The organism is Chitinimonas viridis, from assembly GCF_030409555.1.
GTDB lineage: Bacteria > Pseudomonadota > Gammaproteobacteria > Burkholderiales > Chitinimonadaceae > Chitinimonas > Chitinimonas viridis.
This window is the reverse complement of the sequence record NZ_JAUFPU010000008.1, coordinates 390035-447705: the sequence shown is the minus strand read 5'-3', so window position 1 is coordinate 447705 and position 57671 is coordinate 390035. Positions and strand designations below refer to the sequence as shown.

51 protein-coding genes (1 of these 51 cut by a window edge) are annotated in these 57671 nt (G+C 60.6%); 25 read left to right on the top strand and 26 right to left on the bottom strand.

Annotation, left to right across the window (positions count from 1 at the left end):
- Positions 1 to 276 carry the 3' portion of a dihydroneopterin triphosphate diphosphatase gene (gene nudB / locus QWZ03_RS10770; protein ID WP_290332716.1) on the top strand. Its footprint begins 207 nt before the window's first position, so the window shows 276 of its 483 coding nt (coding positions 208-483); its start codon lies off the left edge, out of view; its stop codon occupies positions 274 to 276.
- 81 nt (positions 277 to 357) lie between these two features.
- On the opposite strand, the gene QWZ03_RS10765 is transcribed toward nudB, so the two are convergent.
- The 3 genes from QWZ03_RS10765 to QWZ03_RS10755 form a co-directional block, all read right to left on the bottom strand.
- On the bottom strand, positions 358 to 771 hold the full coding sequence (locus QWZ03_RS10765) for a hypothetical protein (RefSeq protein WP_290332715.1): 414 nt from the start codon (positions 769 to 771) through the stop codon (positions 358 to 360).
- A 100-nt stretch (positions 772 to 871) separates the two neighbouring features.
- A complete protein-coding gene (locus tag QWZ03_RS10760; protein ID WP_290332714.1) occupies positions 872 to 1411 on the bottom strand; it encodes a GNAT family N-acetyltransferase in 540 nt (179 codons plus the stop codon).
- On the bottom strand, positions 1408 to 1764 hold the full coding sequence (locus tag QWZ03_RS10755) for a hypothetical protein (RefSeq protein WP_290332713.1): 357 nt from the start codon (positions 1762 to 1764) through the stop codon (positions 1408 to 1410). The genes QWZ03_RS10760 and QWZ03_RS10755 overlap by 4 nt, the downstream gene beginning before the upstream one ends.
- A 294-nt stretch (positions 1765 to 2058) precedes the next feature.
- Between QWZ03_RS10755 and QWZ03_RS10750 the strand changes: the two genes are divergently transcribed.
- Genes QWZ03_RS10750 through clsB form a run of 3 tightly spaced genes read left to right on the top strand, consistent with a single transcriptional unit; the run spans position 2059 to position 4222 of the window.
- Entirely contained in the window at positions 2059 to 2820 is a 762-nt protein-coding gene (locus tag QWZ03_RS10750; RefSeq protein WP_290332712.1) for an endonuclease/exonuclease/phosphatase family protein, read from the top strand.
- Positions 2820 to 3062: a hypothetical protein gene (locus tag QWZ03_RS10745; RefSeq protein WP_290332711.1), complete on the top strand. Its 243-nt coding sequence runs from the start codon at positions 2820 to 2822 to the stop codon at positions 3060 to 3062. Before QWZ03_RS10750 ends, QWZ03_RS10745 begins: the two co-directional genes overlap by 1 nt.
- Positions 3062 to 4222, top strand: a complete 1161-nt coding sequence (gene clsB, locus QWZ03_RS10740; protein WP_290332710.1) for a cardiolipin synthase ClsB — start codon at positions 3062 to 3064, stop codon at positions 4220 to 4222. Before QWZ03_RS10745 ends, clsB begins: the two co-directional genes overlap by 1 nt.
- A 41-nt stretch (positions 4223 to 4263) precedes the next feature.
- Here the strand turns inward: clsB and QWZ03_RS10735 are convergent, their stop codons facing one another.
- From QWZ03_RS10735 to hppD, 6 genes are all read right to left on the bottom strand, one after another.
- Positions 4264 to 5451 carry an acyltransferase family protein gene (locus QWZ03_RS10735; protein ID WP_290332709.1) on the bottom strand — a complete coding sequence of 396 codons (1188 nt, stop codon included), beginning with the start codon at positions 5449 to 5451 and terminating at the stop codon, positions 4264 to 4266.
- 82 nt (positions 5452 to 5533) lie between these two features.
- Positions 5534 to 6187: a maleylacetoacetate isomerase gene (gene maiA, locus QWZ03_RS10730; RefSeq protein WP_308447544.1), complete on the bottom strand. Its 654-nt coding sequence runs from the start codon at positions 6185 to 6187 to the stop codon at positions 5534 to 5536.
- Positions 6188 to 6406: 219 nt separating this feature from the next.
- Positions 6407 to 7387 (bottom strand): fumarylacetoacetate hydrolase family protein, encoded by a 981-nt coding sequence (locus QWZ03_RS10725; RefSeq protein WP_290332708.1) that lies wholly within the window; start codon positions 7385 to 7387, stop codon positions 6407 to 6409.
- A gap of 159 nt (positions 7388 to 7546) precedes the next feature.
- Positions 7547 to 8449, bottom strand: coding sequence for a phenylalanine 4-monooxygenase (gene phhA, locus QWZ03_RS10720; protein ID WP_290332707.1), 903 nt, complete (start codon positions 8447 to 8449; stop codon positions 7547 to 7549).
- 7 nt (positions 8450 to 8456) lie between these two features.
- Complete coding sequence (locus tag QWZ03_RS10715; protein ID WP_284196501.1) at positions 8457 to 8996, bottom strand: VOC family protein; 540 nt, start codon at positions 8994 to 8996, stop codon at positions 8457 to 8459.
- A 1-nt stretch (position 8997) separates the two neighbouring features.
- Entirely contained in the window at positions 8998 to 10074 is a 1077-nt protein-coding gene (gene hppD / locus QWZ03_RS10710) for a 4-hydroxyphenylpyruvate dioxygenase (RefSeq protein WP_290332706.1), read from the bottom strand.
- A 170-nt stretch (positions 10075 to 10244) separates the two neighbouring features.
- Here hppD and QWZ03_RS10705 point away from each other — a divergent pair, with 170 nt between their 5' ends.
- A complete protein-coding gene (locus QWZ03_RS10705) occupies positions 10245 to 10727 on the top strand; it encodes an Lrp/AsnC family transcriptional regulator (protein WP_284196503.1) in 483 nt (160 codons plus the stop codon).
- Here the strand turns inward: QWZ03_RS10705 and QWZ03_RS10700 are convergent.
- The gene (locus tag QWZ03_RS10700) at positions 10724 to 11335 is read right to left on the bottom strand and encodes a GNAT family N-acetyltransferase (RefSeq protein WP_290332705.1); all 612 of its coding nucleotides are present in this window, start codon (positions 11333 to 11335) and stop codon (positions 10724 to 10726) included. The two genes, QWZ03_RS10705 and QWZ03_RS10700, sit on opposite strands and share 4 nt — an antisense overlap.
- A 97-nt stretch (positions 11336 to 11432) precedes the next feature.
- Between QWZ03_RS10700 and QWZ03_RS10695 the strand changes: the two genes are divergently transcribed.
- Complete coding sequence (locus tag QWZ03_RS10695) at positions 11433 to 12350, top strand: LysR family transcriptional regulator (protein ID WP_290332704.1); 918 nt, start codon at positions 11433 to 11435, stop codon at positions 12348 to 12350.
- Positions 12351 to 12385: 35 nt separating this feature from the next.
- Here QWZ03_RS10695 and QWZ03_RS10690 read toward each other — a convergent pair whose 3' ends face one another.
- A complete protein-coding gene (locus tag QWZ03_RS10690; RefSeq protein WP_290332703.1) occupies positions 12386 to 13498 on the bottom strand; it encodes a serine hydrolase domain-containing protein in 1113 nt (370 codons plus the stop codon).
- A gap of 100 nt (positions 13499 to 13598) precedes the next feature.
- On the bottom strand, positions 13599 to 14339 hold the full coding sequence (locus QWZ03_RS10685; protein ID WP_290332702.1) for a L,D-transpeptidase family protein: 741 nt from the start codon (positions 14337 to 14339) through the stop codon (positions 13599 to 13601).
- 535 nt (positions 14340 to 14874) lie between these two features.
- Between QWZ03_RS10685 and QWZ03_RS10680 the strand changes: the two genes are divergently transcribed.
- From QWZ03_RS10680 to QWZ03_RS10655, 6 genes are all read left to right on the top strand, one after another.
- Complete coding sequence (locus tag QWZ03_RS10680) at positions 14875 to 15486, top strand: RNA polymerase sigma factor (RefSeq protein WP_290332701.1); 612 nt, start codon at positions 14875 to 14877, stop codon at positions 15484 to 15486.
- Positions 15483 to 18614 (top strand): hypothetical protein, encoded by a 3132-nt coding sequence (locus QWZ03_RS10675; protein WP_290332700.1) that lies wholly within the window; start codon positions 15483 to 15485, stop codon positions 18612 to 18614. The genes QWZ03_RS10680 and QWZ03_RS10675 overlap by 4 nt, the downstream gene beginning before the upstream one ends.
- A complete protein-coding gene (locus QWZ03_RS10670; RefSeq protein WP_290332699.1) occupies positions 18614 to 19225 on the top strand; it encodes a tail fiber protein in 612 nt (203 codons plus the stop codon). Before QWZ03_RS10675 ends, QWZ03_RS10670 begins: the two co-directional genes overlap by 1 nt.
- 89 nt (positions 19226 to 19314) lie before the next feature.
- On the top strand, positions 19315 to 19956 hold the full coding sequence (locus QWZ03_RS10665; protein ID WP_290332698.1) for a hypothetical protein: 642 nt from the start codon (positions 19315 to 19317) through the stop codon (positions 19954 to 19956).
- A gap of 187 nt (positions 19957 to 20143) precedes the next feature.
- Positions 20144 to 20770, top strand: a complete 627-nt coding sequence (locus QWZ03_RS10660) for a hypothetical protein (protein WP_290332697.1) — start codon at positions 20144 to 20146, stop codon at positions 20768 to 20770.
- A 99-nt stretch (positions 20771 to 20869) separates the two neighbouring features.
- Positions 20870 to 21502 (top strand): hypothetical protein, encoded by a 633-nt coding sequence (locus QWZ03_RS10655; protein ID WP_290332696.1) that lies wholly within the window; start codon positions 20870 to 20872, stop codon positions 21500 to 21502.
- Between the two features lie 74 nt (positions 21503 to 21576).
- On the opposite strand, the gene QWZ03_RS10650 is transcribed toward QWZ03_RS10655, so the two are convergent.
- Entirely contained in the window at positions 21577 to 23217 is a 1641-nt protein-coding gene (locus QWZ03_RS10650) for an electron transfer flavoprotein-ubiquinone oxidoreductase (protein WP_284196921.1), read from the bottom strand.
- Between the two features lie 426 nt (positions 23218 to 23643).
- On the opposite strand from QWZ03_RS10650, the gene QWZ03_RS10645 reads away from it, so the two are divergent.
- The 5 genes from QWZ03_RS10645 (at position 23644) to QWZ03_RS10625 (ending at position 26873) form a co-directional block, all read left to right on the top strand.
- Entirely contained in the window at positions 23644 to 24297 is a 654-nt protein-coding gene (locus QWZ03_RS10645) for a hypothetical protein (protein WP_290332695.1), read from the top strand.
- Between the two features lie 33 nt (positions 24298 to 24330).
- A complete protein-coding gene (locus QWZ03_RS10640; RefSeq protein ID WP_290332694.1) occupies positions 24331 to 25170 on the top strand; it encodes a hypothetical protein in 840 nt (279 codons plus the stop codon).
- Between the two features lie 27 nt (positions 25171 to 25197).
- A complete protein-coding gene (locus tag QWZ03_RS10635) occupies positions 25198 to 25719 on the top strand; it encodes an EndoU domain-containing protein (protein WP_290332693.1) in 522 nt (173 codons plus the stop codon).
- 321 nt (positions 25720 to 26040) lie between these two features.
- Entirely contained in the window at positions 26041 to 26370 is a 330-nt protein-coding gene (locus QWZ03_RS10630) for a YacL family protein (RefSeq protein ID WP_290332692.1), read from the top strand.
- A gap of 20 nt (positions 26371 to 26390) precedes the next feature.
- Positions 26391 to 26873, top strand: a complete 483-nt coding sequence (locus QWZ03_RS10625) for a nuclear transport factor 2 family protein (RefSeq protein WP_290332691.1) — start codon at positions 26391 to 26393, stop codon at positions 26871 to 26873.
- An 81-nt stretch (positions 26874 to 26954) separates the two neighbouring features.
- On the opposite strand, the gene QWZ03_RS10620 is transcribed toward QWZ03_RS10625, so the two are convergent.
- Positions 26955 to 28286 (bottom strand): beta propeller repeat protein, encoded by a 1332-nt coding sequence (locus QWZ03_RS10620; RefSeq protein WP_290332690.1) that lies wholly within the window; start codon positions 28284 to 28286, stop codon positions 26955 to 26957.
- Between the two features lie 614 nt (positions 28287 to 28900).
- Here QWZ03_RS10620 and QWZ03_RS10615 point away from each other — a divergent pair.
- From QWZ03_RS10615 to QWZ03_RS10605, 3 genes are all read left to right on the top strand, one after another.
- Positions 28901 to 31180 carry an NADP-dependent malic enzyme gene (locus tag QWZ03_RS10615; protein ID WP_284196521.1) on the top strand — a complete coding sequence of 760 codons (2280 nt, stop codon included), beginning with the start codon at positions 28901 to 28903 and terminating at the stop codon, positions 31178 to 31180.
- A 346-nt stretch (positions 31181 to 31526) separates the two neighbouring features.
- Complete coding sequence (locus QWZ03_RS10610; RefSeq protein WP_290332689.1) at positions 31527 to 33467, top strand: InlB B-repeat-containing protein; 1941 nt, start codon at positions 31527 to 31529, stop codon at positions 33465 to 33467.
- Positions 33468 to 33617: 150 nt separating this feature from the next.
- Positions 33618 to 33884 carry a PhaM family polyhydroxyalkanoate granule multifunctional regulatory protein gene (locus QWZ03_RS10605; RefSeq protein WP_290332688.1) on the top strand — a complete coding sequence of 89 codons (267 nt, stop codon included), beginning with the start codon at positions 33618 to 33620 and terminating at the stop codon, positions 33882 to 33884.
- Between the two features lie 13 nt (positions 33885 to 33897).
- Here the strand turns inward: QWZ03_RS10605 and QWZ03_RS10600 are convergent, their stop codons facing one another.
- The 4 genes from QWZ03_RS10600 to putA all read right to left on the bottom strand — a co-directional run bounded on the left by QWZ03_RS10600 (position 33898) and on the right by putA (position 41161).
- On the bottom strand, positions 33898 to 35124 hold the full coding sequence (locus QWZ03_RS10600) for a multidrug effflux MFS transporter (RefSeq protein WP_290332687.1): 1227 nt from the start codon (positions 35122 to 35124) through the stop codon (positions 33898 to 33900).
- 199 nt (positions 35125 to 35323) lie between these two features.
- Entirely contained in the window at positions 35324 to 36298 is a 975-nt protein-coding gene (locus QWZ03_RS10595; protein ID WP_290332686.1) for a quinone oxidoreductase family protein, read from the bottom strand.
- 58 nt (positions 36299 to 36356) lie between these two features.
- Complete coding sequence (locus tag QWZ03_RS10590; RefSeq protein ID WP_290332685.1) at positions 36357 to 37754, bottom strand: methyl-accepting chemotaxis protein; 1398 nt, start codon at positions 37752 to 37754, stop codon at positions 36357 to 36359.
- Between the two features lie 293 nt (positions 37755 to 38047).
- Entirely contained in the window at positions 38048 to 41161 is a 3114-nt protein-coding gene (putA, locus tag QWZ03_RS10585) for a bifunctional proline dehydrogenase/L-glutamate gamma-semialdehyde dehydrogenase PutA (RefSeq protein WP_290332684.1), read from the bottom strand.
- A gap of 258 nt (positions 41162 to 41419) precedes the next feature.
- Here putA and QWZ03_RS10580 point away from each other — a divergent pair, with 258 nt between their 5' ends.
- Positions 41420 to 41890: an Lrp/AsnC ligand binding domain-containing protein gene (locus QWZ03_RS10580; RefSeq protein WP_290332683.1), complete on the top strand. Its 471-nt coding sequence runs from the start codon at positions 41420 to 41422 to the stop codon at positions 41888 to 41890.
- A 193-nt stretch (positions 41891 to 42083) separates the two neighbouring features.
- Here the strand turns inward: QWZ03_RS10580 and QWZ03_RS10575 are convergent, their stop codons facing one another.
- Positions 42084 to 43829, bottom strand: a complete 1746-nt coding sequence (locus tag QWZ03_RS10575) for a M14 family metallopeptidase (RefSeq protein ID WP_290332682.1) — start codon at positions 43827 to 43829, stop codon at positions 42084 to 42086.
- A 310-nt stretch (positions 43830 to 44139) separates the two neighbouring features.
- Here QWZ03_RS10575 and QWZ03_RS10570 point away from each other — a divergent pair, with 310 nt between their 5' ends.
- Positions 44140 to 45684, top strand: a complete 1545-nt coding sequence (locus tag QWZ03_RS10570) for a methyl-accepting chemotaxis protein (protein ID WP_290332681.1) — start codon at positions 44140 to 44142, stop codon at positions 45682 to 45684.
- 6 nt (positions 45685 to 45690) lie between these two features.
- On the opposite strand, the gene QWZ03_RS10565 is transcribed toward QWZ03_RS10570, so the two are convergent.
- The 3 genes from QWZ03_RS10565 to QWZ03_RS10555 form a co-directional block, all read right to left on the bottom strand.
- Positions 45691 to 46110: a hypothetical protein gene (locus tag QWZ03_RS10565; protein ID WP_290332679.1), complete on the bottom strand. Its 420-nt coding sequence runs from the start codon at positions 46108 to 46110 to the stop codon at positions 45691 to 45693.
- Positions 46111 to 46170: 60 nt separating this feature from the next.
- Positions 46171 to 46503 carry a hypothetical protein gene (locus QWZ03_RS10560; RefSeq protein WP_290332678.1) on the bottom strand — a complete coding sequence of 111 codons (333 nt, stop codon included), beginning with the start codon at positions 46501 to 46503 and terminating at the stop codon, positions 46171 to 46173.
- A 116-nt stretch (positions 46504 to 46619) separates the two neighbouring features.
- Entirely contained in the window at positions 46620 to 47504 is an 885-nt protein-coding gene (locus tag QWZ03_RS10555) for a LysR family transcriptional regulator (RefSeq protein WP_290332677.1), read from the bottom strand.
- Between the two features lie 108 nt (positions 47505 to 47612).
- Here QWZ03_RS10555 and QWZ03_RS10550 point away from each other — a divergent pair, with 108 nt between their 5' ends.
- Positions 47613 to 48344, top strand: coding sequence for a CTP synthase C-terminal region-related (seleno)protein (locus QWZ03_RS10550; protein ID WP_290332676.1), 732 nt, complete (start codon positions 47613 to 47615; stop codon positions 48342 to 48344).
- The gene (locus QWZ03_RS10545) at positions 48341 to 48670 is read left to right on the top strand and encodes an antibiotic biosynthesis monooxygenase family protein (RefSeq protein ID WP_290332675.1); all 330 of its coding nucleotides are present in this window, start codon (positions 48341 to 48343) and stop codon (positions 48668 to 48670) included. The genes QWZ03_RS10550 and QWZ03_RS10545 overlap by 4 nt, the downstream gene beginning before the upstream one ends.
- A gap of 64 nt (positions 48671 to 48734) precedes the next feature.
- Here the strand turns inward: QWZ03_RS10545 and QWZ03_RS10540 are convergent, their stop codons facing one another.
- The 3 genes from QWZ03_RS10540 to speB all read right to left on the bottom strand — a co-directional run bounded on the left by QWZ03_RS10540 (position 48735) and on the right by speB (position 55074).
- Positions 48735 to 50075: an alkaline phosphatase D family protein gene (locus tag QWZ03_RS10540; RefSeq protein ID WP_290332674.1), complete on the bottom strand. Its 1341-nt coding sequence runs from the start codon at positions 50073 to 50075 to the stop codon at positions 48735 to 48737.
- A 195-nt stretch (positions 50076 to 50270) separates the two neighbouring features.
- Complete coding sequence (locus QWZ03_RS10535; RefSeq protein WP_290332673.1) at positions 50271 to 53684, bottom strand: TonB-dependent receptor; 3414 nt, start codon at positions 53682 to 53684, stop codon at positions 50271 to 50273.
- A gap of 424 nt (positions 53685 to 54108) precedes the next feature.
- Positions 54109 to 55074, bottom strand: coding sequence for an agmatinase (gene speB / locus QWZ03_RS10530; RefSeq protein WP_284196542.1), 966 nt, complete (start codon positions 55072 to 55074; stop codon positions 54109 to 54111).
- 305 nt (positions 55075 to 55379) lie between these two features.
- On the opposite strand from speB, the gene QWZ03_RS10525 reads away from it, so the two are divergent.
- A complete protein-coding gene (locus tag QWZ03_RS10525) occupies positions 55380 to 57254 on the top strand; it encodes a GGDEF domain-containing protein (RefSeq protein ID WP_290332672.1) in 1875 nt (624 codons plus the stop codon).
- A gap of 61 nt (positions 57255 to 57315) precedes the next feature.
- Here QWZ03_RS10525 and QWZ03_RS10520 read toward each other — a convergent pair.
- Positions 57316 to 57671, bottom strand: a 356-nt coding sequence (locus QWZ03_RS10520) for a DUF6265 family protein (RefSeq protein WP_290332671.1), incomplete at its 5' end; no start/stop codon positions are given.

Below are 57671 nucleotides of genomic sequence, written 5' to 3'. Positions count from 1 at the left end.
GATTGGGGCATTACCAATGAGTGGGAAATCTTCGAGATCTGGCGCCATCGCTACGCACCGGGTGTAACCATGAATACCGAGCATGTATTCGGCCTGCTGGTGAGCGAACGCTTTGAGCCGCAGTTGGCACCGCGCGAGCATACAGGCTGGTTGTGGCGGGACTGGAACGTGGCGGCCGAGGCGGTTTTCTCACCCTCCAATGCCGATGCCCTGCGCATGCTGCCCGAGATGGCCGAGAAGTTTGGCGCCAGCATGCTTCCCCAAGGCCACGCCTGAGTCACGCAAGCGCCCCGCACCATCAGCCTGGCCAGCGCCAGCATGGCCTAACGCAAAGGCCGGCCACATTGGGCCGCCAACTCAAGGAGCAGCAGTTGGCGTAGCCGCTGCCTTGCAGTGCAGACCCGCCTTGTCTTCCATGCCATTGCGCGCAAGCACCAGGCGTTTTGCAGCCGCACTGTAGCTGCTGCGCGTAGTTTCAGCCTGCTTGCGCACACCCTCGCTGCAACTGGCGTTGTTCACCACCTCACTCAGCACCACCTCCACCTGCGTGGCCAACCACCAGGCCTGGCTCAATTCGGCCTGGACGGTGGGGGCAGCTTGGCACAGCTGTTCCACCGTGCTGTTGGCCAGGCTCTTGAGTCGGCCCTGCATGCGCATGTCCGCATCGTAGGCCGCTTGTATCTGCGGCGTCGCACGGTCCAGCAGTTCCTTGCATTCAGCCAGTGCAGTGGCTGGCAGCAGTAACAGGACCAGGGCGAAAATTTGCTTCATGATTTTGCCATCAAGAGTTGGAATCAGGCGAAGTATGCCGATGTCGTTGCTTTACTACCATACCGTTACACCCGTCACGGTGCGCGCCCATCGTACCGCTTTACACCGCACCGTAGCCTATGGCTGGATTTGGCGCCGCTGGCTCCACCCCGCGTAGCGGCGCTTGCTGCAACCCGCCCAAGCGCTCAGGCAATATCAGATCATCCACCCTGGCCTGAAACTCAAAGCCACGCGTATTTTCCCTTGCTACCGTGAATCCCAGGCGGCGATGAAAACGTACCGATGCCGCATTGGTACGGTAGACATGGGATACCAGACGCTCAACACCACGCTCTGCAAACAAAGCATGGGAATAGCGCACCAGCTCTCCCAGCACTGCAGGCGTGCGCCAAGCAGGGTGAATGTTAAGCATCAGGACAAACCAGCAAACCGACTCATGGGGCGAATAATTGGCATAAGCCACCACCCTGCCCTCGCGCCGCACCAGCACAAAGGGGTGGCCAGCTTGCTGCGACGCTGCCAGTTGAACCATGCGTTGCTCCAGGCTGATGGTGTCGCCGGCCGCCTCAGTGTGCTGGGTCAGGGTCAGTAGGTCCAGCTCGGCCAGCTCAACCAGCAGGGTGTCCCCAGAGGGGCTCAATGCAGAAACTCCGGCAAGCCCCCGGCCAGGCTGGGAAGGCTGAGGATCACCACCCCTCTGGCCAGCCAGGTCCATACCGGGCTGCTGCTGTTGCTGGCGCAGCGCCACACCACCCAGGATGCCAGCAACCCATGCAGCACCAACAGGCAGAACCAGCCCAATGCCACCTGCTTGAACAGCACCATGTCCAGTTCATGAAACCGCTTGCTGATCAGCACCCAGGCAAAAAATCCCCCTGCCGGCAGATAGAGCATGACTTTGCCCAGCACATAAAACACCCACCAGGCTGAAAACAATCGGGCTTCGCCACTCAGGTGACTCAGCAGGAAACCCCGTGGATACAGTTTGGACATGATGGAGATACCAGGCACGGTGCCCCGGTGCGGTGTCAATAAAGCCGGATTCTAGCCGCAAGCTGACCAGCCGTACGACCCCAAGGCAAACTGGCCGCCCGTTGCACCATCTCAGCGACACCACGCCCTACCCAATGGCAGCGACACAAGCCTGCCCCACGGCAATGCCTACCCGCCATAGCGCTTCCCAAGCGTGCATTTTTCCGCCACCAACGCCGTGAGATGGCTATATGATTCCTGATATGGCTAACCCTCACGCGCAGGCCCTCACCGCCCCGCACGGACGGCACCCAAGTGACGGAATCAAACAAAAAAACATTGCGGATCGCAACCTACAACATCCACAAAGGCATGTCGGCCTTTAACCGCCGCCATGTCTTGCCTGCGCTCAAGCACGCCTTGGGTGGGCTGACGGCCGATCTGGTGTTTCTGCAAGAGGTCCAGGGAGAGCACCAGGCCAGGGCGCAACGCCATCACGATTGGCCAGAGCACCCCCAGCATGCTTTTCTGGCCGACGATCAACTGCACCATGTCTACGGCCCCAATGCGGCGTATCAGCACGGCCACCATGGCAATGCCCTGTTGAGCCGCCATCCCATCAGCAGCTGGCACAATCACGATATCAGCCTCAGCAAGCTGGAGCGGCGGGGCTTGCTGCACAGCCAGGTATTGCTGCCGGGGCGCGATCTGCCATTGCATGCGCTATGCGTACACCTTAACCTGCGCGCTAACGACCGCCGCGTGCAACTGGCCGCGCTGGCCGACTACGTCGTGGCGCATATCCCTGCCGATGCACCGCTGGTGGTAGCTGGCGACTTCAACGACTGGCGCCAAGAAGCCTGCGGCTTTCTGCGCGAGGCACTGGATCTGCGCGAAGCCTTTCATAGCCTGCATGGCCGCGTGGCAGCCAGTTTTCCAGCACGGCTGCCCTTATTGGCCCTGGACCGCATCTATCTACGTGGCATGCATGTAGAACATGCCGAAGCCCACAGCGGCAAGAGCTGGGGCCAGCTGAGCGACCATGCGCCCCTCACCGCCACTGTCAGGTTGAATTGATGCAGGATAAACACGGCCGCCTGGCCGAATGCCCTTTCGATTTCCTCGCTTGCAAGAACGGCAGCGTTCAGCTTCGCGCTCATGGCCGGGTGGTGAAAACCCTGTCCGGCAAGGCAGCAGCCAGCTTTCAGCTCAAGGCCAGCAGGCTCGAAGGCCAGGCTTTGCAACACTTGCTCGCGCGCGAAACCGGGCAGTTCAAGTTCGGCAATGAACGCTCGCCCGGACAGGAAGCCCCCTACTGATGCCCTGGCAGGAGGGTAACCAGCTCACCTTGCTACGCAATGGCGAGCAGTATTTCCCCGCCCTGCTTGCGGCCATTACTGCAGCCCGACGCGAGGTGTTCCTCGAGAGCTATCTCTACGAACCCGACAAGATAGGCCGACAGGTTTCTGCCAGCCTGATGCGTGCAGCCCGCAGAGGGGTACAGGTGCATCTGCTGCTGGATGGATTCGGTGCCCGTTACCTGCCCCAAGACCTGCGACATAGTTTGCTGCAGGCAGGCGTGCGCCTGCTGTTCTTTCGACCCGAGTCCACCCGCTTCTCACTCGATCGCCAACGGTTGCGGCGCATGCACCGCAAGCTGGCAGTGGTGGATGGTCAGGTGGGCTTCATCGGCGGCATCAATATTCTGGAAGACCTGGATGGCCCAGGCCTCCCACCGCGCTACGACTACGCCACCCGGGTAGAGGGCCCGCTGGTGGCCGAGATGCGCCACATCGCCGCCAGCCAGTGGCGCCAGACCTGCTGGTCCCAGCTCAAGCACGAATGGGCCGCCATCCCGCATCACCATCACACGCCACCTGCGACAGGCCGGATGCCCGCCAAGCTGCTGCGGCGTGACAATCTGCGTCACCGCCGGGCCATCGAAGCCGCCTATCTGCAGGCCATCAAGCAGGCCCGTGAAGAGATCGTCGTGGCCAATGCCTACTTCCTGCCAGGCATTACCCTCAGGCGAGCTTTGCTGGCGGCCGCCAACCGGGGTGTACGGGTGGTCATCCTGCTGCAGGGGCGTCTGGACCATGCCCTGCTGCACTACGCCACCCGCGTACTCTACCGCCCCCTGTTGTTGGCCGGGGTGGAGATACATGAGTACACCGCAGGATTCATGCACGCCAAGGTGGCTGTGGTGGATCGAACCTGGCTGACGGTGGGCTCGTCCAATATCGACCCCTTCAGCCTGCTGACGGCCCGCGAGGCCAATATCGTCGCCCTGTACGCGCCCCTGGCCCATGAACTGAGGGCGGATATCCAGCGGCACATCAATGAAGCCGCTCAACCGGTACCCGCCGAGAGCATCATGGCCGCCCCCTGGTGGCGCCGTGTGCTGCCCTGGCTGGCTTACCAGCTGGTGCGTGGCCTGCTGGGTTTGACGGGGTATGGCAAGCGCGAGTACCGGGAATAAGCACCTGGGTTAGAGCAGCACCCTACCATGGCGCACAGTCCCTAGCTCTGCGTGGCAACCGCTGGCACCACACTGCGCCCACGCACCAGTCTGCTGCGTATCCGTCGGTTCAGTGGTTCGGAGAAATACCGTGCCACCAGATGGCCCGTCAGCAGCGACAAACCCAGCGCGCCGCCATACAGCCACGGCACCATCTGCGGCCCGCCACCCCAGGCACGGAAGGCCTCGACCAGGGCGATCACCACGAACATATGACACAGATAGATTTCGTAGCTGCTGCGCCCCACCCAGCGCAGCCAGCTTATGCCCGGCAAGCTCGCATAGCGATACCAGGCTGGATTGGCGTGGGTGGCAATCAGCACCAGGGCGGCGCCCAGCGCCAGCAGCGTCATGTCCAACCCCAAGCCAGTCAGGCCAGACTTGTAAACCCAGCCACGGAAATACAGGGGCAAGGCCATGCACACCAGCCCCAGTACAAGCACCCAGATCCCACGGTGCCCGGTTGGCAGCCAATGCCGGGCCAGCATGGCCATCATGCAGCCCAGGGCAATCTCACCCATACCCGACAGATAACCATGGTCAGCCCAAATCTCATTGCTACCCATGCCCACGCGGGCATAGGGGCCGATGACGAAGAAAGCACACAAGATGACCAAGAGCCAGCGCGGCGAGCGCACCAACAGGCAAAGCAGCGGGAAGCCCAGGTAGAACGCCTCTTCCACCGACAAGGACCACAGCACATCCCAAGCACCCGGCAGATAACCATACTGTGCTTCCAGCCAGTTCAGGTGAAAGGTGAGTGCCGAGACGGCGGCGCGCCATAACGGCGTAGTGCTTGCGGCATCATGAAAACCCGGCACCTGCCACGCCTGCAACAAGGACTGCAGTACGATGAAACCCAGCAGGCAGGGTAGCAGTCGGGCAGCGCGAAAACCGTAAAAGTGCAGCGGCTGCACTTTCTCCAGGCTGTGCCAGCGGGCCAGCATGGCCTGCGTGATCAGGAAGCCTGAAATCACGAAAAACACCATGACCGCCTGCCAGCCGCTGGAGAACAGAAAATTGTAGGCACGCTTGGATAGCCAGGCTGCCTCTTCAAAATCCCGGAACGGGACCCGGATATTCAGGTGCATCAGCACCACGGCAATGGCAGCCCAGCCGCGCAGCACATCTATCCAGTCATTGCGTGCCAAGGCTAGACCAGTAATATTCTGGTCTGGGTAAGAAGTCATCCATTTCCAATCAGCGTATAGCGGGTACGACCCCGCACTGGGCAGGGCCCGCCAGAGAAGTAAGCACTACCGTCGGGTGACCTTACTCGGCGTCGGCCTGTTTGGAAGGATGCGTCTGGCTGAAAGCCGGCAGGCTGCTCAGATGCGCATCGATTGCAGCAATACGCGGGTAGCTGGCCATGTCGACCTTGAAGCGATGGGCGTTGAATACCTGTGGCACCAGGCACAGATCGGCCAGCGTGACGCTGTCGCCTACGCAATAGCGCTCGCTGCCCAGGCGAACCAGCTCCTGCTCCAGGGCAGCAAATCCCTGCCTTATCCAGTGGCGGTACCACTCATCTGCGGTCTCCTGGCTCTGGCCCAGCGTCCCCTTGAGATATTGCAGCACGATCAGATTGTTGAGTGGGTGGATGTCGCAGGCTATCAGTTGCGCCAGCGAGCGTACCCTGGCGCGCCCCAGCAGGTCTGCTGGCAACAGCGCTGGCGTTGGATAGCGCTCTTCCAGATACTCGCAGATGGCCAGCGACTGGGTCAGCACCACGCCATCGTCCAGTAGCGCAGGCACCCGCCCCTGCGGGTTGAGCGCCAGATAGTCGGTACTTCGCTGCTGGCCACCATCACGCAACAGATGGATGGGCACTGCTTCGTAGTCCAGCCCCTTGTACGCCAGGGCAATGCGCACCCGCCAAGCTGCAGAAGAACGGAAATAGGTATACAGCTTGCGATCCATGGTCATGGTATGAGCTTGTGTAGTTGGCATATTTGGTCTGTACGTGGGGTAAGACCGCCGCGGTATAGATAGCGTTCCCCACTCGCAACGGTCAGAACGATAGTGTATGCCATGCGCCGGCCATATCACTACACCTGCGCCCAGCCGCAGAAACAATCAGGGCAGGCAGGCCCGGCACGCTTGCGCACCCTGCCCACCCGCCCTGATTGGCACTACCAGTCGGGCCTACTGCCCCAGTACGACGGTCTGCTCGATCGCGCCAAAGATGGACTTGCCTGCACCATCCCACATATCGATCTTGACGGTATCGCCCGCCTTGAGGAAAGGCGTCTTGGGTGCCCCCTGCTCTATGGTTTCTATCATGCGGACTTCCGCCAGGCAGCAGGAGCCACGGGCGCGATCCTTGTTGGAGATGGTGCCGGAGCCCACGATGGAACCCGCGCCCAGCTTGCGGGTACGGGCCAGGTGGGCGATCAGGTCGGCGTGACTGAAAGTCATTTCCTCGCCGGCATTGGGTTCGCCAAACCACTCGCCATTAAGCCACACCCGCAGCGGCAGGTGCAGGCGATTGTCCTGCCAATGGCCTTCCAGCTCATCCAGGGTCACGGCCACCGGGCTGAATGCGCTGGCCGGCTTGGATAACACAAAGCCAAAACCCTTGGCCAACTCGTTCGGTATCAGGTTACGCAGGCTGACATCGTTGACCAGCATCACCAGCCGCACATGGCGCACTGCATCCTCGGCGCTGGTGCCCTTGGGCACATCGTCGGTAATCACGGCCACCTCGGCCTCGAGATCGGTTCCCCAGGCCTCGTCCAGGATGGAGATGGGATCACGGGCGCCCAGCATATCGTCCGAGCCACCTTGATACATCAGCGGGTCGGTATAGAACGAGGGCGGCATTTCCGCGTTGCGGGCCTTGCGTACCAGTTCCACATGGTTCAGGTAGGCCGAGCCATCCACCCATTGATACGCACGCGGCAGCGGCGCCGCACACTGCGCAGGGTCGAATGCCTGGGCGCGCCCCTCATGGCCGCTGTTCAGCAGCTCCGATACCTTGCGGAGCTGCGGCTCAATGTGTGCCCAATCATCCAGCGCCGCCTGCATGGTGGGTGCAATGTCCGGGACAGCCACATAGTGCTTGAGATCACGGCTGACCACGACGAGTCGGCCATCACGGCCATGCTTGAGACTAGCGAGTTTCATGCTTGAGTTCCTATGTTATGGGGATGGGCAGCAACCTCAGCTTCCGAGCAAGACAGGATGCGAGCGAAAAATTTCAACGCGGCATATCGCTGATATGGCGATGCACATTCTTCGCGGGCGACACCCTGCTCCGACGAGTTGAGGTTTTCGGCAGCCCCCTTATGCTTGCTTCGCGCCATGATAGACGCCTGTACCCCGGTGCAGCACTTCGTCGACGGGCAGTATGTCGCCCGGCTGCAGCTCAGGCTGCGACTGGATGCGCGCATAGAGCGGTGCAAAGTCGATGCGGTCCAGCTCCAGCAGTTCGTCGAGGTTGTTCAGCACGAAATAGACTTCCTGGAAATCATCGATGCGGTAGTTAGTACGCATCACCCTTTCCAGATCGAAGCGGATGCGATTGGGCGAGGCATCGTCCAACGAGAAGATGCTCTCGGTATAGGACGAGGCAATGCCCGCACCATAGATACGCAGGCCGTCGGCCTGCTGCACCAGACCGAACTCCACCGTATACCAATACACCCGCGCCAGATTCTTCAGCGTACCCAGCTTGTGCGCCCGCAAGCCACCCGCGCCATAGGCCTGAATGTAATCCGCGAACACCTTGTTCATCAGCATGGGAACATGGCCGAACACATCGTGGAACACATCCGGCTCTTCCAGGTAGTCCAGCTCGTGCGGCTTGCGGATAAAGTTGCCAGCCGGGAAACGCCGATTGGCCAGGTGCTCGAAGAACACATCGTCTGGCACCAAGCCAGGCACGGCAACAATCTGCCAGCCCGTCTTGCGCATCAAGGTCTCGGACAGCTTGCGAAAATCTGGTATCTCGTCCGGCCCCATGGGCAGGTCGCGCATGCCCTCCACATAGGCATCGCAGGCTCGCCCAGGCAGCAGCTTGGTCTGCCGCTCATACAGCGTTTTCCAGACACCATGCTCTTCAGCGGTGTAGTTCTCCCAACCCTGGTCTATGGTCCAATCCGGGCTGGGCGGTACGACATCGCCCGCCGCCAGTCCATGCTTGACGCGTTCGTCCGGTGCTGCGGCAGAATCGGTATAAGTGCTCATGATCCGCTCAATTCCGGAATTCACGCTCATGCAGGAAGGCGCCTTGCTTGGGTGCACGCTTGGTACGCGACCACTCCTCCAGCATGTCCCACTTCACTTCATCCAGGCGCTTGAGCATGTTTTCTTCATCGGGGTCCGGGCAGGCCAGTTCCAGCCTGTGGCCGTTCGGATCAAAGAAGTAGATCGAATGGAAAGCACCGTGATCGGTCACCCCCAGTACATCGACCCCATTGGCTTCCAGGTGGGCGCGATACTCAAGCAGCGTTTCGCGATCCTTCACCTTGAAGGCGATATGCTGTACCCACGCCGGGGTATTGGGGTCGCGCCCCATCTCAGGCTGGGTAGGCAACTCGAAGAATGCCAGCACATTGCCCTGGCCTGCATCCATGAAGATATGCATATACGGATCAGCTGCCTTGGTCGAAGGCACATAGTCCTCTGAGATCGCCAGCATGAAATCCATCTTCAGCATCTTCTGGTACCACAGCACGGTTTCCTTGGCGTCCTTGCAGCGGTACGCCACGTGATGGATGCGATCTATCTTCATGTCAGGCCTCCGCCTTCAGTACGCCACGGCGTATCTGGTCCCGCTCCAGCGATTCAAACAAGGCCTTGAAGTTGCCTTCGCCAAAGCCATCGTCACCCTTGCGCTGGATGAACTCGAAGAACACCGGGCCCAGCACGGTTTCCGAGAATATCTGCAACAGCAGGCGCTTGTCGCCCTCGGTAGTGCCATCAAGCAGGATGCCGCGCGTGCGCAGCGCCTCGACATTCTCGCCATGGCCCGGCAGGCGCTCTTCCAGCATTTCGTAATAGGTATCGCGCGGCGCGGTCATCAGTGGGATACCGGCCTCGCGCAGCAGGTCTATGCTGCGCAGCAGGTCATCGGTGAACAGGGCAATATGCTGTATGCCTTCACCGTTGAACTTCATCAGGAATTCCTCGATCTGGCCCGAACCCTTGGAGGATTCTTCGTTCAGCGGAATGCGTATCATGCCGTCCGGTGCAGTCATCGCCCGCGAGGTCAGACCGGTGTACTCACCCTTGATGTCGAAGTAGCGTATCTCGCGGAAGTTGAACAGGTGCTCGTAGAACTCGGCCCAGAATTTCATGCGGCCGCGATAGACATTGTGGGTCAGGTGATCCACCACCTTGAAACCATGTCCCTTGGGATGACGATCCACGCCTTCGATAAACTCGAAGTCGATATCGTAGATCGATTTTCCTTCTTCAAAGCGGTCGATCAGGTACAGCGGTGCACCACCGATACCCTTGATGGCAGGCAGCTTCAGTTCCATCGGCCCAGTGGGAATATCGATAGGCTGCGCCCCCAGCTCAAGCGCGCGGTTGTATGCCTTGTGCGCATCCTTGACCCGGAAAGCCAGGCCGCAAGCCGATGGTCCATGCTCGGCGGTGAAATAGGCAGCCACACTCCTGGGCTCGCGGTTGACGATGAAGTTGATATCGCCCTGACGATAGAGCAGCACATCTTTGGAGCGATGGCGAGCCACCAGTGTGAAGCCCATCTTCTCGAACAGCGGCTCAAGCACATTGGGTGTGGGCGACGCAAATTCCACGAACTCGAAGCCCATCAGACCCATCGGGTTTTCATAAAGATCTGCCATTGCTGCTGCCCTCTATCCAGTGTGGGAAATGGACGCACATAGCCTGCGCATCCTAGTTTGTCTGTGCCGACAGGATACGAATTCTGCCGCGCAATGTGCTAGCAAATTGGGCTCGGAAGCAGCGCAGCATTGGCATAAAATGCCAATATTGAACCAATTCGAGCAAAAAAATGATTGAGCTGGATAAAACCGACCTGAAAATCCTGTCAGTGCTGCAGCAGGAAGGGCGCCTCAGCAATCTGGAGCTGGCCGAGGCAATCAATCTTTCGCCCTCACCTACCCTCAGGCGGTTGAAACGGCTGGAACAGGAAGGCGTGATTGCGCAGTACGTGGCGCTGCTGGAGCCGGCCAAGATAGGCCTGGGGCTGGAAGCCTTTGTAAGGGTGATGCTGGACAAACGTGAACGGCAGTTCGCCGCTTTTGCCCAGGCCGTACAAGGCTGGCCAGAGGTGGTCACCTGCCATGCCATGGCAGGCGAAATGGATTATCTGCTCAGGGTGGTGTTCGAGGATCTCGCCCACTTCTCGCGCTTTGTCATGGATACCCTGCTGCAGCACCCAGGGGTCGTGGACGTGAAATCCAGCTTTGTGCTGCAAGCCATCAAGCAGACCACCGCCCTGCCACTGGCCCACTTGGCCAGGCCGCAAGGCTAAGCAGCCAGGCGCTCAGCCACCACACGCTCAGGGCGGCCCATCGCTTGCAGGTCAGCTTCGTTGCTGGCCCGACGCTCAGCCGGTATACGGTAAACCAGGCTGGCATCCAGCCAGGGGAAATCGCGCAGTTCGCCGTGCGGTTGCATACCCAGCTTCTCCAGTACCCGACGGGAGCCGGTATTGCCGGGCCGGACCAGGCCACAGACTTCGGTTGCAGCCAGGTTATCGAACGCCATGCTCAAGGCCATGCGGCCCAGTTCGGTCGCATAACCCTGCCCCCATGCCGATGGCCGGAAGCGGAAACCCAGATTGAGGCGCTGCTGCTGGCCGCATTCCCGCCAGGACAAGCCACCAAAACCCAGCACCACCTGCGGCGCGTCGCGCAGGCAGATCACCCACAAACCAAAACCATGGCGTGCCCAGTGCATCTGCCACCGCCACAGCACATCGGCAGCTGCTTCAGGGCTGGCCAGCGGGCCGGCAGGGTTGTGCAGGCAGGTCGCCGCATCGCCGAATATCTCATACAGCGCCGCCACATCCGACGCCACCGGCGCACGCAACAGCAGGCGTTCAGTCTCGATACGGGCAAATGACGGTTGGGTAGGCATGGCGTGTCAGACAGGGGTCTTGTGATGGCCGTATTGTCTGGCTTATCCTGCCATGCAGGAACACCACCATCACTTATAGTTCTTATAAGAAATAATTATGTCTCTATTGATCAGCGATCTCGAACTGCTGCGTGATGTAGCCGAGCGTGGCAGCTTCAGCCAGGCCGCCGCCGCCCGTGGCTGGTCGCAGCCCCAGGTCAGCCAGCGCATTGCCCAGCTGGAGGCCAGCCTGGGCACCCAGCTGTTCCAGCGCCATCGTCGCGGCGCAGTCGCCACCCCGGCCTGCCTGGTGTATCTCGAGTCGGTCAGGCGGGCGCTGTCCGAGCTGAGCCTGGGCCGACAGGCCATACAAGGCGCCGCAGTGCTGCCTGAGGCGCGCGTGGGTTGCCCTCCCTCGCTGGCTTCGCTGGTCTTCAGCCCCCTGGTCGCCGCCCTGGCCGAACAACCGGTAGAGCTGTTCTGCCACACCGATCATTCACCCGAACTGATGGAGCGTGTGCTGGCAGGCCGGCTTAAAGTGGCTTTCGTGTTCAACCGCCCCACCATTACCGGCATACAGCTGGAACTGCTGGCACGCTCCCCCATCGTCGCCATGGTGGCGGCAGATCATCCGCTGGCGCAGTCTGGCCCCCTGCCCCTGGCGGCCATTGCCGATGCCCGTATCTCGCCGCAATGGTGGGGGCAGGATGCAGAAGCACTGGTCAGGCTGTTGCGCCAGCACCGCCGAGCGCCCTTGCCCCTGCATACCAATCAGCCCGCCACGACGGCTTGCGAGTTGGCCCTGGAGCACGGTTTCATCGTCTTTATGCCGGCCATCGCCGCCTTGCGCGAATTGTCGCGGGGACAGCTCAAGGTGCTGGAACTCAGCGACCTGCCGCAGTGGGAATGGGAGGTCATGATGGCCTACCGGGCAGGCAAGCGCCCCGATGCCGCCCGCGAGCTGGTGCTGCAGGCAGCAAGAGAGATAGGCCATGGCTGGCGCCAAGCCTTGGCCACTCATCTGCCTGCCGGTTAGCCAGAGGCAGCCACCCTTCAACCATCACCTGGGCACTATGGCGTAGTTACGGGCTCCAGCAGTTTCAGCAGGCCATCGGCCAGCTCAACCACACCAGCATCGCTACGGTTGAGCAACAGTACCAGGCTCAGGCCGCCGTCACGGTAGCGCGCGGCGTAGGACTCAAAGCCCTGCCAGGCACCGTCATGGTAGAGCCACTCCCGCCCGCTGCGCTGGCCTAGCTCCCACCCCAGCCCATAGGGGTGACGCTTACCGCTATTGAGCCGCACCGGCTGCCATAGCTCGGCCAGGTGCTCAGGTGACAGCAGGGTGGCATCGCGCAGCGAGGCATCCCATTTGATCATGTCCTGCAGGCCCACATAGAGCGAGCCATCTGCCGTGGTATTGAGCGTAGGCGACACCCAGTCCTGGTTCTTCAGTCGGCCATCGATCAGCTGATAACCGGCAGCACGATGCGGCACGATATCGCGTTCGCTGATCACCCTGGCGGTATCCATGCCTAACGGCATAAATACCCGCTGCTGCAGGAAATCACCATAGAACTGCCCTGCCAGCTTGCTGACCAGCACCCCCAACAGGACATAGCCGGGGTTGCTGTATTGCCAGCGCTCGCCTGGCTTGGCCTGCAGCGGCATACCTATGATGTAGCGCGCCAGCTCCGGCTCGCTGTAGTCGCGCCGATAGTCAAATTTCTCCGGCCAATCTGCTGGCAGGCCCGAGGTATGGGTAAGCAGATGCCGCACCGTCATGTTGCGCCAGCTGGCGGGGGCTTGCGGCAGGTGGCGGGCAAGCTTGTCATCCAGCTTCAGCTTGCCATCCTGCACCAGCAGCATGACTGCCATGGCCGTCATCTGCTTGCCCACCGACCCCGACTGAAACACCGTTTCCGGCCTGACCGGCACCTGGTGCTCCACATTGGCCAGACCATAGCTGCGCAGCAATCGGACTTCGCCCCGCTCCACGATAGCCAGTGCAGCGCCAGGTATCTGCCTTGCTTGCAGCCACTGGTTGAGGTGGGCATCAATGGCTTGCGCATCTATCAGCAGGGGCTGCGGCTGCCGGCCGACGTCCGCCGCCATAGTGCCCACATTGATTAGCAGGGCCAGTAGCACGCCCCCAAAAAGGTTGCGCCGATTCAGTTTCAACATGTTTCCTTCCTACTCTCTATGGGATGCTGGTTTTGATATGGTTTTTGATGTTGGTTTTTTGATGTGGGTTTGTTATGCGGTTCTGCATGCCGCCAAACGCTCAGCCCTGCAACGGATACTCTGCCAGTGCCGTATGTAAGGACGCATACAAACCCGGCAACCAATCCGGTGCGGCATCCGGCAGCAGCACAGGCTTACGCCGGAAATCCCATGGCCCCACCAGGATGCGCAACTGCGCCTTGCCCGCCAGCGCTGCCAGGATGAACAGATCCTCGGCGGCCTCGTCCCCCATGGCCAGACAGCCCGTCGAACGGGCGTCACCGTGAATCATGATGTCTCCACCCAATTGCGTTCTGCCAGCCTGCATGGCCATCTGCCGATCAAATGCATTGGGATAGTCCAGCCGAATCGAAAGGTGGTAACGGCTATTGGGGTTCAGCAGCTCCGCCTGGTAGAAACCTTCCGGAACCTGCCAGTCACCCTCACGCAGCTTGGGCCCGGCCTCACCACTGGCGGCCAGCACCGGGTAGGTCTTGATGTACCGCCACGGCCCCTGCGCCTCATCGCGCCCATACACCCACAGCTTGCGTTCAGCCTTGAAGGCCAGGTAGGCCAGGTGCCGTGGCGGGTACTGCAGGCCCGCTTGCAACACGGCCGGACGTAGCCGCAATGCCACCCCCGGAGAAAACTGGGTCACCCGTTCCGCCACGGTATAACGGCCCGCTCGCGTGGGTTGCTTGATCTCACTCATGGTGGACAGGCAGCAGACACGCCATGCAACGATGGCGTAGGCGATAAACAGGGGTGGCAACAGGTAACAGGCATGCTTACGGAAGTGCATCCAAGGGCATGATCGGCATTACATCGCATGGCCAATACGATAGCCGAGGTACTGGTTTGACGGGCCGCAAGTGTAACGCCTTGCACAGCATACCGGCCCACTTCCTCGCCCCAGTCAAGCGGCCCTATCGTATCCGGCAGGCACAAAGCATGCCATCACCACCCTGCCAATTCTTGCAGGCAACCTTCCTCTTTCTACTCAGTGATACCCCCTGCCAGCAAGCGCTGGCAGCAAGATAGCCGGCACAGCCCCGGCCAAGCGTCCGATTTAGGCCACGACCCCAGCGATTGCTGATCGCCCTCACCAGAAATACTTCACAACCCTCCACGGCCACTCGTCTTTGAGTTGCTCGCACCGTTGCTCTTCGTCGTGAGTAGCCCAGGCGCCTTGACGCGTCCTGGACGGCAATACCAGCCGATACGAAAAAAAGCCGGAGGAAATCATTGTGGGGAATCAGCACGCCTTGAACGGGCCGTCAGGCTCACGCACCGAACAGCAATTGATCGAAAGTCTGGCCTTGCGAGAGCACAGGTCCTTGGAAAACTTCCTGAAGCAGTACCGTCCCTACCTGCTGTATCACTGCCGCCGCCTGTCCGGCGGCAACACCGACGACGCCAATGACCTGTTCAGCCAAGTCGTCCTGCGCATCTACACCGAATCCCCCGATGCCTTGCGCCGTATACGACATCTAGGCGGCTGGTTGCGCCAGGTCGCCCAGAACAAGTTCATCGACCAGCAGCGCTGCCGTATCGCCGAAACCCAGCGGCTGCAAGGCATGGACATCATGCTTGGCCAGAGCAGCCCCAGCTCGCCCGAACAGCAGTTGCTGGACGATGAACTGGCACGCCAGATACAGCGCGCCTTTGCCGCGCTGCCAGACCGCCTGCGGTCCGTCGCCACGCTGCGCTTTGTCGACAATCTCTCGTATGAAGAAATCGCCCACTGGCAGGATATCTCCCAGGTCAACGCGCGCAAGCGTGTGCAGGAAGCCAGGCGCCATCTGGTCAGTGCCCTCAAGAGCTATCTCGATATCTCCCTGGTCCCCACCGACACCAGCATGGTACGGCACACCCTGAACCAGATATTCCATGGTGTCTCGTCCCTTACCGCCAATTGCTATGCCAGCGCCGACGGAGTGGAAGAATGACAGCGCCAGTCCCTGTTTTATGCGAGCCCATGCAGGGTGAGCAGCAATGTGGCCCGCTCTACATCAGCTGGCATGCCCACCCGGTAGGCAGCGGCTGGCGGGTGGAATGCACCGTCCGGCTGGGGCAGGACGTTCAGCTGGCCTGGCTCAATGCCGAGCACCCTACCTGTTTGCTACAACTCTGCGATGGTGAGGAGCGCTGCTGGGTAAGGCTATGGCTGGCAATGGCGCCCCATGCCTGGCGCCTGATGATGCTGCACGGCATAGGCAAACCGCAGGAAGAAACCCATGTCCTGGCAGACTGGCACATCAGCCTGCCCCATGCAGGCATAGCCCATCGTGAGGACAGCATCTGCCTACCCCTGCCCAACGGCCAGCAACTGGCATTGGATTGGGACATTGCGGGCAGTGACTACAGCCGCTTGCAGGTGACGCTGTCAGCCAGGCTGGATGGCACCCTGCTGGCATCGCATGCCATCCTGCAACCTGTCTGTCCAATCTGGTCCAGTGGTATCGAAGCCAGCGGCATCTGCCTGGAAATCACGGTGGTGCTCAAGGTGGAAGCCAATGGCCAAGCCAGGCTGCAACTGGTCTGGCTGGTGAGCTGCCCCCTGGGCGACGAGCTGGAACTAGCCTGCCTGCCGATCGACGCACCGGCGCCCGAACCGTTGCTACCGCATCACCCGCCACCCGACGGCGTGCTGTTCGATTCTGCCCACGACTTTGCCTGCCTGCTCTACCCGCGTGGCGTACGTCCGGCCTGCGCCATCGACCTGGCGACCCGTTTTATCGCCATCAGTAATCAGGGGGCTTTTCAGTCCGCCTTACTGGCCACCCCGGCCGATGCGCAAGCCATCGCCACCGACTATATCTCCCCCAATTCACAGCACTATCCCGGCGCCTACGTGGCCGCAGTGGCACAACTCCCCCCGCCCATGGATAAGCTGAGCGGCCCCGCCCTGCTCGCAGTGCTGGATATGCGGCCTGACCATGCCAGCCAGCTGCAGCAGGCACTGGAACTGTTGCTGGGCATGCCACTGACAGAGTTTGTAGCCTCTACCACCTATGTCAGCAGCCTGCCCAGAATGCAGGACAGCCTGACGGCGCTACTACTGCTGGGCTTGTCTGGTCCGCCACCGGAGACAGACAACAGGGATGCGCTGATACGGGCACTGCAGGCCTGCCATATTGCCGTTGCGCTTGCCAGCCAGCCGCCCTGGAGCAACGATGCCAGCACCCTGCAGTCACTGCTATGCGCCAGCATCATGTTGCCTGACGCCATACCTGTGCCCACCAGCAGCCCTGGCAGCCAGACCCAGCCGGGTTACTGCCGTCCATTGGGCCTGGCAGCGATGATGACCCTGCGGCAGCGCCTGTTGCGCTACAAGCTGGGCGCCTTGGCCCACGTGGAAAACCTGATGCGTGGCGAGACAGCCGAACGCGGCTCGGAGCATCGTCTCCAGCGCGAACAGCTGGAGCACACAGAACAGGTCAACCAGGATAGCGAACACCATCGCCAGGAGAGCCGCGGCGATTCCAATGGCAGGATACGCACCGCCAATCCGCCGATCACCCAACTGAAAAGGGAATTCGACGATCTCAGCCGCAGCTACAGCGATGATGGCCTGTCAGAAACCACCACCGGCAGCTGGACCGACAGCACCAGCAGCAGCGGCCAGTTGGCCGAGCAGGCCAGGCGCCACGCGCAATCGCAGTTGCAGCAGGCCAGCAATCGCGTATCCAGACGGGTGAGTACCGAACGGAGCTACCGCAGCCAGGAGGAAATCATCGAGCGGCGCAGTCGGCGGCTCGATAACGCCGGGAATCCGCAGCATCTTTCCGCCGTTTACCGCTGGATAGACGAGGTGCATGCAGTAGACCTGCGGCATCGCGGCGTACGCTTGGTGCTGGAGTGTGTCTTTGCCCAACCAGCCGCCAGCTATGTGGCGCGCCAGAATGCCCTGCACGGCATGCAAAGCACCCAACCCACGCCGCCCTGGCTGCTGGATGCCACCACCAGTCCTGCCGGCCCCATCCTTAGCGCGGCCGACATCAATCGTGGCAACTACGCGGTCCTGGCCAACTACTACCTGGCCGACGACGTGGTTGCCCCGCCACCTGCCCAGTTGGTACTGGATACGCTGCTGCGCAACGACCCGCCCATGACCAGCAGCGTACAGTCACTCCCGGCTGGCTATACCATCAGCCAGGCTACCCTGGCCTATGCCTGGTCGGCCAGCAATGGCCAAGCCAGCCCGCCGGCAGGCGCCATACTGGCCGTATCGTTGGGCAATATCGTCCAGGCCATCAGCCTGACTGCGGGTGCACAGTCAGGCCAGTTGACGCTGCCCACGGCACCGGAGAGCAGCACCACGCTGAACCTCGCGGCGCTGGCCAGCGGCGTCAATTTTGTCGTGTCAGTTACCCTGCAGTGCAGTTGCAACAACGACGCGCCCGCCTACCTGCAGTGGCAGATGAGTACCTATCAAGCCATCCTGGCCGCCTATGCCGTCCAACGCGACCAGTACCTGCAAAGCATGCGTGTGCTGGCGGGACAATGGGCAACCGCCAACCACGAGCGACGCGACGAGATTGAGCGCACGGCATTGCGGCAGACTGCCATAGAAGGCCTGATGACCCCCTTCCTGGCGCGCCACGGTAATCAAGGCTGGCAACAGGACGTCTTGCAGTTCCAGCTGATCCCCTTCTTCCAGACCACGCTGGAGTGGGAGGACATGATCTACACCTACTACGGCCGTTATTTCTCGGCCGACGACGCTGAACGTCCAGCCTGGCTGCAAATGACGCAACTACCCAACGAGCAGGGCGACTTCACCGCCTTCCTGGAAGCAGGAAGCGCCCGGGTACTGGTCGCTGCACCGGCACAACATGGCCTGGCCCTGCTCTACTATCTCAGCTCAAAAGGCAGTTTCTGGTTTGGCCCCGCCAACCTCACCCCGGTTTTCAAGGCCGATCTGCTGCTGGCCAACGCGCTCAAATCACCCGAGACCCAGCACCCGCTACCTGACAGCAGTTGCTGGGAAGTCGAGATCGCCACGTCGCAACTGATGCTGCAGCAGGGTGCAGACCTGCCAAATCTGGTCCGCGAGTGCGGCGAGGCGGGCTGATGCGCGATACCGTTTTTCCGGTCGGCGCCATCGTGCCGTATGCCGGGCCTGTCAACGATCCCCAGGGTGGTAGCGGCACCTTTCCCAACCCTGCCAGCAAGGCCTACGACCTGCATCTGCGACGCGAGGGCTGGCTGGTATGCGACGGACGCGCCCTGGGCTTGGCCCAATACCACGAGCTCTTCCTGGTCATCGGATATGTTTACGGCAAACCTCGCTCCGGGCACTTCAACCTGCCCGACTACCGTGGCCGCTTCCTGCGCGGGGTGAACTATCTGGCACAGGGGCCAGATGGCCTGATGCGCGACCCACAGGCCACCGAGCGCGTCGCCAGTGCAGCGGGCGGCTGGTCGGGCAATCAGGTGGGCTCCGTGCAGGACGATGCCCTGCAAGCCCACGAGCACAACTACCAGCAAGCCATTGCCGCAGGCACTGGCGGCACCGGGGCGCCGGTGTTCTCCAGCTATATGACGCCGGAGGCCCTGACCACCGGCATCGCCCCGCCATCGGGTTACACCCCCAGCATTACCGTGCGCACGGCACCGGAGACCACCGTCAAGAACATTTACGCCAATTTCCTGATCCGCTTTACCGCCCACCCGCTGGCGTAGGAAATAAATAGCCACAGGCCGTCACAAACCCCGAGTAAGCCTCGTCTTCATTACAAAGACAAGCCGCTGTAGCGGCCCGGAGGAAAAGCATGAATGTGCAGTTCGAATTCACCAACACCGGCATCGAACAGGCTACCTGGGTTTTTGTCAGCCAGCAGTACGACCCAGGCGCGATGGTACACACGGGTACCGATAGCGCTGGAGCACCGTTCAAACCCATGCCCTGGTTAAGGCTCAACCCCTCACGCAATGCGCGCGAATGCTTTCGCTGGACAGGCCGGGTATCGGCACAGGCCTGGGCACGGCGCGGGGGCGCAGAGTACAGCAGCCCATGCGTGTCAGTGCGGCCAACCAATGCCTACCTGCTGGTACCGCAAGTCGAGGATGTGTTGATCGCCTGGGTGGAGCGCAACGAAGACCCTGCCTGCACCATGGTGTGTGCACCGGCCCAGGTAAACGACGCCACCATGGCCGTCGACTGGTATCTCGATGACAACCTGGTCGGCCGTAACGAGGGGCTACAACCCGGCAGCAGCTGTCGCTATGCGCCTGGACAGGAACTGCTGTTTCTACCCATGCCGCCGGATTACGCCCCCATGCCGGTAACGGAGCAGCAACTGGAACAGGCATCCGCCTACTGCATACCCAGTTTTGCCAGATTGGTCCAGGTCGTTGCCAGCCCCGACCCAACCCGCCCGCTGGGGGTCCGATATCGCTTCATCGCCAGCTAAGCATGGCAGGGACCATTAACAAAAGCCGGCTAATAGTTATGGCCAGAGCAATACCGGGGCAGCAGCCTCGCCAGACGGGTTTTGCTAGCGGTTCCTAGCCGGGATCACTCGATCCCAAACCGCAGCACAGGGTTGGCTCACCCAGTGTTGCGATTCCAACCAGAGCCTGACGAGAAGGAAGACAGCAATGAGTACCCAATTCAATGTACACATGAATGCCCCCGACATGCAGGGCAAAACGGTTCTGGTATTCCTGAAACCGCAAAACCCGCAGCGCAACTACCGCATTCATGCCTGGCAAGTCCTAACCGGCTCTGCCGGCTCGACTGAATCGTTCCAGTATGTGGACGTCATCTCCACCGACGTCACCAGCAGCGGCGAGAACGCCAGCAATGTCATCATCTCCGGTCGCAGCATCATCAACCCCGGCCAGCTTTTGCAGGCAACCAGCCCTGCCGGCCTGTCGCCATCGCTGCAACTGGCGCCGACCTCGATGGCCCAAGAGAAGCTCACGCCAGCTCAGTGTGGCGTGATCAACCAGACCAACCCCTTCATCCAGTTCCAGAGCAATTGGTATGTGAACGACAAACCGGTAGTGTCCATGCCCTATGTCGATCTCAATATGACCGTGAGCTTCGAGTACGAGCCGCACTTCTACTTCATGGTCGCTTCGCCACCCATGGTGGGCCAGACCTACATCGTGCAGAACTTCTCCGACATGACCGAGTACATCATGCCCATCACCGCAACCAGCGTCGATGTCGGGGTAACGCGCGATCAAGGCCTGTGGACCTTCGACTTTGATGCAAGCTAAGCCCGCCCCCAGGCACCCGCGCTGACACAACGGTGCCAAGTGCCAACCCGCCAGAGCATGGCGGGTTGGCCCCCCTATATCTCATGCTGGATCGATAAAATGACCACATGCATCGTAACTGCCGACATCGACAATATGCGGGGCAAGGTCGTGCTGGTGTTCCTACGCCCCATGAGAGCCGAGAGCAACATCCGTATTCACGCCTGGCAGACGCTAGCGCTATCGGCAGGTGCACACGGTGTCTTCGAGTTCAACCCGGCGATCTCCTTGCAAGTGATGCAACATCGGAACGAAACCCGTACCAGCTCCGGCCTCATGGCGCTGCATCCTGGCCAATTGGCCCTCGCAACCCGCCCCTCTGGCCTGTCGCCCCAGCTGAGCATGGCATCCACCGGCAACGCCCACGCGCGCCTGACGCATAATCAGGTAGGCGTACGCAATCAGACCCTGCCGCCCGCCACCATCGATTGCATCTGGCATGTGGGCGGCCGCCCCATGGTCACCGTGCCTGATGTCGACCAGGGCATGACCTGCACTTTCGAATACGAACCCACCCTGTTCTTTATGGTGGCCGCAGAGCAGGTCGGCGACGGCACCTATACCGTGCAGTCCTTTACCGACATGACGCGTTGCCCCATTCCGCTCGACTGTACCGTACTCAGGGTCGATATCCGCTACCAGCGACACGCCTGGCATTTTGTATTCGACCCGGAGTATGACCCGGATGACTGACGCCAGTGGTGCCCCATGCTGCTGGTGGTCTGGGCAAGAAAAAGCCGGGCAATCGCCCGGCTGTGTTTGCTGTATTACATATTGGGATAGTTGGGGCCGCCGCCACCTTCTGGCACCACCCAGTTGATGTTCTGGCTGGGGTCCTTGATATCGCAGGTCTTGCAGTGCACACAGTTCTGCGCATTGATCTGCAACCGTGGTTTACCTTCTTCCAAGCCCACGTATTCGTACACACCCGCCGGGCAGAAGCGTTGTTCCGGGCCGGCATAGACTTGCCAGTTCAAGGCCACCGGCACACTGCTGTCCTTGAGCCGCAGATGGCTGGGCTGATCTTCCTCATGGTTGGTGTTGGAGATAAACACCGAACTGAGCTTGTCGAAGCTGACCTTGCCATCGGGCTTGGGGTAATCGATGGGGCTGCATTCATCCGCTGGCTTGAGGCATTCATGGTCAGCCTTGCTGTGGCGGAAGGTCCACGGCAGGCGTATGCCCAGGCTGTGGCACCACATATCGAAACCGCCATAAACCGTGCCACCCCACATGCCAAACTTGCTGAGTGCCGGCTTGATATTGCGCACCGAATCCAGATCGTCCCACACCCAGCTGCTGCGTATCTTTTGTGGATAGGCCACCAGCTCGTCCGACCCATTGCTGCCGCCGGCGATGGCATCAAAAGCTGCCTCGGCAGCCAGCATGCCGCTCTTCATGGCATTGTGGCTGCCCTTGATACGGGGCACGTTCACGAAACCGGCCGAACATCCTATCAGCGCGCCGCCGGGGAAGGTCAGCTTGGGAATGGACTGCAGCCCGCCTTCGTTGATGGCACGGGCACCGTAGGCAATACGCTTGCCGCCTTCGAAAAAGCCACGGATGGCAGGGTGGGTCTTGAAGCGCTGGAACTCATCGTAGGGACTGAGATGGGGGTTCTCGTAGTTGAGGTGGACCACAAAGCCCACCACCACCTGATTATCGTCAAGGTGATAGAGGAATGAACCACCGCCCGCATTGCTGTTGAGCGGCCAGCCCTGTGAATGCATGACGAGGCCAGGCTGGTGCTGCTTGGGGTCGACCTTCCACAGCTCCTTGATGCCTATGCCGAATTTCTGCGGATCTATCCCATCACGGAGATGGAAGCGTGCTTGCAGCTCCTTGGACAGGGAACCACGCACCCCCTCGGCGATCAGCGTGTACTTCGCATGCAGCTCCATGCCGCGTGCGTACTCCGGCTTGTGGCTGCCATCCTTGGCCACGCCCATATCGCCGGTTGCCACACCCTTGACCGAACCATCGCTGTGGTAGAGCACCTCTGCGGCAGCAAAGCCTGGGTAGATTTCCACACCCAGCGCTTCTGCCTGGCTGGCCAGCCAACGACAGACATTGCCGAGGCTGACGATGAAGTTGCCATGATTGTTCATCAAGGGCGGCAACAGGAAATTGGGGATACGGTAGCTCTCGTCTTCTTCCAGTATCAGGAAGCGGTCTTCGGTAACTGGCACATTGAGCGGAGCGCCCCGCTCCTTCCAGTCCGGGAACAATTCATTCATGGCGATCGGATCAATCACCGCGCCCGAGAGGATATGAGCACCGACTTCCGAGCCCTTCTCCAGCACGCAGACGCTGATGTCCGAGCCTTTTTCTGCTGCCAGTTGCTTGAGGCGTATCGCTGCGCTCAGGCCCGAGGGGCCAGCGCCGACGATAACCACGTCGTATTCCATGAATTCGCGTTCCACGGGGTGTGACCTCGCTATTGTTATCGGCCTGGCGCTGGGACGGTGTACCCCGACTCTGCCAGGTGCCGCGGGAAGAAGAATTTCCGAATGATGCGGGACGGGAGGGGGTTACGTCAAAATACCAAGCGCTTGCTCTATAGATTTACGTTGCCTGCAATGCACACCGCTTTCCTGGAGGCGGCTTCCCCCAAGGTATTGCCCCTGCCCTGTTAGCGCCTGTTCAAGGCCTGACATGCAATTCACAAGTTAGCCCCCTGCCTCGTCTTCTACCTGCCACCAGCGCATTGGTCTGCCTGCACGACAGCAGACCAGCCGCTGCCCCGGTGGCATGCCTGGCCGCACCAGCACCTCAAGGTGCTCCAGCCGGCAAGGCCCGCCCCCATAACGTCAATGTGATTACAGGAGGAAAACATGAACATCTGGAAACGGCGCGCCGGCGCCTGTGCCTTATTGCTGCTGCTGTGCAGCCCCCCAGCCCTGGCAAGAGGCTACGAGGGCTACCAGGACCAACTGGGGAATGCACCCTGGTATGACGGCAGCCGCGCACGCATACAGTACCAGGACACCGTGGTAGTGGTGGACGTGGCCGTCTGGAGTGGCATAGACGACGGCCGTGGTGCCGACATTGCCTGGATACAGGGCGGTTGGGGCAAGCGCGGCAATTCCAGCGCCAAGGTCTATTGGGAATTTCGGGACAAAAATGGCCAGTGGGAACTGGGCGAAGACATCGCGCCAGCAGCCGAGGCGCTCTATGTGCAGCAGCGCAATGGCAACCAGGTGGAATGGCTAAGGGATGGCGTGATCTACAAAACCGTGCCCTGGAACCAGTTCGACACGGTGAATTTCATGAAAGCGCAATTCACCGCAGAAGCCAACAACCCGCCTGCGGACCACATCCCCGGCACGCTCGCCAGCAAAAACCGGGTATCCGCGGCCCAGGTCAGGCGAGGCGTGGCTTATGCCGATACCCCTCTGGCCATCCAGTCGCTGCCTGAAGCCGCCAACGGCCATGTAGAAAAGGGCGATGAAGCCAACACCCTGCGTACCTGGTACGCCGAAGACTAGCCCCAGCCATCTACCTAGAGAGGAATTCCCACCATGCACCGATATCAATGGCATCACTATGTGCGCCATAGCCTGGTCTGCTTGCTGAGCTGCCTGGCCCTGGCTGCCACCGATCCCCTGTTCTCTGCCGGCACCCTGACCTGGCGCGACGCGGGCGTCCCACCTACCTTTAGCAGCACCGTCGCCATAGGCAAGGCCGCCGACTACCTGGGCATACCGATCGATCTGCCGACCGTGGATACCCGCTTTGTCCAGGTGACCGACAGCACGCCCAACGGCAACATCAAGACGACGATTTACTCCGCCTGGAAGATCGATGTCTACAACGTCACCCTCAACAACCCACAAGGGCCGTCAACCAGCGTGAGTGTCAGCCTGTTCATTCACGGCAAGGATGTAGATGGCGCCATGGGTTTGGCAGGCGCTTACATTCTGGCCAGCCCGCCCACGGCCACTTCCCGCGATGCCCTCAACGCACAATCCCAAGCCCTGATGCAGGCTGCAGCGCGGGATGGCTGGAATCTCAGCCGGCCGGCCGATGTATCCGGCGACTCCAACGGCGGCCTGACACGGCTGCTGACCAGCCTATGGGCCGATAGCGGCATCGAACCTGGCAGTCAGGGATTGTGGTTCATCAAACCACTGAGTGCCGCACCGACGCTACCCATGCAGGCATCCACCCGGCGCCCCCTACTAGCCCCGAGCTCACGCTACTGGATTGCACAGATCATGGCGACACCGCAGGGCAGCATGCGGACTCCCGCCTTGCCCAAAGGCATCACAGGCACCCCCGCCCGCTTTCCCCTAACCGGCCGAATCAGCCTGTACGACGAGAGCCGCCGTGCCTGGGTACGCAGCATCTCCATCCAATAAATCGACTTCTGCCCGGAGGAAAACATCATGTCATGCCTGACACAACAGTACCGTTACATTGCGCTCGCCCTGCTCTGCACGGTTGCCAGCCTGTCGCAGCCCACATGGGCGGCAGACTGCAACAGCGTTGACTTTGACTGGAGCACCACCACGCCCCCGGTCAATATCCAGCATGTATTCTGCGGCGAGATCAAGGGCAGCAAGAAGGTCGTGGGCTTCCATTCCGTCCAGATGAAGGACAGCGCCCCCATCAGCAGCATCAGCGGCATCACCAATCTGCGCAAGGGCATCTACGATGCTACGGTCACCTTCGACAACGGCAAGAAAAAGATGTCGACGTTCTTTCCCGACAGCTGCAGCTACGACCAGATACTGGCCTCCATCGTCTATGCCGCCAACAACCAGCAGGGTGCCGCGCAGCCCTGGGGGGTGTGGGGTTGGTCCGGCACGGATGGCGACAGTGGCAAGTGTATGGATAGCGATGGCAAGCACTTCAAGATACGGATGGGGCTGTTGAATAGCGCGGTGAATACCGCCTTCCCCTACTAAGAGCCGCTAACAAAACCCTTCTGGCGTTGTTGTGCGAGCTTGCCGTACCCAAGTACTGTCATCGCTCGCGCGCCTAGCCAGAACCGCTACGCTGGGTTTTGTTCGCCGCTCCAGGCCCACTACCGACTCCCTGGCGCCACCACCCTGTGGGAGCGCTTTGCCCATGTGCCGCAAGGTGCATGGGTTTTTCTCCTGGCGCGCTGGGGCATACACCGTTGTGTAGACTAGGCCCATCGGTGTCGGCAGAGCTGCGATACCGCGAGCGCCGGCCTTGCCGGCGGGTTGCCACCCGCGCCTGCAATCTCGACAAGGAGCAACAAGATGACACGACCAAGCTACCAATTCGAACTGGACGAAACAGACCAGCCGCACGCCAGTCTCGCAGGCGAGATCGACCAGGTGGCGGACTTCCTGAACACCGATGTCCGCCGCAGCAGCGAGCGATGCGAGGAGATATTGTCCGCCATTACCGATATACAGCAGGGCACCACACCGGCTTGGTCCTGCACCGGCAATCTCTACGAACTCTGCCTGTCCACACAGGGCGCCGCTATCGCCAATGTGTACGACGAAACCATACCGCCCGCCGAACTGACACTGGCAGAGCTGGCAACACTCGTGCGAGACTGGCACAGCCTGCTTGCGAGCTAACCACCCTCTATCGGAGCATCATGAAGCTGCAGACCCTTGCCCTAGCGGGCGCCTTGTTACTGGCCTATCCGGTGCACGCCCAGGTTCCCGTCACAGCGGCAACCGATCATGACAGCCTGCTTGCCAGTGCCGACCCCAAGCTGGCTAGCAACAAGCGGCTGGTATACGACTTCTGGCGCGAGGTGCTGGAAGCCGGCAGGCTGGATCAAGCCGACAAATACCTGGCCGAAGACTATATCCAGCACAACCCCAACGTACCGACCGGCCGCGCCGCCTTTGTCGAGTTCTTCAGCAAATTCAGCAAGGCCAAGCCGGTAGACACCAGGATCAAAGCTCCGCTGGTGGCAATCAGCGCCGAGGGGGACAAGGTGATATTGAGCTTTGTCCGTACCGTGGCCGACCCCAAGGAAGCTGGCAAACGGTACACCACCACCTGGTTCGACATGTTCCGCATAGAACAGGGCAAGATCGCAGAGCACTGGGACTCCGCAATCAAGGAATAACCTGCATCTCATCGCGTAGCACCAAAGACAAAGGCCCCATCAGGGGCCTTTGTCTACGTATGAGCAAGCAGTCTGCCTGGATCAGAAGGAGCGGGTATTGGTGCCCGATGCCCCCACGGCCAGATAGCTGCCATCGCCAGCGATCACATCGTTGAGCTTGCTGATCGCGCCAGCACTGCCAACCGACCAGGCATAGCTCCAGACCGTCTTACCATCGGTGCCCTTGCTGGACGTGTAGGCAGCCAACACGGTAGTGCCATTGGCGCCCACGGCCAGGACGCGGCTACCAATGGTGATCGCATGCAGGTTCTGCGTGGTCGGCAGGGCTACCTTGGTCCAGGTTTCAGTATCGGTACTCATCAACAAGGTGCCGCCGCTACCCACCACGAAATAGCTGCCGAGCACACTGTTGTAAGTAACGCCGTATAGATTGGCATCGGTGCCCGAGGTTTTCTGCGTCCAGGTCGTGGAGTAGCTCACCGTGCTGCCTGTAGTGGTCGTTGTTACCTCGCCCACCAGGATGGTGCCGCTGTCGCCGACCACCACATAGCGCGGAATGGCCACCGAGTTTTCCAGCTTCCATTGCGCGTTGTATATCAAGGCATTGAGATTGGCTGTGGTATTCGAAACCTGTTTGACCCAAGGCTTAGGCGCAGTCAAGGCATCTGTAGCACCGGTATAGATCGCTCCCCCTTGCCCAACCGCCAGGTAAATGTTGCCGCCCGTTGCCAATGCATTGAAGCGCTCAGCCTTTGCAGCGGCGCCTGTATCAACCACAGTCCAAGTGCTGGCATCGGTGCTGTATATCAGCGTGCCAGCACTACCCATGGCCATGTGGTTGGTGCCATTGAAGAGGTAGGCGTACAGATCTGCCGTGGTCTTGGCATTCTGCTTTACCCACAGCCCCACGCTACCAGTGCCGACGGTATAGATACTACCCGCATTGCCAACGGCAACATACTGGCTGGAGCCCGCACCTATCTTGTTCAGGTCTGCCGAACCCAGCGGTGCGCCTGGCGTCCAGGTCGTGCCGGCAGGCCTTGGCACTATCGCCTGCGAGGGAGCAGCCGGGCCGGCTGGGCTACCGTTCCGGGTAGCATTGATGGTAAACGAGTAGGTCTTGCCGTTAGTCAGGCCGGTCAGGGTAAACGGCGATGAAACGCCTCGCTGAAGTACGGATTCAGGAAATTTGTTGTAATTGTCGGGCGTCACGCTATCTGCCTGGGCAGCAAACACCCAGTAGGTCATATTGGGATCCTGGTTCCAGGTAAGCGTAACCCGCCCATCACCTGCAACAGCCGTAAACGCTTGCGGCGCATCGGCAGGGGCCGACTCTCCGCCGCAGGCCGCCAGGGCCAGCAAGGGCAGGATTAGCGCAAGGCGCGCAAGGGTCTTATAGAAGGGTTGAAGCACTGCAGAATCCTTTCCTGACAAACTACCGGGACACCTTGGCAGCCCGCTAGGGTTGCCAGAAAACATCCAACTCGATACTGCCGTACACCTGGTATACCCAGGTTCGGCGCAAGTGGCAGCCCTCATCCGAGGGGAGCGGCAATTTTACTATCAGCCAGGTAGCGAAGTGCGACCCCGCCAACCCCAGCCTGCCTAAGAGCCGCTAACAAAACCCTTCTGGCGTTGTTGTGCGAGCTTGCCGTACCCACGTACTGTCTGCGCTCGCCCGCCTAGCCAGAAACGCTACGCTGGGTTTTGTTAGCCGCTCTAAATGGGGCTGTAGTCTGGCTGCGCGGCACGGTACGCGCAAGTGGTTTAGGTGTGGCGAATCAGATAAGTTGCACAAAACAGCGCCGCCCACCGCCTTGCCACAAGTGCAACACTGCTCTCCCCGGCCAGGGCAAAGCCAGGCCGCCGCCTGTTTCCGACGAGGAATCAAGGGCTTGAATTTCAACCCCAGCGGCGCCGCATTGTGTGCATGCGCCCAATCGGGATTTCCCCCTCGGCCTCTCGGCCCGGCAGGCCTATAATCGTGAGCTACCCGCATAACAAAACGACGATGTTGGAGCCCCACGATGGATGAAGAACTGCGCAAGAGCGCACTCGAATACCACCAGTTCCCCAAACCCGGCAAGATTCAGGTCGCCCCGACCAAACCGCTGTCCAGCCAGCGTGATCTGGCCCTGGCCTATTCTCCGGGTGTCGCCGCCGCCTGCGACGCCATCGTCGAAGACCCGCTGAACGCCTACAAATATACTGCCCGCGGCAACCTGGTCGCCGTGATCTCCAATGGCACCGCCGTGCTGGGCCTGGGCAATATCGGCCCGCTGGCCGGCAAGCCAGTGATGGAGGGCAAGGGTGTCCTGTTCAAGAAGTTCGCCGGTATCGACGTGTTCGATATCGAAGTCGACCAGAACGACCCCGACAAGCTGGTCGATATCATCTGTGCGCTGGAACCCACCTTCGGCGGCATCAACCTGGAAGACATCAAGGCGCCCGAATGCTTCTACGTGGAGCAAAAGTGTCGCGAGCGCATGAAGATTCCGGTGTTCCATGACGACCAGCACGGCACCGCCATCATTACCGCCTCTGCCGTACTGAATGGCCTGCGCATCGTCGACAAGGACATCGGCCGGGTGCGCCTGGTGGTGTCCGGCGCTGGTGCTGCCGCCATTGCCTGCCTCAACCTGCTGGTGCAGCTGGGCCTCAATCCAGCCAACATCATTGCCTGCGACTCCAAGGGCGTGGTGCACAAGGCGCGTGAAGACTGGGACAAGCTGGACGAATCGAAAAAGCGTTACGCCCAGGACACCCCCCATCGCACCCTCAAGGATGCCATGGTAGGTGCCGACATCTTCCTGGGCTTGTCCGGCCCCAAACTGGTAAGCCAGGACATGGTCCGCAGCATGGCGGCCCACCCGCTCATCCTGGCCCTGGCCAACCCCGAGCCGGAAATCCTACCGCCGCTGGCCAAGGAAGCCCGCCCCGATGCCATCATCTGTACCGGTCGGTCGGATTACCCCAACCAGGTCAACAACGTACTCTGCTTCCCCTTCATCTTCCGCGGTGCGCTCGACGTCGGCGCCACCACCATCAACGACGAGATGAAGCTAGCCTGCGTACGCGCCATTGCCGACCTCGCCATGGCCGAGCAGAACGACGTAGTGGCCGACGCCTATAGCGGCCAGTCGCTGACCTTCGGCCCGGACTACATCATCCCCAAGCCGTTCGACCCGCGCCTGATCGTCAAGATTGCGCCAGCCGTGGCCCGCGCCGCCATGGAATCCGGCGTGGCAACCCGCCCGATTGCCGACATCGCCGCCTACCACGAATCGCTGATGCAGTTCGTGTACAAGTCCAACCTGTTCATGAAACCCGTCTTCACGGCTGCCAAAAAGGCCGCCAAGCGGGTGGTCTACGCCGAAGGCGAGGACGAACGGGTACTGCATGCCGTACAGGAGATCGTCGATCAAGGCCTGGCCCGTCCCATCCTGATCGGCCGCCCCAACGTCATCGATATGCGCATCGAGAAGCTGGGCCTGCGCATCCGCCCCGGTGTGGATTTTGAGCTGGTCAACAACGAGAACGACCCACGCTACCGCGAGTACTGGAACGAGTACTACCAGTTGCGCAAGCGCAATGGCGTCAGCCAGGAGTTCGCCAAGCGCGAAGTCCGCCGCAAGACCACCCTCATCGGTGCGCTGATGATGCGCCGCGGCGAAGCCGATGCCATGATCTGCGGCACCTACGGCCATTATCAGGATCACCTGGACTTCGTCTGCCAGGTCATCGGCCGCAAGGCCGACAGCCACACCTATGGCGCCATGAATGCACTGATGCTGCCCAAGGGCAACGTCTTCATCACCGACACCTATGTGAATCAGGACCCGACCGCCGAGCAATTGGCCGAGATCACCCTGATGGCTGCCCAGACCGTACGCAACTTCGGCATCGCCCCCAAGGTTGCCCTGCTGTCGCACTCCAGCTTCGGCTCGGTAGAATCACCGACCTCGCTGAAGATGCGCAAAGTACTGGAGCTGCTGCGCCAACGCGCCCCCGAGCTGGAAGTGGACGGCGAGATGCACGGTGATGCCGCGCTATCGGGCCAGATACGCGATATGGTGATGCCGGACTCCACCCTCAAGGGTGATGCCAATCTGCTGGTCATGCCTACCCTGGATGCCGCCAACATCGCCTTCAACCTGCTCAAGGCCAGTGCAGCCGACGGCGTCACCATCGGCCCCATGCTGCTGGGCGTGAATCAGCCAGTGCATATCCTCACCCCCACCGCCTCGGTACGCCGCATCGTCAATATGACGGCCCTGGCAGTGGTTGAGGCTGGCCAGCAAGCCTGACCTATCGTTCCGTAGCAAGCAGACGGCGCCTCCGCAATGGGGCGCCGTTTTCCGTTATGCCGTGTGCCGTTATTCCAGCAAGGTAAAGAAAGTAACCCGCAGGCTATCTGCCCCCCATGTTGCCTACGCCACCATACGATGAACAAGCTACTGGATACAACATCGTCACGAGCAGGGCCACAGAAAAGCAGATTCCACAAGCAACTGAAAACAAAGGATATTCGTAAATATCCACACCAAAACGAGCGCAATACCGGTTACAATTTCCCTACTCATAGCAGATCAAACGCTTGATTGATTTAATTTTTGTAGCGGTGCGAAAGTAAGAGAAATTCAGAGGGAAGTAATGAAGTCTATCCATACACGAGGCATGCTGGTTTCCTTGATACTGGCGGTTGCAATGCCTGCCGTTGCGACGACACACGATGGCAAGTCCATCCTGGTTGAGCCCGCACAGAGGCCACTTAATCTTCAGGGGACGGCAATCAAGGCCATTCCACAGGCCATTGTCCGCCAGGTGAATGAACCCGTGCGCATACGCCTGGAGAATCTGTTGGCTGATGAACAAGCCATGGTACGTCCCAAAGCCGCGGCGCCAGGCGTTCCCACACAAGTTGGCTTGCACCGCGCCGTCGCAGCCCTTGCTTCGGTCTCTGCCATGGCCAGCAAGCTGCAATGGCAGCCACAAAATGATGGCAGGCAGTTGGCCGCCATCAGCATTCAATCGCCCAACGCACAAGGAATGCGTTTGGCCGTGCAGGTGCAAAGCTTGCCTTCGGAAGCCAAGCTGCGTTTCTACAGCTCACGCCTGAATCAGACTATTGAAGTGGCAGGCAGTACCGTCCAAGAGGTTATCGGCCGTAATCAAGCCAGTGGCGACCATAGTGACTTCGCTCGCACATACTGGTCACCGGTATTTGAAAGCAATGAAGCCGTATTGGAGATCGAACTACCTGCCGGCATCCGTCCTGATCAGGTACAAATCTCCATCCCTCGCATCTCACATCTGTACGCCACCACACCGACATTCACTGAAGCTATTGCAGCTAGAGGTGATGCCGACGTCTGCAACCTGGACGCCACCTGTAGCAAGACCACCTGGGGCAAGCAGTCCAGCTCGGTTGCCCGCATGCTGTATGACAAGGATAACGGTACCTATACATGCACCGGCACCCTGATGAATGACCGTGGCACGACCTATACACCCTACTTCCTGACAGCAAATCATTGTATATCCAGCCAGGCTGTCGCCTCCACGCTGTGGACGTATTGGTTCTATCGCTCTGCCAGTTGCGATAGCGCGCAACGGGATACAGACTACACCGTCTTGCAAAACGGCGCCCTACTGCTGCATGCCACAGAAAAAACAGATATGGCTCTGCTGCAGCTATTTGACAACGCTCCCGCCAAGGCAACCTTTGCCGGTTGGTCCAGCTACACTGCTGAGCAATTCAAGCCCGCGACCGGCATACATCACCCCAAGAGTGACTGGCAAAAGATCAGTTTTGGCACGCTCAAAAACTTCGCCTCCTGCTATGCCACGGTCGATGACAAGTTCAGTTGCCAGCTAGGCAGCAGCCTCAATGGCAACTTCCTGAATGTCGCCTGGACGCGTGGCACCACAGAAGGTGGCAGTAGCGGCTCGGGTGTCTGGATGGAGCGTGAAGGTGTACCTTATCTGGTTGGCACGCTTTATGGTGGCTCGTCCAGCTGTAAGAATCCCTCCGGCTCTAACTATTACGGCCGATTTGATATTACCTACAAAGACAGCCTGTACAAATGGCTGGATGGCACCAAGGCCGCCAACGTGCTCTCGGTGGAAAAAGTTGGACAAGGCCTGGTCAGCTCTAGCGATATCGGCATCCAGTGTGGTAGCGCCTGCGTGGGAAGATTCCCGAGCACTAGCTCCGTAGCCCTGACCGCCTTGCCTGCAGCGGGCTACAGCTTTACCGGCTGGGGTGGCGCGTGTACTGGAACCGGCAGTTGCACAGTCAACATGTCCCGCAGCCAATACGTAACCGCAACATTTACGGTAAAGACTGCCGTACAGACGGCCAAATCGGATTGCCTGTTTGACTGGGCAGAACGTACCTACCCCGAACTGTTCTCACCCGCCGGGATGAAGTCGCAGAACGACTATGGCTACTATTTCCGATACTACCCAGAGACACGCAACTATCTGGGTACTGCCAACGTGGATGGGCAGATTACCTTCCTCGGCACGGACGGTGTGATATCACCACTAGGCCACGCCAACAATTATCTGGCGGCAGCATCCTGTCAGTAAGAACAAGCCGTTATTCTCGATACCAAGACGCCCCGCTAATTGGGGCGTTTTTACGTGCTAGGCTGTAGCCCCCTAGGAACTCCCGTTGTCCCGCTTGGGAATCGGGGTTTCAGGAGGCACCATGCAGTATTGAAGACAACCGGAGCCCCCATGAGCGAAGCCCATACCCCACCCGACCCGTTTGCTATGTTCAAGCAGTTCTTCAAGCCCATGGAAGGCATGCAGGCCTTCATGCCACCCATGACAGAGGAGGAATGCGCGCGCAAGATAGCCGAGCTACGCACGGTGGAGCAGTGGCTGGCCATGCAGGTGGGCATGCTGCAGATGAGCATCAAGGCACTGGAGTTGCAGCAGGCCAGTCTGGCAGCGCTCAAACCGCGCGACAAGCCCAAGGCGGGCGACGAACCGGCGGCCTAGGGCATGCTGTGTATCAACCTGCCATCATCTCGGGCGAGGACTTGACCCCCGCCCTTTGCGCCAGCTTCCAGGCCACCAGGCCCAGCAACGAGGCTGCCACGGCGCCCATGGCCAATCCGGAAGGCCGCAGCGACAGCCAGGGCGAGATCGCACCGGCCACAATGGCGCTGAATGTCAGCTGGATAAAGGCCTGCAGCGATGAAGCCGTACCTCTTTCCTGCGGGTAGATATCCAGTACCAGCAGCGTCAGTGTAGGAAAAGCCAACGAGATGCCAGCACCGTTGATCATGATGGGTATCACCGCCCAGGGCCAGGCAACGGCTGGCGCAAGCAGGCAATAAACCACATTTCCCACTCCGGCCAGCAACATCACCGCATACGCCAGCTTGACGTTCGATTCCGGGGTGTGACGGCCAGCACGGCGGCCTGACAGGTAGGCGCCAGTCATCATGCCCATGATGGCTGGCACAAAGAAGTAACCGAAATCGGTGGCCCCCAGCTTGAGATGGGTGAGCACAAATGCGGGCGCCGAGGCGATATAGATGAACAGCGCCGAAAAATTGAATGACCCGGACAGGCACAGCCACACAAAGCGTGGATTGCGCAGCATGTCGAGATAGCGGCTGAAGAGAGGGATGGGCTCCAGCGGAAGGCGCGCTTCCTTCGGATGGGTCTCTGGCAGCCAGCGCCAGCAGGTGGCCAGCAACACCAGGGCAAACACGGCCAGAAACCAGAAGATGGCTTCCCAACCGAAACGGGTGCCGATGATGCCGCCGATGATGGGGGCAATGGCCGGTGCCACGCCAAACACCATGGTGATGCGCGACATGACGCGCTGCGCTTCCGGCCCGTGAAAACGATCTCGTATGATGGCCCGGCCAACAATCAGGCCAGAACCCGCAGATACCCCCTGCAAGGCACGGAAAAACAGCAGCTGCCAGATCGAGGTGGACAAGGCACAGCCTATGGAGGCCAGTACGAACACGGCCACCCCAGCCATGACCACCGAGCGCCGCCCCAGCGCATCGGACAGCGGGCCATGCAGCAAGGACATCAGGGCATAGGCCAGCAGGTAGACGCTGATGGTCTGCTGCATCTGCACCGGGCCGATATGCAGCGCGCTTTGCATCTGCGGGAACATGGGGAACACGGTGTCGATGCTGAATGGGCCGAACATGGCCAGCCCAGCCAATAGCAGCACAAAGCCCGCACGCGACGGTTCGGTATGGGTGGACGACATGGTGAGACAGCCTGGTTGGCAAAGTCAGACAGTGTACCGGCACCCCGGCACAACAGCCCGGCACAGTTGGCGATATGCAGGGGAACAGTCACCTTAGCGAGTCAGTAAGCATCTCAGGCAACCTAGCGCAATCTCAGATGCCTGCTCACGCCAATACTCGGTGCGACACGGATTGCCCTGCACACCAGCTGCAGCAAGCTCAGGGCAACAATATGGTCGAGCCAACCGTCTTGCGTGCCTCCAGCTCATGGTGGGCTTGTGCAGCATCTGCCAAGGCATAGCGCTGTGCAATCTGGATGCGAACCTGTCCACTTGCCACCACCGCAAACAAGGCCTCGGCGGCCGCCACCAGCTCAGCACGGGTTGCCGTGTAGTGGCCCAGGGTAGGTCTTGTCAGGAACAACGAACCTTTTTGCGACAGCAACAAGGGCGCGATGTCGGGCACCGGGCCAGAGGCATTGCCGTAGGTCACCATCATGCCGCGTGCCGCCAGACAATCGAGCGAGCCCATAAAGGTATCCTTGCCCACACCGTCATACACCACCCGCACGCCCATGCCCTGGGTGGCGGCGCGTGTCGCGGCAACGAAATCATCGCTGCGATAGTCTATCGCCACATCGCAACCCAGGCTGCCAGCCAAGGCTGCCTTGTCCGGCCCACCTGCCGTGCCTATGACAAAAGCCCCCAGCGCCTTGGCCCACTGGACAGCAATCTGCCCCACGCCACCGGCAGCTGCATGGATCAGCACGGCGTCACCCGGCTGCACCGCATAGGTGCGGCGCAACAGATATTCGGCTGTCAGCCCCTGCAACATCATGGCAGCGGCCGTCTCAAAGCTGATGCTGTCCGGCAGGCGAACCAGCTTGTCGGCCGGCATGATGCGTACACTGGCATAGGCACCCAAGGGGCCGCCCGCATAGGCAACCCGGTCGCCCACACTCAGGTAGTCCACGCCTGCGCCCAGCGCTTCCACCACACCCGCCGCCTCCATGCCCAATCCCGATGGCAGGCTCAGTGGATAGAGGCCAGAGCGGTGATAGGTATCGATGAAATTAAGGCCGATGGCATGGTGCCTGACCCTGGCCTGACCTGGGCCAGGTTCGCCTATGGCCACCTCGGCCAGGCTCAGCACCTCGGGACCGCCCACTTGCTTGAACTGTATTGCCAACGCCATCTTCCACCTCAAAAGCAAAAGGCCCGTGCCAGGGCACGGGCCTGATTGGATAAGCACATCAAGTCTTGAAGTAAGCCACCATCTCACGCAACTCCGCTGCCTGGTCTGTCATGGCCGTGGCCGTGGCAGACAATTCCTCGGCCGCTGCCGCATTGGATTGCATGGAGAGGCTGATCTGCGAAATACCCGAATGTATCTGTTCGATACCATTGGTCTGATCGCTGGAGGCCGCCGATATTTCCTGCACCAGCGCAGCCGTGCGCCGAATGCTGGGCACCATCACCACAAACAGCTCACCTGCCTGGTTGGCCAATCCCACGCTTTCATTGGCCAGCTCACCAATCTCGCGCGCCGCATTCTGGCTACGCTCGGCCAGCTTGCGCACCTCCTGCGCCACCACGGCAAAGCCCTTGCCATGCTGGCCTGCTCGGGCCGCCTCGATGGCGGCATTCAGCGCCAGCATATTGGTCTGATAGGCAATCTCGTCTATCACCCCTATCTTCTGGGCGATCTGGTTCATGGCCGTCACCGTGCGCCGCACCGCGTCACCACCCGACTCGGCCTGCTCCACGTTCTGCATGGCAATGCCATCCGTGGCCCGGGCATTGTCGGTATTCTGCGCAACCGAGGCGGTTACCTGCTCCATGGAGGCACTGGTTTCCTCCACACTGGCAGCCTGGCTGCTGCTCGACGCCGATAACGACATGGCGGCGCCGCTGATCTGTGCCGCAGCATCGCTGACCAGCTCAGTCGAATTGCGTACCTTGCCTATCACGGTCGCCAGGGTATCGCTCATATGGCTTACCGCAGCGGCCAACTGGCCGATCTCATCACGGCTGTTTACCCCCGGATTCGTCTTGAGCTGTCCCTGCGCAATCGCCGACAAGGCGGTATTGACCTTCTGCAAGGGGTGTATGACGTAACGGCGCAAGGTGAACAGCAAGGCCATCACCATGAGGAAATCCAGCACCACGATCTGGCCGATGATAAACAACAAACGGGAATTCAATTGCTCGACGATATCGGCATTCGAGATCACCAGCTCCACCTTGCCCACGGTACGGGTGGCACCGTTGGCGGTGTAACGCAAGTCACCCACGCGCCGCACATCGTCATCCGCATGCTTGATGGCCCCCTGCTCTATCTTGCCGCCCATATCGTGCCGCAGGCTCAGGAACACCTTGTCTTCGGCACTGACGGCAATGCCCCGCACAAAGCTCCGATTGATTTCCGAGCGCACGATGCTTTCCGCCTGGGTCGCATCGAAGTTCCATACCGCTACCGGCAAGGATAGCGACAGCCTATCCAGTATGCTGGTGATGGCCACCTGCCGCTGCCCCAGCAATTCCTTGCGGGTTTGCTGGTAGTTGTAGGCACCCGATGCCGCCAGCACCAGAGTGACGATGGCGACAAAGATCAGGTTCAGCTTGAGACTGATGCTTTTGAAATCGAACACGAAGCGGCCCTGAGTAGCGACGAATAATGCTTCATCCTAGCCTACGCACGTTGGCTGCCAAATATAAATGCACGCTGCCCACAAGCTATGCTGCCTGAAACAACGACGCACGCCGGGTTGGCAAGCGGAGACAGCAAAGAAATAAGGCGCGGGCACGCCCTGATCCATCAACCAGGACGCGCACCACGCCTATTTCCTTATTCGCCTCTAGGGCTTTTCTAACGCTTGGGTACTACGGGTTCGGTCTATCACTTAGAGCGGCTACCAAAACCCAGCGTAGCGGCTCTTAGCTATCAGGCGTGTTCGCCCTCGCCACCTGCCATCAGCTTCACATTACCACCTACAGCCGCCGTATTGATGGTGAGGGTGCGTTCACAGGCAAAGCGCAGCAGGTAATGCGGGCCACCCGCCTTGAAACCGGTGCCGGAGAGGCCTTCGCCACCAAAAGGCTGCGAGCCGACCACAGCGCCGATCTGATTGCGGTTGATATAGAGGTTGCCCACCTTGGCCAGCTTGCGTACCACGTCCACCGTGCTGTCCAGCCGTGTGTGCACACCCATGGTCAGGCCAAAGCCCAGCTTGTTGACGCGGTGTACCGCATCGGCCAGGGCATCGCCCTTGAAGCGTGCCACATGCAGTACCGGGCCAAAGGTTTCCACCGTAGGCAGCTGATCCAGCGACACCTCAAAGGCATGCGGGGCGAAGTAGCAACCACCGGCCAGCTCGGCCGGCAAGGGCGTGGTGGCAATCAATTTGGCAGTACCGGCCAGTTTGTCGCAATAGGCCTTCAGGTCACGCTGCGACAGGGTATCGATGGTGGGGCCGACATCGGTCGACAGCTGCAGCGGGTCACCCATGCGCAATTCCTGCATGGCCAGACCCAGGCGGCTGATCACCTGATCGGCGATATCGTCCTGCACCAGCAGGATACGCAGTGCCGAGCAGCGCTGGCCGGCCGAATTGAAGGCACTCATCAGCACATCGATGATCAGCTGTTCCACATGGGCAGAACTGTCGGCAATCATGGCATTGAGGCCACCGGTCTCGGCGATCAGGCTGGCGATGGAGGAATCCCGGCTGGCCAGGGTGCGGTTGATCTTCCAGGCAGCGCCGGTCGAACCGGTAAAGGCTACGCCAGCGACACGATGATCGCCCAGCAGCTTGTCGGACAAGCCGCCCGACTCACCCGGCAGGTAATGCAGCACATTGGCCGGCACGCCGGCATCCAGCAAAGCCTCGATGGCACGCATGCCAATCAGCGGCGTACGGCGCGAGGGCTTGGCAATGACAGTGTTGCCTGCAGCCAGCGCGGCAGTCACCTGGCCCAGGAAGATGGCCAGCGGGAAGTTCCAGGGGGCAATGGCAATGAAGGGGCCACGGCCGGTCAGGCGCAGCTCGTTCGACTCACCCGTCACGCCTGGCAGTGCAATCGCCGAACCCATCAGGCGGCGCGCCTCGTGGGCGTAGAAGCGGCAGTAGTCCACCGCCTCGCGCAACTCGCCCAGGGCATCGGGCAGGGTCTTGCCTGCTTCGCGGCTCAGTAGCCAGAGGAACTCATCCTGCCGTGCTTCTAACAGGTCGGCAGCCTTATCCAGCAAGGTTGCGCGGCTGGCGGCAGTGGTGGCAGCCCAATCGTCCTGGGCCGCATCGGCCAAGTTCAAGGCCTGCTCGACCGCAGCAGCGTCTGTCGCCACCAGGGTGCCTATCTGGCGCTTCAGGTCTATCGGGCTGAACCGGGCCTGGGCAGTACCCTGGCGGCGTTCGCCACCCACAATGGCAGCAGCGGTGAACGACTGGGTTTCCAATGCGGCCAGGCGTTGGCGCAGCGGTTCGAGGGCGACGATATCGGTCATGGCAAATCCTTGGCTGTTGCGGCGGGGGGCAAAGACTTCGCTGGGTGCCTTTACACCAGGCGTTACGGGCTGGCGGGCAACGGTCTGAGCCGGGTTGTCGGCTATGCTTTCCAGCGGCACGCGGGTATCGGCCAACTGGTGTACGAAAGAGGAATTAGCGCCGTTTTCCAGCAGTCGGCGCACCAGGTAAGGCAGCAGCGCATGGAAGCGGCCTACCGGCGCGTACACCCGGCTGGCCACCCCTTCGCGCTCGTGCAACTGGGTGTGCAGGGCCTCACCCATGCCATGCAAACGCTGTATCTCGAACTGCCGCGTGGTATTGCGAGTCGCCTCCATGATCCAAGACAGTGTCTGAGCATTGTGGCTGGCAAACTGCGGGTAGAAGCGCTCCGGGCCGTACTTGAGCAGCTTGCGGGCACAGGCCAGGTAAGCCACATCGGTATGGTGCTTGCGGGTATAGACCGGGTAGCCAGGCAAACCATTCTGTTGGGCACGCTTGATCTCGCTATCCCAATAAGCGCCCTTCACCAAGCGTATGGGCAATACCCTGCCGGTGTCAGCGGCCAGCTCGGCCAGCCAGTCTATGACAAAAGGCGCGCGCTTCTGATAGGCCTGCACCACCAGTCCCAGACCACGCCAATCCTTCAGGCTGGGTTCGCGCAGCAGGCGCTCATACAGCCACAGCGATATCTCCAGCCGCTCGCTTTCCTCCGCATCGATGCTGAATACCAGATCAGCCTTAGCGGCCGCCTGGGCCAGGTCCAGCAGTCGGCCGTACAGTTCGTTCTGCACCCGATCGAGCTGGGCAAGTTCATATCGGGGATGAATGGCAGACAGCTTGACCGAGATTGATTGCCGGGCAAAACCCGTCTCGGGATCGTTGCGGCGCCCCAGGGCGGCAATGGCCTCGTGGTAGGCCTTGAAATAGGCCTCGGCATCGGCATTGGTCAGTGCTGCTTCGCCCAACATGTCGTAGGAGTAGCGCCAGCGCTTGTCCGCGTTATCCAGCGCCTCCTCTATGGTCTCGCCTACCACAAAGTGGTTGGCCATAACCTTCATGCCTGCCTTCATGGCGCTGCGCAGCACAGGCTCGCCCATCTTGCGCAACAGCCGGTCAAACCAATGGCGGCCTTCACTGGCCTCAATCCAGCTGTCGGTAAACAGCAGCGCACGGCTGGCGGCACTCACCAGCCAGGTCGCTGTTTGCGAGCGACGCCAGTCGCGGCTTTCCAGCAGGTCGCGTATCAACACGTCCTGGGTATTGGTGTCCGGTATGCGCAGCAGGGCTTCTGCCAGCGCCATCAGCGCCACGCCCTCTTCACTGCCCAGGCCATAGCTCTGCAAGAAAGCCTCAAAGTGATTCTTGCTCACCGCCTGGCGTACACCCTGGGCCAGCGACAGGGTACGCACATGCACCGCCTTTTCGCCCTGCTCATCCAGCCGCGCCAAGGGCAGCAGGCTGTTGATGGCCTCGGCCTCGTCGCGGAACAGATTGTCGCGTATGCCAGCGAAGCTGGGCAGGCTCTGGGGAAGATCGGAATAAAGTGGGGTCATGGAAACGAAACCTGTCTGCCTTTGAAAAGACCCGCGCACCGTGGTCTCGGTACGCGGGTCGGCTTGGGCACGGGCGGAGACCGGTGGGTCTCGCGTTCTTGTGGATACGCTGCCTGTCCCTGCTACCCCTCGCTGGCTGGCAAGGGGCAAGAAGAACGAAGCGCATCGTACTGAGCTACCGACCAAATGTGCCGCTATTTTTAATACATAAATCCGCATAAAATCCGGCCATATGACTTTTCACCGGATAATCCACCATTGAACCTCGATATCGACCGGATTGATCGCAAAATACTGCGCGAGCTGCAGGATGACGGCCGCATTGCCAATGTAGACCTTGCCAAGCGAATTGGCCTGTCGCCCACGGCCTGCCTGGAGCGGGTGAAGCGACTGACACGCGACGGCTACATCCTGGGCTACGGTGCCCGCCTTAATCCGGAAAAACTCAGCGCCGGGCTGCTGGTCTTTGTAGAAGTGCTGCTGGACCGCACCACGCCCGAGGTATTCGAACGCTTCAAGCTGGCGGTGACAGACCGGCCAGAGGTGCAGGAATGCCACCTGGTGGCAGGTGGATTCGATTACCTGGTCAAGGCACGGGTGCGCGACATGAAGGCTTACCGGGATTTCCTGGCCGGCACCTTGCTCAGCCTGCCCGGTGTACGCGAGACGCATACCTATGCTGTGATGGAAGAGGTCAAGGAATCGGGCACCATCCATATCCCGCCATAAGAGCCTGTTCAAAGTCTTTTCACCGCGTCGTTCGCAACCTTGCCGGATGAAGGGCAAGGCGCAAGCCGCGCAGCGGTATGGGTACCGGCAGCGGCTTGCAACGCCGCCATTCGCCGGCAAGGCTGCGGCAGGCAAGCCGCCAAAAGAAATGCCCGCCGTTCACACAGCGGGCATGTCCAGACTACTCTCCGGCTCAGTTCAATTGCAGGAAGGTCGCCGTCACTGCGCCCCAGCTACCCGAAGCATCACGCGAACGCACATACACCAGATGCTTGCCCAGGCTCAGGCTGCTGGTGCTGATGGTGGCGCGTATACCCTCGGTCTTGGCATTGAAGCTGCCGTCCGTTGCCGTCATGGCCAGCGGCACCGCCCCCGGTGCCCAGGGTGGAGTGTCGATGTAATACTCGGCTGCCGCGATATTCTGGGTGGCCTCAGTACCATTGCTGTTGCGGAAGCGGATATCGGTAGCCGAACCGGTCAAGGTCACCTGGGTACCCCTAGGCACCCCTGTCGTCGCCGCCGTCCCACTCAGCGCCACCGTGGTCACATCCGGCCCTGCCGGGGTGATGTAAGGCGTACGCACTACCTTGGCGGCATAGATCAAAGCCTGCAGGTTCTGCGGTTTGATGGTGCTGTTGAAGGTCGTGCAGCTCTGGAAGAACGATGTACCCAGCTCAAATGTAAACGCCGCCACCCCCAGTTCACCGTAGCTGATGGCATCGCTGGTGCCGTCCGTGGGATAGAGGCCCACCGACTGTTGCGGCGTGTAGTTATTGAAGTAGGCAAACTTGCGTCCCAACGTCTGCAGGGCCGTCCCGTTCGGCGCAGCGCTGGAGCGATCACCCCATGGCCATAACACCAGCTGGCTGTAGCTGTGGATATCAAGGTGGATGCCGCTGGTGGTGGCAGGTGCGGCATCACCGACATTGGGTCCACGCGAATCCGGCCAGAGGGTGCGCACATAGGCCTCAATCGCCTGGGTCTCCGGCTCGGACGCCGGTGCAGGCCCACGATAGGTGTCATTGCATTGGCTGCCACTGGAGCCCGTGCCGCCGGTGGAGTTCCAACTGTGGGTGAAATTGCGGTTGAGGTCGGCCCCACGGCTGTTGCTGGTCGCCCCGCAATAGGCCTGGTTGGTGTTCTTGCGCCAGGACAAACCCGTCTCTGCCCGCTTGCGGCCATCGGGGTTGGTATGCAGCAGCATGTGTATCTCGTGGTGGTCCAGCAGCCAGGTGGCATCCGCATTGGTGCCATAGCCGTTGACCAGCCAGCGGGCGAATTCCAGCACCAGCGGCGCGGTGGTGTATTCACGGGCATGGATGGCCGAATTGATGAACAGCTTGGGCTTGCTGCCCGTCATGGCACTATTGGTCAGCTTCAGCACGCGCATATCGTAGCCGCCCAGCCCATTCTTCTTCTGCCAGGAGTCACCGATATCGCTCCAGCTGGCCAGCGTGGGCTTGCTCGCCACAAAGCCCTGCGCTGCGGTAAAGGTTTCCTCCACCGTCTCATAGCAGCTGTAGCCGGGTATGGCGAACAGGTTCACATCATCGGCCGGCTGTCCCTTGGCCATACGCTGGCGCATCAGGTTCTGCACCTGCCCCAGCACCTGCTTGCGCTGCGACATGAACCGCTCGGCCGGCTTGATACGGAAACCAAACTGCCGCAGCTTGCCGATGTCCTCGCGGTTGAGCTCCATCACCAGGAAGCCACTCTCGTAGTTGGCCTCCAGTACCGCATGGTGGAAGGTGATAGCCGCCTTGCGGGCCAGTTCCAGCGAGGGAAAGTGGGCCTCATAGACATTACCGGCAGATTTATCCTCCTCCAGCATGTCCAGCACGCGCAAGCCCTGCCCCATTGCAGCCGAGTCATGCGCCGAAGCCAGGGGCGCAGCACAGGCGAGGACAGCAGCGACACATGCAATATTCTTGTACGACATTGCGTTTCTCCTTTGTTGTTTGCACTGCGTAAGTAGCACCAGAGAAGGTCCTTCCTGGCACCCTGCTTGCCGCCACGCCATCCCGGATCAGGTTGCCTGGCACAAGTACGGTAGGCCGCCACCCGCACGGCTGATTTGGTTATCAAATCAGCATGCGCGAGGATTAATTTTTTGCTGACTTTTCAGTGCCTTCCGACACAAACTCCCATCGCAATGTCACAAGGTGTTGCATGCATGCAAAGAACAGGAAAGCCTTGCCTTCGCGCCAGCGTTTGCCAGACTGATTAAATATTCCCGTCAGGTCGCCATCATGCAGTCTCCCTCCTTACGCCGGCGCTTCTGGCTGGTTGGCCTTTGCGTCAGCCTGCTGGCCTGCGGTCTGTTGGGCCTGGCCCTATGGCATATGCGCAGCCTGTCCGCCACCATCGATGCCAGCCTGGCACGCAACCTGGCCGCCAACGAAAGCTTGCTGCTGCTCGAGAACGCCCATGTGCATTTCAAGATTCAGGTGCAGGAGTGGAAGAACATCCTGCTCAGGGGTAGCGACCCGCAGATGCTGGAACGTTACCGCCGCCAACTGATGCAGGAAGGCGAGCAGACCCGCAAGCTGCTGGCACTCCTGGAGGAACGTTGGCGCAATCAGGGACGCGAGGCAGCCACCATCCAGCAGTTGATCAGCAGCCAGCGCAGCGTAGAGGCACGCTACCTGCAGGCCTTGCAAGCCCAGGATCCCGCCCAGCCATTCAATGGGCAGTTGCTGGATCAACAACTGGTCGGTGTTGACCGTGCCCTGACCCAACGTTTGTTTGAACTGGTCAGCAGGGAGGAAGCCCGCTTCAACCAGCAGCTTGAGCAGGGTCGGCGGGATATCGCCGGCAGCGCGGCAGCAGCCAGGATGCAATACTTCTGGTGGGCACTGCTGGGTGCAACAGGCATCAGCCTGCTGCTGGTCTGGATAGGTCGCTGGCTGTTTCAGCTATTGGGTGGCGAGCCTGCCTATGCAGCGCGCGTGGCGCATGCCATCGCCGCAGGCGACCTGAGCCAGCAGATCGGCTCGCCCGGGCAGCGACTGGGCTCCAGCCTGCTGGCAGCCATGCAGGACATGCAGACGACGCTCAACGGCCTGCTGCTGGAGGTCAGAGAATCGGCAGAGCAACTGGCCGACGCCGCCAGCCAGGTGGGCGCAGCCGCCTCCATGGTAGGCAGCGCCACCAGCGAGCAGGCCGCCAGTCTGGAGCAGACCAGCGCCGCCATTGCCGAGATCGGCAGCACCTCGCAGCACAGCGATGACCAGGCACAGATGGCCGCACGTATTGGTCTGCGCACAGCCGAGGTAGCACAGAGCGGGGGTGATGCCGTGCGCCAAAGCCTGGAGGCCATCCGCGCCATTGCCGACAGGATCAAGGTTATCGACGAGATTGCCTACCAGACCAATATGCTGGCATTGAATGCCGCCATAGAGGCCGCCCGCGCAGGGGCCGCGGGCAAGGGCTTTGCTGTGGTCGCGGGTGAGGTACGCCGGCTGGCCGAACACAGCCAGAAGGCCGCCCGCGAGATAGGCGAACTGGCTGAACATAGCGTGGAGCAGGCAGCATCCGCCGGCAAGGTGCTGGACGAACTGGTGCCAGAAAGCCAGGAGACCGCCAAGCTGGTTTCCGCCATTGCCCAAGATACCAGCGAACAACGTGGCAGCCTGCAACAGACGCAAACTGCCCTGGGCCAGCTGTCACAAGGCGCGCAGCAAAACGCCTCGGCCTCGGAGGAACTCTCCGCCATTGCCCATCAGTTGCATGCACGTGCAGACGACCTGCATGCCTTGCTGCTGCGCTTCAAGCTGACGGACAAACCATCCTGAGCATCATCAAACCCGCTTGGCGCCGCGCAGTACCAGATAAGCCGCATAGAAGAAGAACACAGCGAACAGGCCATCCCCCGCACCATAGACGGCATAGAACATCCCGGTCAACGGCGCCTGGGCAAACAGTACCGGCAAATCTGCCCCATTGTTGGACAGCCACAGCAACCAGTTGCCCAGATAAAGCAGCTTCTCGACGCCAAACACCAGCAGCAGCCATGGCACCTGCCCATACTGGCGCCAGATGGAGGCATAGGCCGCCCCCCACAGCATGATGGCAAAGAGCCCCAATGTGGAGAACACCTCGGGGTCCGGCTCGCTCAAGCCGGCATTGCTAAACCCAGCAGAGAAAACCAGAACGCCCAGTATGTTATACGCGCCCGCCAAAAGCAGGCCGCGGCTGATCAGCGGGTGGGGGTGATTCATGAGAGGCTCCATCCATCACAAGACCCTAGCGTAGCACCTGCCAGTCAAGCCCGGCAGCGATCATTCAAACAAGAAAGCCCCAACGATGCCGACAAGGAAGCCAAGCAACACGCCCCAACTTGCCAAGCGGCCAAGCACCTGCCAGCGGCGGGGAATGAGAAAGCACAAACCAACACAGAAGAACCCCACACCCAGACTCAAGACCTGCCAATGGTAAGGGTCACAGAAAATCGCGGTGCAGTACCGGGATGGCCGCCAGGGCACAACACCCCAGTACAGCAGCATGATGAACACACCCAAACCACCCACTAGCACACCAAGCAGGACGCGCCCCTCAGTCGGCAAGGGTTTCGGCGGGGTGGACAGCCTTTCTTCCGGTTCCAGCTTGCGCATATGGCGCCTCTCCAAGCTAGGCATCGCATCGTCATAGCCCAAGACCGCCTGCTTGGTGCCGTTACCCCAGCCTAGCCGTTCTGCCCAGCTGTGCCAACGACACCCAAACAACCATGTCAGTGGCGATTGACCACCAGATGGTGGTAGGAAAGTACCATGTGCTCAGCCAAGGCTTCCATCAGCACCGATACCGAGCGCAGCGCCCGGCAATCCTGCCGTGTCAGCAGCCAAAGCTGAGTCGTGCAGCCGGGCAATGGCGGCGTCAATGCTTGCAGGTCCTGCGCGATCAGAAAACCCGGCAGCACGGTCAGGCCCAGGCCCGCGCGCGCCAGACTGGCGGCCGACAGCAGGCTGTTGCAGTGAAACCGCGGCTGCACGCCTGGGTAGTGCTGGCGCCGCCATTGGACGGACGCGTGGTCAGGTAAGAAGTCATCCGGTGCTATCCAGTCCATCTCCGGCCAAGGCCTGTCACCTTGGGCACGCAGATAATCGGCATGTCCGCATAGCTGATAGGGCACCTCGCCCAGGCAGCGGCCCACCAGATGCTCGGGAGGTGTACGGGTCAGGCGTAGCGCCACATCGGCCTCGTGCCGGCTCAGATTGGCAAAATCGTTGGAGGCAATCAACTCCAGCCTCAGCGCCGGATACTTCGGCATAAAGCGCGCCAGCGCTGCTTGTAGTAATCCATGCAAGACGGTATCGGTACAGGTCAGCCGCACCGTACCACTGACGATATCCCTCTCCTGCAGTACTGCCAGCTGGGCCGCCGCCAACGCCTGCTCGGCCCGCTCTGCCTGCTCGGCCAAACGCAGGGCCATCTGCCCCGGCAGGTAGCCCGATCGGCCTTTCTCGAACAGGCTGCTACCCAGGCCTTGCTCCAGCCGGCGTATGCCCCTGAACACCGTGGTCACATCCACCTGCAGTAATGCTGCCGCCCTGGCCAAGGTGCCGCCGCGCACCAGCGCCAACACCAGCATCAGGTCGTCATGACTCACCTGCATTGCACATTCGCAATCTCTTTTTGCATATACGCCAATATTCATTGCACCCACGCAAATATAGAGTGGGCCACATCACGCTGGCAAGCGGCGTTTTCTCAAGGACAAGCCATGTTGCATACCCCGCCCCTCCGCATTGCCCTGGTAGGCGACTACCATGGCCAGGTTCTCGCCCACCAGGCCATTCCCCGAGCGCTCGAACTGGCTGCATTGGCACTGGACTGTGATCTGGCCCCCGTCTGGTTGCCCACCGACACACTGCGCCAGGCCAGCGATCTGGACGGCTATGCCGGCATTTGGTGCGTACCCGCCAGCCCCTACCGCAGCACGGCAGGCGCACTGACCGCAATACGCCACGCCCGCGAAACCGGCACACCGTTTCTCGGTACCTGTGGCGGCTTTCAACACGCCGTGCTGGAGTACGCCCGGCATGTACTGGGCTGGCATGCGGCAGAACATGCCGAGACGGCACCCATGGCTGAGCTGGCAGTCATCAGCCCCTTGAGCTGCGCCTTGGTCGAAGAGACCGGCCTGGTACAACTGCGAGCGGGTAGCCGGCTGGCTGCTGCCTACGGCACCCCCCATGCACTGGAAAGCTACCACTGCCGCTATGGCATCAACCCAGCCCTGCAAGCCAGCCTACTGGCGGGGCCGCTGGTCGCGGTGGCGCATGATGCTGCGGGCGAGGTACGGGCCGTCGAATTGACCAATCACCCCTTCTATATTGCCACCCTGTTCCAGGCCGAGCGTGGCGCACTGCAAGGACGCCTGCCGGCGCTGGTCTCCGCATTTGTGCGTGCCTGCCAGCTCAAGCAGGCACAGCACGCGGGGCAGCCCGCATGATCGCCACTACCCCACCCTACTATGCCGTGATCTTCAGCAGTCGACGCAACGATGGCGACCATGACTACGCCGCCACCGCCGAGGCCATGGTCAGGCTCGCCAGCCAGCAAGCGGGCTTTCTGGGACTGGAATCGGTACGTGATGCCGATGGCAACGGCATTACCGTGTCGTACTGGGAAAGCGAGGCCGCCATCGCCGACTGGCGCCGAAACGCGGAGCACACCCAGGCACGGCAACGTGGCCGGGCGCAGTGGTATGCCGCGTTCAGCGTGCGGGTTGCCAGGGTGGACCGGGCCTATGGAACAGAATTGGCCTCGCCGGCATAGTGTGCCCATAGGCCAACAGCCAGGGCATCGCCCTGGCTGTTGGCCTATTCATGCCACTACACCATCAGGACTTGGGATGACGCAAGGCCTGTGCTTCCAGCACCTGCTCCCATTTTTGCTCGCCCAAGTCGTTGATCACCTTCAGCACCAGCCGGCGCTCCTTCTTGCTGCCCTCAAAGCGCAGCTGGCAGAAATTGCGTTCGCCCATGACCACGGTACCCGGCACCACGCCAGGACGGTTACGCAGCTTCTCGTCAGCATACACGCCCGAGGTCAGTGCCGAGCAAGTCAAATCATGCAGCGGATAGCTGCCCGGCCGCTCCAGCTTGCCCAGCTCGCTACGATGGACATCGCCTGACAGAAAGATCACGCCGTCTATCTTTGCATCAGCCAGAAACTTCAGAAAGTCCTCCCGCTCGGCTGGGTAATCCACCCAGCTATCCCCGCGCGGGCTCCTGCCCAGCATCTGGCTACCGCCGGCAATCACCTTGAATGGCGCAGTGGAGGCCAACAGGGCATTCTTCAGCCAGTTCATCTGGGCTGGGCCGAACATGGCGCGGTTGCTGTCGGTCAGGCGATAGTCATCGCGATACCAGCGGTTATCCAGCAAAAAGAAATCGGCATCGTTGTAGCTGAAGGTACTGAAAGCCCCCGGCACATCCGGCAGGCCGTAGCTGGGGTTGGCCCAGTAGCGCTGCTGCAGCTTGAGCGCCTCGCCCTTGAAGACAAAGCTCTTGTTGCTGTCATTGGGGCCGTAGTCATGGTCATCCCAGATAGCTGCATGGCCGCCCACCTGCAGGATTTCCTGCAGATAACCCTGGCTGCGGTCGCGCTGCCAGCGATAGGCCATGCCCGCCGGGCTATCGTAATCAACCTCGCGGTAATACAGATTGTCGCCCAGCCACACAGTCAGATCCGGCTTTTGCGCCGCCATGGTCTTGAAGATGCTCAGGTGGCGATCACCATAGGGCTTACCCGGCCGGTCATAGCCTGGCTCGTTGCCATAGTTGCAGGAGCCCGCCAGCACGGTGAAATCCGGCGCGTCGGTGCGCCACTGCCACAGCGCCTGGGTAGCAAAGCCATAGACCTTACCGCCCGCCGCCGGCTTGTCGTTCAGGACCACCCGGTAGCTGTAACGACGGCCCGGCTCCAGCCCGAACACGGTGATATGGCCGGCATATTGCGCCTCGGCCGTCAGGGCCAATGGCGCAGTACGGCGCTTGGCGCCCTGGGTGCCCTCGGGCCAGTACTCTACGGTGGCGCGGCTGGCACCATCGGCTTGTAGCCAGAGCGTCACACCACGCAGCGTGGGTGGCCCAGCCATGGGTCCGGCGGTCAGCTCGGCTGCGTAGGCAGGTGCTGCCAGCAGGCTGGCCAATGCCAGGGAATACAGGGATTTCAGCATGCGTTTCAACCTCATACCAAGAGCAGCGCAGCGCGCTGCGGGGGCCTAAGGGGACATACGGCAGGTCTGCCTTGCCCACTTCGTGACAGACCGGAAGCGTGAAACAAAACCAGGCCGGATGGAAGCCCCCCATAAATGGAACAAGCGCCACAGACCTTGCGGTCTGCGGCGCCAGCTTGGGCTTTGCTGCGACGATTAGAACTCGTAGCGCAGCGTGCCCTGTACCGCCCACTGCGACTCACCCTTGGATTGGCGAGTCACCAGGTTCTCCACATCGTCCATGGCGTACACGTAGCGACCTTGTGCGTCCATACCGACATAGTTGACGAAGCTGCGCGCCTGTCCGCCATTGGTCTGGAAACCCACTTCATCAATACGACCCCAACGCTTGTTCAGCATATTGGCGACGTTGAGGAAGTCCAGCGTCAACGAAGCCTTGTGGTGCTTGCTGAAGGCAAACAGCTCCTGCTTGACGCGCAGGTCAAAGCTGTTGACGAAGGGCGAGAAGCTGCCATTGCGACGGGTGGCCTTGCCGGTCGAATTGCGCAGCTCCTGGTGTTGGTTCACCACATTCCAGAAGCGCTCTTCATTGGTGTGGCTGGTGGCCGTATCACCAAGGAATACCACCTCACCCGAGCCAGGGCGCGACGGGATATACATCAAGTCATTACCGGCCAGGCCATCACCGTTCAAGTCGTTCTTGAAGGTCCAGCTGTAGGGCTTGCCCTTGCGGCCTTCGTAGAACAGGCCAACGCTGGTCTTGAGGCCGCCGAACAGGCTGCGCTCCCAGTTCAGCGAAGCATTGACACGGTCACGGGTCAGGTAGGCCGAGTTGGCGGCCACTTCTTCATTAGGATTGAAGATGGAGCGCCCAGCAAAGTTTGAGCCCGAGGTGGACGAATTCAGCGGGCTCACTTCCGTGGCCGAAGTACGGGTGAAGGCCAGCGACCAGCCCAGGCCACCGCGTGCCGGCTGGCTCAGCGACAGCGTGGTCGCGTTGCCGCTACCCTTGCTGGTGCTGCTGGCCATCAGCACATTGTTGAACTTCTCATTGCTCAGCGCCTTGGCACGCAGGCCATTACAGCCCGTCGCCGAGGTGTTGCTGCTACCGTCATCACGCCAGCAGTTGGGGTTGTAGCCCTGGGCGTTGTAGTACAGCTCACGGCCATCCTTACCGGTGGCGGTAGGCGCACCCAGGTTCAGGTTGCGGTAGTAGATGCCAGTACGGGTGTTGGTATAGACCCACTCAGCCCCCAGTACCAGACCACCCCATGGCAATTCATGGTCGAACGCCAAGTTGGCTTTCCACACCGAAGGCTGGGTCAGGCCGTCTTCGATCAGATCCACATTGACTGCCGGCACCGCGCCGGTAAAGTTGGTGCGCTGATTGTTGGGGTCAGCGCTGAACACGCCGCCCGAGGTCGGGCAGGCAGCAAAGCCGGAGATACCGCAACCCACAATCTGGGTTGCCATACCGCTATTGGCATAGGGGTTGCCCATCCATACATTGGCAGCAGCGCCTTGGAACAGGCCAAAACCGCCACGCAACTGAGTAGGGCGGGCGTTGTCGAGCTTCAGGTTGAAGCCGACGCGCGGCTGCACCAGTACTTCACCGTCCATGGTGTAGGTGTTGTCCACACCGAAACCGCCGGTTTGGCGCACATTGCCAGCCACATTGCCTGCCACCATGGGCTTGGCCACATTGGGGTTAGCCAGCGGTGTATCCGGCAAACCCTGCCGGTCAAGACGCAGGCCGTAGACCAAGCTCAGGTTGCGGTCTATCTTCCAGGTATCCTGGGCAAACAGGCCGGTGTTCTGCACGGTGAACTTGGCAGCGCCATCCGCACGGGTACGGCCAGCCAACGGGGCCTGCACCTGATAAGAGCTTGGGCGGCCAATGCGGTAGTTCTCCAGCACAGCGGCAGCAACTCGCTCAGCCGAATCGCGCGAGCAATTGACTGCGCCCAAGCTATAGGTATAGGTAGCGCTGCTGTTCACACAGGAGAAAGTGTAATCACCATTCACGTTCTGCAGGAAGGCATTGAAGATGTCGTTATCGGTGTAGTCCATACCGAACTTGACTTCATGCTCACCCAGCTGCCAGTTGGCACCGACATAGGTATCCAGGGTCTTGGTACGCAGTTCGTTGAACTGGCGGCTGCGCTCGGTACCAAAGTTGAGCGAGCGGGTACCACCCGCTACGCCATCAGGCGAACCGGCAGGTAAGGCACCAGCGTAATCAAGCTTGATAGCGGGCAGTTCGCTGTTCTTGTTGGGCACGCTGTCATAGTCGCGCTGCGACAGCTTGAATTCGGTAGAGAAATCCGGCGTCCACTTGGCGAACCATTGGCCCACCGTGGTCTCAATAACCTTCTCCTGGGTATACCAGTGCGAGGACAGCGACAGCGAGCGGGTGCCGAAGTTGTTGTAGAACGGTTCGCTCTGCTCGGTCTTGGTGTAGCGGAAGCTGGCGCGGTGGTCGTCGTTGATGTTCCAGTCCAGCTTCAACAAGCTGTCCTTGACCTTCAGCTTGGTACCGGTGGGTGCTTCCCAGCCGCCGATCTCCATGCCGTACTGGCTGCGGCTCAGTTCCTGCACTGCATTGATGGTGGCCGGAGTGATACCGACATTGTTCAGGCCGCTGCCCAGCGGGCCGAAGTCGGGCGAGGAACGGCTGCTTTCCATCTCTTCGTAGTTGGCAAAGAAGAACAGCTTGTCCTTGATGATGGGGCCCCCCAAGGTAAAGCCGGTTGTCGTTTCATCAAAGCCCGGTGCCTTGGTATAGCTGTCATTGCTGCGGTTGTAACGATCACCGGCGCCATTCTCATCGCGGTACACATAGTAGGCGCTGCCGTGGAACTCGTTGGTCCCCGACTTGGTCACTGCATTGATGTTGGCGCCGGTGTAGCCGGTCTGCGACACATCGTAATTGGAGATATTGACCTGCACCGACTGGATGGCATCGATCGAGATCGGCTGCTTGGCCGTCGGCATGTTATTGGCTTCAAGGCCAAAGGTGTCGTTGATGGTCACGCCATCAATGGTCACCGAGTTGTAGCGGCTGTTCTGGCCACCGGCCGAGATCTCACCGCGCTCCTTGTCGGACTGCGACAGGCGTGGGTCAGCCCGGGCATAGTCTTGCAGGTTACGCTGGATGGAGGCTTGGGCTTCCAGATCGCGGCGGCTGATATTGGTGGTCGCGCCCATGGAGGACGAGCTGAACTTGCTGGAGCGGCTACGGCCGGTCACCTTGATTTCTTCGGCGCCCGATTTGCCCAGAGTCACGCTGTGGTTGAAGGTTTCAGCCAGGGGCAGCACGATATCGTCCGCCTTCTCGCTGGCGCCGTCCTTGCTGATGACGATGGTGTAGGGGCCGCCCACACGCAAACCACGCGCCACATAGCGGCCATCTGCGCCGGAGGTGGCCGTCGCAGTGGAGCCGGACTCCATGTGCTTGATTACCACCTGTGCGCCGGCAACCGGCTTGCCATCGGCACCGGTCACCAGGCCGGTCACCGAGGAAGAGGTATTCTGCGCCAATGCCGGCGCTACCAACGCGGCAACTGCCAGACTGACGGCGGTACGCGAGAAATTGTTGAAAGGAAACATGTTCTAGCCCTGGTTTAAAAAATAGCAGCCGCACTCACACGAAAGTTTCGTGTAAGCTGATTGCGGCGAGACCCCGGCATTCTCGTTACCATTTGTTACAAAATCACTTCATTTCCGCATAAGCTTATCGCCCGAAGCGAAGCGCACTTACCCGCGTCGCATGAAAACACGCCGCTATTTTTTGAAAACCTATTTTGTTTCAACCATTTGAATTAAAGCGTTCACTCTAAAACAGCCAATTCGTTGCAAAAATGCGCCACTCGTAAAATGTTGCAAAAAACACGCAGATTACAAACCTGAATTTTGTTTTGAATACAGAGGCTTGGAGTCAAGCCCTTCTGTCAATACCCGCCTCGTCAAGCCGTAGCGCAACAAAAAAGGGCAGCCCAAGGCCGCCCTCTTGTCACTTCGTCTGCCCCAAGGCTTAGAAACGGCCCTTGAGCTTCTGATTTCGCAGCACGCAGAGTAAATCAGCTGCAATATGGGCTGCTGCCAATGCTGTGATTTCGCTCTGGTCAAACGGCGGCGAGACCTCCACCACATCCATGCCTATCAGCTTCACCGGCTCCATGCCACGTATGATGTGCAAGGCCTGTGCACTGCTGAGGCCTGCCGGCACCGGGGTGCCGGTGCCTGGTGCAAAGGCGGGGTCCAGGCAGTCGATATCAAAGGTCAGGTAGGTCGGATTGTCGCCCACGATCTCGATAATACGGTCCAGGGTAGCCTGCGCGCCGTTGGCATGCACCCAGGGTGCATCCAGCACGTTCATGCCCATGAAGTCGTCATTCCAGGTCCGTATACCCACCTGCACTGAACGCTTGGGGTCGATCAGGCCGTCCTTGATCGCCTTGTAGAACATGGTGCCGTGGTTCAAGCTGTCCGGGCTATCGTCCGCCCAGGTATCGCAATGGGCATCGAAGTGGATCAGGCTCAGGGGTTTGCCAAACTTCTCGGCATGGGCCTTCAGCAAGGGGTAGGTGATGTAGTGATCGCCGCCAAAGGTCAGCATCTTGGCGCCGCTGGCCAAGATGGTACGGGCATGTTCGACAATGCTAGGCGTGATGGTGAGCGGGTTATGGGCATCAAACCAGCAATCGCCGTAGTCAATCACGGCAAGGTCATCGAACGGGTCAAAACCCCATGGAAAAGGCTTGAGTTCGGCCAGTTGTACGCTGGCGGCACGCACTGCCGCAGGGCCGAGTCTGGCGCCGGGGCGGAAGGTCACCGCCAGATCCAGCGGCACGCCGCTGATCACCACATCCGCACCGGTCAGATCGCGGGTGTATTTGCGGCGCATGAAGCTGAGTACGCCAGCATAGGTATTCTCGATACTGGAACCATAAAGGCCATCGCGACGAATAGCGCCGTCGCCGTAGATCGGTTGGGTCATGCAACATCTCTCCGATAAGGGTATTGCCGGTCCTGTGCATAGGGAAGCGGACACTGGCAGCACCCATGCGCCGTACGAGTGTTTGGCACTCCGCCGACGACTCCCATCCATCTTTCAACAGCCGACGCGTGAAGGCTGCGCAGGCCGACAAGGCCCGCAGGCGAAGCTTAAAGGGTACGCCCCGAAAGCTCAATTTCCCTGATCGGCATCGGCACGCATACCGCGCTGGCATGGCAAGCAGATTCGCACCAGCAAGCCCGCATCGAGTGTCATATGGTTAGTGTGTGCCCCCTCACCCTGCAACCATGCCCTATCAACGCAGCCAACACTGTCTGGACTACCTTCTTGCCGGCCTGCTTACCCTTGCCAGCCTTGGGGTACAAGGCGGTGTGGATTGGGCCGCCATGGAACAGCGTGCGGCCGACGACCCCATCAAGGTTCGCGAGGAAACGCTCAAGCTGAGCCGCGAACTACAGGCCAATGGCGACAAGCAGGAGGAATTGGCAGCGCTGCGCCTGCTGGCCATCACCTCGGCCCAGATGGAGCACTATACCGATCTGGATATCGTGCTGGCACGCGGCCTGATGCTCGCACGTGAGCTGAACCAGGCCGGCAGTGAGTCCACCATGTTGTCGCTACGTGGGCGCTTGCTGGCACAAAGCGGCAAACAAGCCGAGGCCATGAGGGATCTCGACGCTGCCATCAGCTTGGCCGAACGCAACAAGCGGCAGCGCGAACTGGCCTCTGCCCTGCAGGAAAAAGCCCGGTTGCTGCAAGGTGAGAGTCGGTTCAACGAGGTATTGCCGCTGCTGTTTCGCGCCCACGCCCTGTTCGATAGCCTCAAGCTGACGGCAGACGTCAGCGGCGTACTCAACGATATCGGCAATGCCTACAGCACGCTGGGGGATGAGGGCCAGGCGGTGGACTATTACCGCCGCAGCCTGGTGGGCCTGAACCCGGCGCGGGATCGCCACGCCTTGTCGGTACGGCAATACAATATCGGCGTCAGCCTGTTGCGCCTGGAGCGGTGGCAGGAAGCTGGCGATACCTTGCGCGAAGCGCTGGCTCACTCCGAAGCGCTGAATGATGCGACCGGCGTAGCCTATGCCCGCTTCAGGTTGGGTGCCATCGACCTGAAGCAAGGGCGAACTGATGCCGCGTTGCAGCAGCTTGACCTCGCCTTGCAGGAATTCCGCCGCACCCACCTTCAAGACATGCTGTTTGGCACTCAGTTGGCGCGAGCCGAAGCACTGGCGGGGCGTGATGTCCGTGCCGCCATGGCGGCGATGGCCGAGGCCGAGGCTATCTTCAAGCAGAACCCCACCGCCCCCCGCAAGCTGATGCTGCACAAAACCAGCAGCCTGGTCTACAAGCAGCAAAGCCGCTACCGGGAGGCGCTGGCCGAGCTGGAAGCCTGGATACAGGCGAACAAGGCCAATGACGAACAGTTCAACCGCAAGCTGACCACCGAGATGCAGGCGCGGTTCGACAGCGAGCGCAAGGAGGCCGACAACGCTCTGCTGAAATCCGAACGCCGCCGCCAGGCCGCCGAACTGGAAGCAGGCAAAAGCCGCCGTCTGCTATTGCTGCTGGGCTTGCTTTGCAGCGTCATCGCCATTGCCACACTGGCCTTTGTATTGCTGCGGCAGGTCAGGCAGAAGCAGCGCTATGCGGCCCTCGCCATGCATGATGAACTGACTGGCGCACCTAATCGCCGGCATATCCTAGCGTACGGCCAGCGACAATTGCAGGCTTGCCGCGAAGAAGGCCTGCGCTTCTCATTGGCGGTGATTGATCTGGACCATTTCAAATCCATCAATGACCGCTACGGCCACGAAGTCGGTGACACCGTACTGCGGCGCTTCGCCCAGGTTTGCCAGCCCACGCTACGGCGCGGCGACAGGCTGGGCCGGGTGGGCGGCGAAGAATGGCTGCTGATCATGCCCGCCACCCATAGCAGCGAAGTCCCCCTGGTGTTCGAGCGCATGCGACAACACCTTCAAGCGCAACATGAAGACCTGCCTGCCGAGCTGATCATAGCCTTCAGCATGGGCGCAGCCGAGGCCCAGCCTGGCGAAAGCTTCGAGCGCCTGATGCGACGCGCAGATGCCGCCATGTATCGGGCCAAGCAGCAGGGGCGCGACCAACTGGTCATCGCCCGGCCCGGCGAGACAAGCTAGAAACGATAGAGCGGCAGCACACCGCCCGGCTGGCGAGACAGATGGGTGAAAGTCAGGCGGCTCAAGACGCTGCTGGCGCCTCACAGGCCGTACGGGTCATGGGAAAATCCCGCGACTTTTCCTGCCCCTTGATCTGGCCCTCTATCCTGGCCAATAAACTGCCATCAGGCTGCAGGCGGTACAGGATGCGCTGCGGAAAATCATGCGCCAGATTCTCGAACACCAGCGAACGCCCCTCTGCCCTCAGCAACTTGAACGTGGTCTCAGCCTGGTTGGAAGGTTTGGCGGTATAAGCCAACTGACCATCCGCCACATGGATGCGCAGGTATTCAAACTCCCGCGTCTGGCCCTTGGCCACGATGCGCGATACACCCAGCAGCATGCCGCCCGCGGGTTGTGACCAGATTTCGACCGAAC

Bases quoted from the DNA above. Each gene is read 5' to 3' on its own strand.
- QWZ03_RS10765 (WP_290332715.1), bottom strand. From the start codon at position 771: ATGAAGCAAATTTTCGCCCTGGTCCTGTTACTGCTGCCAGCCACTGCA.
- QWZ03_RS10755 (WP_290332713.1), bottom strand. From the start codon at position 1,764: ATGTCCAAACTGTATCCACGGGGTTTCCTGCTGAGTCACCTGAGTGGC.
- QWZ03_RS10745 (WP_290332711.1), top strand. From the start codon at position 2,820: ATGCAGGATAAACACGGCCGCCTGGCCGAATGCCCTTTCGATTTCCTC.
- clsB (WP_290332710.1), top strand. From the start codon at position 3,062: ATGCCCTGGCAGGAGGGTAACCAGCTCACCTTGCTACGCAATGGCGAG.
- QWZ03_RS10735 (WP_290332709.1), bottom strand. From the start codon at position 5,451: ATGACTTCTTACCCAGACCAGAATATTACTGGTCTAGCCTTGGCACGC.
- maiA (WP_308447544.1), bottom strand. From the start codon at position 6,187: ATGACCATGGATCGCAAGCTGTATACCTATTTCCGTTCTTCTGCAGCT.
- QWZ03_RS10725 (WP_290332708.1), bottom strand. From the start codon at position 7,387: ATGAAACTCGCTAGTCTCAAGCATGGCCGTGATGGCCGACTCGTCGTG.
- phhA (WP_290332707.1), bottom strand. From the start codon at position 8,449: ATGAGCACTTATACCGATTCTGCCGCAGCACCGGACGAACGCGTCAAG.
- QWZ03_RS10715 (WP_284196501.1), bottom strand. From the start codon at position 8,996: ATGAAGATAGATCGCATCCATCACGTGGCGTACCGCTGCAAGGACGCC.
- hppD (WP_290332706.1), bottom strand. From the start codon at position 10,074: ATGGCAGATCTTTATGAAAACCCGATGGGTCTGATGGGCTTCGAGTTC.
- QWZ03_RS10705 (WP_284196503.1), top strand. From the start codon at position 10,245: ATGATTGAGCTGGATAAAACCGACCTGAAAATCCTGTCAGTGCTGCAG.
- QWZ03_RS10700 (WP_290332705.1), bottom strand. From the start codon at position 11,335: ATGCCTACCCAACCGTCATTTGCCCGTATCGAGACTGAACGCCTGCTG.
- QWZ03_RS10695 (WP_290332704.1), top strand. From the start codon at position 11,433: ATGTCTCTATTGATCAGCGATCTCGAACTGCTGCGTGATGTAGCCGAG.
- QWZ03_RS10690 (WP_290332703.1), bottom strand. From the start codon at position 13,498: ATGTTGAAACTGAATCGGCGCAACCTTTTTGGGGGCGTGCTACTGGCC.
- QWZ03_RS10685 (WP_290332702.1), bottom strand. From the start codon at position 14,339: ATGCACTTCCGTAAGCATGCCTGTTACCTGTTGCCACCCCTGTTTATC.
- QWZ03_RS10675 (WP_290332700.1), top strand. From the start codon at position 15,483: ATGACAGCGCCAGTCCCTGTTTTATGCGAGCCCATGCAGGGTGAGCAG.
- QWZ03_RS10670 (WP_290332699.1), top strand. From the start codon at position 18,614: ATGCGCGATACCGTTTTTCCGGTCGGCGCCATCGTGCCGTATGCCGGG.
- QWZ03_RS10665 (WP_290332698.1), top strand. From the start codon at position 19,315: ATGAATGTGCAGTTCGAATTCACCAACACCGGCATCGAACAGGCTACC.
- QWZ03_RS10660 (WP_290332697.1), top strand. From the start codon at position 20,144: ATGAGTACCCAATTCAATGTACACATGAATGCCCCCGACATGCAGGGC.
- QWZ03_RS10655 (WP_290332696.1), top strand. From the start codon at position 20,870: ATGACCACATGCATCGTAACTGCCGACATCGACAATATGCGGGGCAAG.
- QWZ03_RS10650 (WP_284196921.1), bottom strand. From the start codon at position 23,217: ATGGAATACGACGTGGTTATCGTCGGCGCTGGCCCCTCGGGCCTGAGC.
- QWZ03_RS10645 (WP_290332695.1), top strand. From the start codon at position 23,644: ATGAACATCTGGAAACGGCGCGCCGGCGCCTGTGCCTTATTGCTGCTG.
- QWZ03_RS10640 (WP_290332694.1), top strand. From the start codon at position 24,331: ATGCACCGATATCAATGGCATCACTATGTGCGCCATAGCCTGGTCTGC.
- QWZ03_RS10635 (WP_290332693.1), top strand. From the start codon at position 25,198: ATGTCATGCCTGACACAACAGTACCGTTACATTGCGCTCGCCCTGCTC.
- QWZ03_RS10630 (WP_290332692.1), top strand. From the start codon at position 26,041: ATGACACGACCAAGCTACCAATTCGAACTGGACGAAACAGACCAGCCG.
- QWZ03_RS10625 (WP_290332691.1), top strand. From the start codon at position 26,391: ATGAAGCTGCAGACCCTTGCCCTAGCGGGCGCCTTGTTACTGGCCTAT.
- QWZ03_RS10615 (WP_284196521.1), top strand. From the start codon at position 28,901: ATGGATGAAGAACTGCGCAAGAGCGCACTCGAATACCACCAGTTCCCC.
- QWZ03_RS10610 (WP_290332689.1), top strand. From the start codon at position 31,527: ATGAAGTCTATCCATACACGAGGCATGCTGGTTTCCTTGATACTGGCG.
- QWZ03_RS10605 (WP_290332688.1), top strand. From the start codon at position 33,618: ATGAGCGAAGCCCATACCCCACCCGACCCGTTTGCTATGTTCAAGCAG.
- QWZ03_RS10600 (WP_290332687.1), bottom strand. From the start codon at position 35,124: ATGTCGTCCACCCATACCGAACCGTCGCGTGCGGGCTTTGTGCTGCTA.
- QWZ03_RS10595 (WP_290332686.1), bottom strand. From the start codon at position 36,298: ATGGCGTTGGCAATACAGTTCAAGCAAGTGGGCGGTCCCGAGGTGCTG.
- putA (WP_290332684.1), bottom strand. From the start codon at position 41,161: ATGACCCCACTTTATTCCGATCTTCCCCAGAGCCTGCCCAGCTTCGCT.
- QWZ03_RS10575 (WP_290332682.1), bottom strand. From the start codon at position 43,829: ATGTCGTACAAGAATATTGCATGTGTCGCTGCTGTCCTCGCCTGTGCT.
- QWZ03_RS10570 (WP_290332681.1), top strand. From the start codon at position 44,140: ATGCAGTCTCCCTCCTTACGCCGGCGCTTCTGGCTGGTTGGCCTTTGC.
- QWZ03_RS10565 (WP_290332679.1), bottom strand. From the start codon at position 46,110: ATGAATCACCCCCACCCGCTGATCAGCCGCGGCCTGCTTTTGGCGGGC.
- QWZ03_RS10560 (WP_290332678.1), bottom strand. From the start codon at position 46,503: ATGCGCAAGCTGGAACCGGAAGAAAGGCTGTCCACCCCGCCGAAACCC.
- QWZ03_RS10555 (WP_290332677.1), bottom strand. From the start codon at position 47,504: ATGCAGGTGAGTCATGACGACCTGATGCTGGTGTTGGCGCTGGTGCGC.
- QWZ03_RS10550 (WP_290332676.1), top strand. From the start codon at position 47,613: ATGTTGCATACCCCGCCCCTCCGCATTGCCCTGGTAGGCGACTACCAT.
- QWZ03_RS10545 (WP_290332675.1), top strand. From the start codon at position 48,341: ATGATCGCCACTACCCCACCCTACTATGCCGTGATCTTCAGCAGTCGA.
- QWZ03_RS10540 (WP_290332674.1), bottom strand. From the start codon at position 50,075: ATGCTGAAATCCCTGTATTCCCTGGCATTGGCCAGCCTGCTGGCAGCA.
- QWZ03_RS10535 (WP_290332673.1), bottom strand. From the start codon at position 53,684: ATGTTTCCTTTCAACAATTTCTCGCGTACCGCCGTCAGTCTGGCAGTT.
- speB (WP_284196542.1), bottom strand. From the start codon at position 55,074: ATGACCCAACCGATCTACGGCGACGGCGCTATTCGTCGCGATGGCCTT.
- QWZ03_RS10525 (WP_290332672.1), top strand. From the start codon at position 55,380: ATGCCCTATCAACGCAGCCAACACTGTCTGGACTACCTTCTTGCCGGC.